A 52,014-nucleotide genomic window follows, 5' to 3' on the forward strand; every position below is an offset into this window, starting at 1 on the left:
ATCCATCTGCAGGGGCGCTTTGACGACTATCCGAAACGGCGGGGTATCACCCGCGTGAAGGAGCTGCTGGAGGCGGGGATTAACGTCTGCTTCGGTCATGATGACGTGTTTGACCCCTGGTATCCGCTGGGCACCGGCAATATGCTGCAGGTCCTGCATATGGGGCTGCACGTCTGCCAGATGATGGGCTATCAGCAGATCGACCGCGGTCTTGATCTGATCACCCACAACAGCGCGCGTACCTTTGGCCTGACCGATTACGGTATTGAACCGGCGAACCCGGCGAATCTGGTGATCCTGCCTGCGGAGACGGGTTTTGATGCGGTGCGTTGTCAGGTGCCGGTACGCTGGTCAATTCGTCAGGGGCGGGTGATAGCCACCACGCAGCTGGCACAGACGTGGATACAGACGGATCGTGGGGGAGAAGAGGTGTGTTTTACCAGAAACCGCCCCTCTGCAGAAAGCAAAGGGGCGTAAGGGATCAGTGAGACGCTGCCGCTGTGTTGTGCTGGCGGTGGCGGGTCACAAAGCCCAGCACCAGGCACATCACGAACACCACGGCATAGAGGCCGTTAGCGGTGTGTAACGCTGCCAGCGGGCCGCTGTGCGCCACAATCGGGCCAGTGACCACGAAGGTCAGCATGGTGCCGATGGTGCCGCAGGTGAGCACGAAGTTAACCAGTTTTGGCGAGGCTACTTTGGTTTGCAGGGAGCCCAGGGTAATGATCGAGGTGTAAATGGCGCTGGAGAAGAAGCCAAGCGTCAGGATAAACCACGGCATATGTTCCGGCGAACCGTTGATAAACAGGTACATCAGCACGGTGGCGGCACCCGCCAGCACGGTGAGGATCCGCTGCAGATCGAAGAAGCGCAGGATAAAGCTGAACGCCCACATGCCGAACATGTACGACATCCAGAAATCACTCACCAGCTGACCAGCATCGTTCAGGCTCATTCCCAGCCCTTTGGCATACTCCGGCACCCAGGAGATAAAGCCCAGCTGGCCGAGGATGTAGCACAGGGCGGCAACGGCGAGGAACAGCACGCCGACACCCCACTTCTCTTTCACCACCGGCTCGCTGGTGGTCTGGGCTTTTTTACCGAGAACCGGGAAATCACAGCCGAAGGTCAGGACAAAAATCGCCACGTAGACCAGGCCAATGCAGGCATAAACCCAGTACCACTCAATGCTGCGTGCCAGCAGCGCTGCGGCTACCATCGGGAAGATCATCCCTGCCATGCTGAAGAAGGAGTCGGTAAACAGCAGACGCGCGCCGCGCTGGCGGCCTTCATACATGTGGGTAATGAGAAATGTCCCGATGGACATGGTGATCCCGCTCACCAGCCCGAGCACAAACATGGCGGCGGAGAACAGGGCGATGCTGTGGCTGAGCATCAGGCCGGCGACGGCAAGCACCATCAGCACAAAGCCGAAACGCAGCTGCGTCTTCAGGGGGACGATTTCCATCAGCCAGGCGTTCAGGAAGATGGAGATCAGGATCCCGGCGTTCAGGAAGGTGAAGGTATTACTCATGCTGGAAACGGGCAGGTTGAAATAGTCTGCGATATTTCCCATCACCATCCCGGTGACGATCACCAACGCACCGGTAAGGGCGTAGGAGAAGAAGCTGATCCATGTGAGCTTGATACGATTGCTGTTAGTCATGACTGGCCTGTGAATAGAAATGTAAAGCGCGTTGACGGCGCTGCGAGCGGCCAGATTTTAAGCGCGAATGTGATCTAATTAAATCTTTTATGATTAATTAAACGAAAATTGCAGTTTTCAGTGTGATTTGTATCACGTTAATAACCGTGACGCCAGTTTGCCCGACGGTTACATCTGTTTCAAATGCGTAAAATTAGGTAAATGGCTGGCCTGGATTCATACTGCTCTTTAGAATCAAGCCATTCGCTTTCTTTACTGCGCTTTGTTAAGGAATTCTCATGCTCAAATCAACCCTGGCGGCTGTCGCGGCTGTACTTGCTCTCTCAGCCCTCTCTCCTGCTGCGCTGGCAGCCAAAGGAGACCCGCACGTTCTGTTGACCACCTCTGCCGGTAACATTGAGCTGGAACTGAACAGTCAGAAAGCCCCTGTTTCTGTGAAAAACTTCCTCGATTATGTGAACAGCGGTTTTTATAACGGCACCACCTTCCACCGCGTGATCCCTGGCTTTATGCTTCAGGGCGGCGGCTTCAACGAACAGATGCAGCAGAAACAGCCGAACCCGCCAATCAAGAACGAAGCGGATAACGGCCTGCGCAACAGCCGCGGCACCATCTCAATGGCGCGTACCGCCGATAAAGACAGCGCCACCAGCCAGTTCTTCCTCAACGTGGCGGATAACGCCTTCCTCGACCACGGCCAGCGTGATTTTGGTTATGCGGTCTTTGGTAAAGTTGTGAAAGGCATGGACGTGGCCGACAAAATTTCTCAGGTACAGACGCACGACGTCGGCCCTTACCAGAATGTGCCGACAAAACCGATAGTTATCCTCTCTGCGAAAGTCCTGCCTTAATCCCTGCTGGCGCGGGCAGGCATTGCCCGCGTTGCCTTTACCTTCCTGCGAAACCGCAGTTTGCTGCTTATACTTGTGGCAACACGAGCACAATCAGGGAGGTAACAGGTGAAAAAGCTCACTGAAAAGCAAAAATCCCGTCTCTGGGAACAACAGCGAAACGCGAATTTTCAGGCCAGTCGCCGCCTTGAGGGGGTCGACAGCCCGTTAGTTACCCTCAGCACAGATGAGGCGCAGATCCGTCTTGAAGCGTTAGGGAGGCAGCATGAGCGATAAATACGGCAACGATCGCGATCCTTATCTCTATCCGGAACTGAATGTGATGCGTAACCGGCTGGGCATTCGTCAGGCTGAGCGTCTGGCGCAGGCGGCGTATGAATTCACCGCGCTACGTGCGGCAACCCTGAGCCTGGGGCCGCTGTTGCGCGGTCTGCCGCACCTGTGCGCCATCCACCACCATCTCTACCAGGATATTTTTGACTGGGCGGGAGATATTCGTGAAATGGATATTTATCAGGGCGACACCCGGTTCTGCCACTTTGCCTATATCGAAAAAGAGGGCAATGCCCTGATGCAGGATCTGGAGGAGGAGGGGTATCTCGTCGGGCTCGAGAAAGCGGATTTTATTAACCGCCTCAGCCACTACTACTGCGAAATCAACGTTCTGCATCCTTTCCGCATCGGAAACGGGATCGTTCAGCGCATCTTCTTTGAACAGTTAGCGATCCATGCAGGCTATCAACTTGATTGGCGCGGTATCGACCCTGAGGAGTGGGCGCAGGCCAACCAGAGCGGCGCGATGGGCGATCTGAGCGCGCTGAACACAATCTTCAGCAAAGTGGTAAGCGAAGCCCGGGAAACTGAGTAGAATAGGGCGGCCATTTTTTCGGGAGCCGCCATGATTCTGCTGATTGATAACTACGATTCCTTCACCTGGAACCTGTACCAGTATTTTTGCGAGCTGGGGGCGGAGGTGGTGGTCCGGCGCAACGACGTGCTCTCTCTGGAAGATGTCGCTGCGCTGAACCCGCAGAAAATCGTTATCTCTCCCGGCCCCTGCACGCCGGATGAGTCCGGTATCTCGCTGGCGGCGATCGAGCACTATGCCGGTAAATTACCGATCCTCGGCGTCTGCCTAGGGCATCAGGCCATCGGTCAGGTTTTTGGCGCGACCATTGTTCGTGCCGCTAAAGTGATGCACGGCAAAACCTCTCCCGTCACCCACACCGGTACGGGGGTCTTCTCTGGCCTCAATAACCCCCTTACCGTGACCCGCTATCACTCCCTGGTTATTGACCCGCCCACCTTACCCGACTGCTTTGAAGTTACCGCCTGGAGCGAGACCCGGGAGATTATGGGTATCCGCCACCGGGAATGGGATCTGGAAGGGGTGCAGTTCCATCCGGAAAGTATTCTCAGCGAACAGGGTCACCAGCTGCTGGCTAATTTTCTGCATCGTTGATTTTTAGTTGCCATAAAGTGATTTTTTAAGCATATTTCGTGATTATATTTTCACTTTTGCTTCTTGCTTAAAAAAGGGTGGGGTTACATGGCAACTGAACAATCTGCAATTACGCGCGCAACATTCGATGAAGTTATCCTGCCAATTTATGCACCGGCTGAGTTTATCCCGGTGAAGGGGAAAGGCAGCCGCGTCTGGGATCAGCAGGGTAAAGAGTACATTGATTTTGCGGGTGGTATTGCGGTGACGGCGTTAGGCCACTGTCACCCGGCGCTGGTCGAGGCGCTCAAAACGCAGGGCGAAACCCTGTGGCACACCAGCAATGTCTTTACCAACGAACCGGCGCTGCGTCTGGGGCGTAAAATTATCGACGCTACCTTTGCCGAGCGCGTGCTGTTTATGAATTCCGGCACCGAAGCCAACGAAACGGCCTTTAAGCTGGCGCGCTACTACGCTTCCACCCGCCACAGCCCGTTCAAAACCAAAATCATCGCCTTCCACAACGCCTTCCATGGCCGGTCGCTGTTTACCGTGACCGTGGGCGGACAGCCAAAATATTCTGATGGCTTTGGCCCGAAACCGGCCGACATTATTCACGTCCCGTTTAACGATCTGCATGCGGTGAAAGCGGTGATGGACGATCACACCTGCGCGGTGGTGGTGGAGCCGATTCAGGGCGAGGGCGGCGTAATGGCGGCGGCCCCGGAATTCCTGCAGGGGCTGCGCGAGTTGTGCGACCAGCACCAGGCCCTGCTGGTGTTTGATGAGGTGCAGAGCGGCATGGGCCGTACCGGGGATCTGTTTGCTTACATGCACTACGGCGTGACGCCAGATATCCTCACCAGCGCCAAAGCGCTCGGCGGCGGTTTCCCGGTCAGTGCGGTGCTGACCACCCAGGATATCGCTTCGGCGTTCCACGTGGGTTCTCACGGCTCCACCTACGGCGGTAACCCGCTGGCGTGTGCCGTGGCTGGCGCGGCGTTTGATATCATCAATACCCCAGAGGTGCTGAGCGGCGTCAACACGAAGCGCGAGCAGTTTGTGCAGCACCTCCAGCAGATCGATGCCCGGTATGATGTCTTCAGCGATATTCGCGGCATGGGGCTGTTGATTGGCGCCGAGCTGAAGCCGCAGTACAAAGGCCGGGCGCGCGATTTCCTCTACGCTGCCGCCGGTGAAGGGGCAATGGTCCTCAACGCCGGGCCGGACGTGATGCGCTTCGCCCCGTCGCTGCTGGTGGAAAGCCAGGATATCGATGAAGGGATGAACCGCTTTGCCGCCGCGGTGAAGCGCGTGGTTCAGAAGTAGCTGTGTTGCCCGGCGGCGCTACGCTTGCACGGGCCTACGGTTTTGTAGGCCGGGTAAGCGCAGCGCCACCCGGCATTTAGTACGGCGTCCGCTTCAGCCGTCGAATCAACCAGATCCCATGATGCGGGCGTTGACGCCATGCCACCGACGAAATGGTGTGCATGGTGTTCAGATGCCCAATGGTGCGCTGCAGATGCTGCTCCAGCGTACTCATGGGGTCTTGCGTCAGGGTCTCTGGCGCTTCCAGAATATTGCTGTCCCCGCTTTCGCCCGGCGCGTCATACTCCAGACGCTGCTGGCAGCGCTGAAGCGCAATTTCACACGACTGCAGATATCGCTGCGCCAGGTCTGGCGTCAGCATCGTATGCTCCCGCGCCAGGGTCGTCATCGCGTTGATATGCTCGACGATAAACTGGCTGTGCGTCACCCACAGCTTCATGTCCGCCAGATACGCCGAATTGAAGCCCGGCTCCTGCATCGCCTGGTTCAGAGAGTTGAACAGCGCGTTGTGCGCCTGATTGACCTTCATGCGTTGCCACGCCAGCGGCGTCGGCTGCGGATCGTCGCTGAGGATCAGGCGGATAGCCTCCTGATCCGCTTCCAGCGCGTCGTGGGCATTCTGCCGCAGAAGCCCGCTCTGCCACTGCGGCCATAGCCAGACCATCCCCCCGAAGGCGATCAGGCAGCCAATCAGGGTATCGGCCAGCCGGGCGACAATAAACTGCTCGCCGTTCAGGGTCAGCAGCTGCAGGGTGTACACCGCCGTGACCGTAAAGCCCACCGTCGCCCAGCCGTAGCTCTTGCGAATGATCAGGTAGCTTACCAGCGTCACCATCAACATCCCGGCAAGGGTGTAGCCTTCCGGGACGTGGAAGTGCAGGGTCACGCCGGCAATAATCAGCCCCGCCAGCGTGCCGGCCGCCCGGTGGAGAATACGCACCCGCGTCGCGCTATAGCCGTTTTGCGTCACCAGCAGCACTGTCATTAAGATCCAGTAGGGTTTCGGCAGGTGCAGCGCCACGCCCATCAGGCTGGCGATACTCAGCATCACGCTGATGCGCGCCGCGTTACGCAGGGCGGCAGACTTCAGCGACAGATAGCTTCTCAGAGCGGGGATCAGCGGCAGGCGTTTCTGCTTGTCCGCCATCAGGTCGCGCGGGTAGAGCGGGCGCTGGGTGCGCAGCACGCGGGCAATACGGCTGAAGTGCCAGGCGCAGAACTGACCCACCGGGTTATCCGGGTGCTGGCGGGCAATTTTCTCCAGGGCGCCGAGCTGCTTGTCCATGGTGAAGCGGGTGGGGTAGCGATGATAGAGAATGTCGTCAGCCAGCACCCGCAGGCGTGCCGCAACGGTCTGCGCGTTCCAGCGGATCACCGCTTCAGCGTGACTGCGCTCCACCAGCTTCTGCACCTCCTTCGGGTGATGCAGGCTGACGGAGATGTGCTCCTGTAGATCCAGCCCCACCTGGAAGGTGCGCAGCAGGCGTTTGTATTCATGATTCCTGTTGGCCGCCAGCATATGCAGCTGTTGGTAACAGAGGCTGATCAGGTCCACTACCTTCTGCTGGCGGGCCAGCAGCGGGGGCAACGATTTTTCAGGGTCGGTGTGCTGCGTCAGCAGGGTGTATTTTGCTTCGCAATAATCCGCCAGCTGTTGATAGAGCATGCTCAGCGACTCACGCAGCGGCTGTTCACGCCACATCCAGAACCAGAACCAGTTAAACAGCCCGTACCAGAGGGTGCCCAGCGTATAGAGGAGTAGCGGTTCCCAGACCGGCATATTCCCCGCCAGGCTCAGGGTAAAGATGGCCGCAATCAGCGAGGCGGGCAGCAGTCGCGCATGCAGGGCGCTGATCTCAGCCGTGACCCCTAGCGTCATCGCCAGCACGGTCAGAATCAGAGGCAGCGGAATATCCCGCGCCAGCAGCAGCTGTACGGCCAGGCTACAGCCCGCGAACAGGCAGCCGCCAATAGTCAGACGTTTAAAGAAGCGCTTATGTGGCGTGCCCAGACCGGCAATGTTGCAGCAGGCAGGAACGAGAGAGAAGAGCAGGCCGTGTTGCAGATGACCGAAGATCAGACCCACAGCCACAGGGAGACACAACACCAGGGTTTGCCGCAGTGCGTAGTTAACTTCCGGGTGATAAATGAGCCTGCGCCACATGGGGATAGAGACAAAAACGGCGTGTCATCGTGCGATGCCACGCCGTTTTAGCGGAATTAACGTGTTCCGTAAACCACGATGGTTTTACCGTGGGCGGAAATCAGGTTTTGATCTTCCAGCATTTTCAGGATACGACCCACTGTCTCACGAGAACATCCGACGATCTGACCAATTTCCTGACGGGTAATTTTAATTTGCATACCGTCCGGGTGGGTCATAGCGTCTGGCTGTTTCGCCAGGTTCAGCAGGGTCTGGGCAATACGGCCCGTTACGTCGAGGAAGGCGAGGTTACCCACTTTCTCGGACGTGACCTGCAGACGGCGAGCCATCTGCGAAGAGAGGCGCATCAGGATATCCGGATTCACCTGGATCAGCTGGCGGAATTTCTTATAAGAGATCTCAGCCACTTCACAGGCCGTTTTTGCACGAACCCAGGCGCTACGCTCCTGACCTTCTTCAAACAGGCCCAGTTCGCCGATAAAGTCTCCCTGATTCAGGTAAGAGAGGATCATCTCTTTGCCTTCTTCATCTTTGATCAGCACTGCCACTGAGCCTTTGACGATGTAGTACAACGTTTCCGCTTTTTCACCCTGGTGAATCAGCGTGCTCTTCGATGGGTACTTATGAATATGGCAATGAGACAAGAACCATTCGAGAGTCGGGTCTGTTTGCGGTTTGCCAAGCACCATGCGCTGTTATCCTCTGTTATAAGCTGTCTCCAGAGTCTGGCTATGTACCTGTACTCTGGGGTTGCAATCGAATTCTTCCCCCTGCCTGGGGTCTGGCTGGCACAATAATTAGCAGCCTGTAATGTGTGATGTCCTCTGCATACATGTGTAACGTCAATGTATTACTGTAGCATCTCGACTGTTTTAGCATAGCTTTTGCCGCGTGTCTCCTGGTGTCTCGCTTCAGCTTGATGCAGGTCGACTTCCGTTGTCAGAATTGTTACTGGCGCGTAATCTGTCAGGAAAAATGCAATCCTGGAGTTAATAAAAATGCAAGCACGTGTGAAATGGGTTGAAGGGCTAACGTTCCTCGGTGAGTCGGCTTCCGGGCACCAGATTTTGATGGACGGTAACTCCGGCGATAAAGCGCCAAGTCCGATGGAAGTGGTCCTGATGGCGGCAGGAGGATGCAGCGCGATCGACGTGGTGTCGATCCTGCAAAAAGGGCGTCACGATGTGACCGACTGTGAAGTGAAACTGACCTCAGAGCGTCGTGAAGAGGCGCCGCGCCTGTTCACCCATATCAACCTTCACTTCGTGGTCACCGGCAAAGCGCTGAAAGACGCGGCGGTATCCCGCGCGGTCGATCTTTCTGCGGAGAAGTACTGCTCCGTGGCGCTGATGCTGGAGAAAGCGGTAAATATTACCCACTCGTATGAAGTGATCGAGGCGTAAGCCTTGCTAAAACGCCGGGCGGCACTTCGTTTGCCCGGCCTACAGAGCCCGTAGGCCCGGTAAGCGTAGCGCCACCGGGCAACAAGGCTTCAATCGATTTTCTTGCCTTCCATCAACCGCTGCACCAGCGGCATCATGATTAACTCCATCGCCAGCCCCATCTTCCCGCCCGGAACCACCAGCGTATTGATATGCGAAATAAACGAACCCTGTAGCATCGCCAGCAGCCAGGGGTAATCGATATTGTCCAGATTGCGGAAATGGATCACCACGAAGCTCTCGTCCAGGGACGGGATAGCCTTGGCGGCAAAGGGGTTCGAGGTGTCTACGGTCGGAACGCGCTGGAAGTTAATGTGGGTGCGGGAAAACTGTGGCGTCAGGAAGTTAATGTAATCTTCCATTGAGCGCACCACGGAGTCCATCACCGCCTCGCGGGAATGACCGCGCTCGCTGGTATCCCGCGTCAGCTTCTGGATCCACTCCAGGTTAACAATCGGCACCACGCCCACCAGCAGATCGACATGGCGCGCCACGTCGTGTTGCGGCGTGACCACCCCGCCATGCAGGCCTTCATAAAACAGCACGTCGGTGGGTTCCGGCAGCGGCTGCCAGGGTGTGAAAGTGCCCGGCACCTGGTTCCAGGGCACCGCTTCGTCATAGGTGTGCAGGTATTTGCGCGCCTGACCGGTGCCGCTTCGCCCGTATTCAGCGAAGGTTTGCTCCAGCAGGCCAAAGTCGTTGGCATCCGGGCCAAAGTAGCTGATGTGTTTGCCGAGATCGCGGGCCTTGCGGATCGCCATATCCATTTCAGGGCGGGTAAAGCGGTGAAAACTGTCGCCTTCCACTTCCGCGGCGCGCAGATGCAGCTGCGAGAAGATCTTACGAAAGGCGAGGCTGGTGGTAGTGGTACCCGCACCACTCGACCCTGTAACGGCAATAACCGGATGTCTGGCGGACATAGCAACTCCCTGAATGGAAAGATGTCGCGGTTAACCGCGAAATTGATTGCGAGGCATGATGTTGACGGTTTCGTGCAGCTCGGACCATACGACCAGCACCTCACCGCTTTGCAGCTGGCGCCTGACGTCGGCAACCTTCTGCTCAAGCGAAAGCTCCTGTTCACCATAATCGGTGCCTTCGCGTAACACAAAGCTTTCAATCAGATTATCCAGCGTTTCGGGAGCCAGATCTTGCCAGGGAATAATCATCTTATCGGTTCCAGGTATGTGGTCAGCCAGTCCGGGATACGCGTTTCCAGCCACATCGTCGGGCGACGCAGCGTGCCGCCGACAAAACCCACGTGTCCGCCGTGTTCGGTCAGCTGATACTGCACGTTAGCGGGCAAAAATTCCTGCGCGGGTATCGAGTGATGATCCATAAAGGGATCGTCTTTAGCATGAATAATCAGCACAGGTTTCGTGATGTTGCTGAGCAACGGCATGGCGCTGCACTGGCGATAGTAGTCAATAGCATCGGCAAAACCGTGAATTTTGGCGGTGATCAGATCGTCAAATTCGCGCAGGCGACGCACTTTCTTCAGCTGTCGCAGACTGACCGGCAGCGTATCCGGGTATGCCTTCAGTTTGCGTGCCGCATTGGCTTTGAGCAAGTTAAGCAGATAACGCTGATAAACGCGCGAAAAGCCCTTATCCATATGATAGCTGCAGTGTTCCAGCATGAACGGAGCAGAGACGATGGCGGCGGCGTCCAGAGGAATATTGTCGCCCTCTTTTGCCAGCAGGCAGGCGAGCATGTTTCCGCCCAGCGAATAGCCCACCGCCGCCGTGGGGGCCGGGCCGTGGGTCTCTGCCAGCCAGCGCAGGAACCAGGTGCCATCTTCTGTTTCGCCGGAATGATAGATGCGTTTCTGGCGATTGGGTTCGCCGCTGCATCCCCTGAAGTGCATCACTACCCCCAGCCAGCCGCGCGCTTTCGCTGCCTGAATCAGGCCGTGGGCATAGGGGCTGTGCAGGCTGCCCTCGAGGCCATGAAAGACCACCAGCCGGGGTTTGTGCCGGGCCTGAAGCGGATCTTCACTCCAGGCTAAATCAACGAAGTCATCATCCGGCAGGTCAAGGCGCTGCCAGACGGGGGTGAAAAGCACTTTACGACGGATGAGGCGCGGCAGCATGGTCTGCAGATGGCGATTAGCCACGCCCCGCATGGGGACAAATTCTGCGCTCTCGTCGGGTGCAATGTTGAAGTCTGATGGAATGATTTGGGCCATAAAGGTGATGCTAATTATTGTCTGTTATTTACGATACCTTCCGAATTGTACCCCGTTTAGCCTGGTTTTCCGAAACATGAACTGATCCCGATCACAAATATTTACCTTGATTATTACTCTCAGGCTAATGATTCCCCTGCGCGCTTAATTGATGACTTTATCACCAGGGTGCACACTTAACTCAACGTTAAGCAAACCTAAAGATGTGCTGAATCAGGAGGTTAACAATGTTATCAGGGCAAACGCCAGCCCGGAACTGGAACACGCGTCGCACTGAAAAAGCGCGCCGCCTGGCTTCCGTCCCGGTGCAGGGCAAGGTACTGCCAACAGGCGACCTTGTCGCCATGCTGGAAAAATTGATCGCCCCAGGCGACAAAGTCGTACTGGAAGGGAATAACCAAAAACAGGCAGACTTTCTCTCCCGCTCGCTGGCCGACGTGAACCCGCAAATTGTTCACGATCTGCATATGATTATGCCGAGCGTCGGTCGTAGCGAACACCTGGATATTTTTGAGAAGGGCATCGCCCGCAAACTCGACTTCTCTTTCTCAGGTACCCAAAGCCTGCGTATTTCGCAGCTGCTGGAAGACGGGCAGCTGGAGATCGGTGCCATCCACACCTACATCGAACTCTACTCCCGCCTGTATGTCGATCTCTCGCCGAACGTGGCGCTGATTGCCGGTTTTAAAGCCGACCGTAAAGGTAACCTTTATACCGGCGCCAGTACCGAGGATACCCCGGCGCTGGTCGAAGCCGCCGCCTTCCACGACGGCATCGTCATCGCTCAGGTGAACGAGCTGGTGGACGACGAGTGCGATCTGCCGCGTGTGGATATCCCCGGCTCCTGGATTGATTTCGTGGTGGTGGCAGACAAGCCGTTCTTTATCGAACCGCTGTTCACCCGTGACCCGCGCCTGATCAAACAGGAACACATTCTGATGGCGATGATGGCCATCAAAGGCATCTATGCGGAACACCAGGTTCAGTCCCTGAACCACGGTATCGGCTTCAACACCGCCGCTATTGAGCTCCTGCTGCCGACCTACGGCGAGCAGCTCGGCCTGAAAGGCAAAATCTGTAAACACTGGACGCTGAACCCGCATCCAACGCTGATCCCGGCTATTGAAAGCGGCTGGGTGGAGAGCGTGCACTGCTTCGGCGGTGAGCTGGGGATGGAAGAGTACATTCGTGCCCGCCCTGACATCTTCTTTACCGGCGCCGACGGCTCCATGCGCTCCAACCGCGCCTTCTGCCAGCTGGCAGGGCAGTACGCGGTGGATATGTTTATCGGCTCCACGCTGCAGGTTGATGGCTATGCCAACTCCTCTACCGTGACCCGCGGCCGTCTTTCCGGCTTCGGCGGTGCGCCCAACATGGGACACGACCCGCACGGTCGTCGTCATGCCACCCCGGCCTGGCTGAACATGATCACCGAACCTGACCCCATGCAGCGCGGTAAAAAGCTGGTGGTGCAGATGGTGGAAACCTTCCAGGCGGGCGTGAAACCGACCTTCGTCGAAAAACTCGATGCTGTTGAGGTGGCGAAAGCCTCCGGTATGCCGCTGGCCCCGGTCATGATCTACGGCGATGACGTCACCCACGTGCTGACGGAGGAGGGGATTGCTTACCTCTACCGGGCCAAAGATCTTGAGGAACGTCGTGCCATGGTCGCTGCCGTCGCGGGTATTACCGACATCGGCCTGGGTGTGGACGCCAAACGCGTCGCCGAGCTGCGCCAGAGTGGCAAAGTGCTCTACCCGGAAGATATGGGCATTCGCCGCACCGACGCCACCCGCTCTCTGCTGGCGGCTGGCAGCGTGTCTGACCTGGTTGAATGGTCGGGCGGTCTGTACAACCCACCTGCGAAATTCCGGAGCTGGTAATGAAACTTCTGCCCCGGATCCAGGTTGAAGGCGGTGCCGAATGGCTGGCGCGAACCGCCACGCAGTGTCTGATTGACGAAGCGCGACTCAGCCCGAAACCCGGTCTGGTGGACAGTCGGGGGAACGGCGCGCACCACGATTTATCGCTCGCGCTGATGGAGCGTTCGGCGCATAGCCTGACCCCCACGTTTCAGGCGCTGGCGCTGCAAAGCTGGCAGCGTCCGGCCGATATCGCGCTACGGCAGACCGTGGGGCGGCTGGGGCGCGAAGGCGAGCAGCAGATGATGGCCGCCACCGGCGGGGTGAATACCCACCGGGGCGCTATCTGGGCGCTGGGCTTGTTAGTCAGCGCCGTGGCGATGCTCGGTGGCAATGCGCAAGCCCGGACGATAGCCAACACCGCCGCGCAGCTGGCGAAACTGCCGGATGACGCCGCGCCGAAAGTGTTCAGTAAAGGACTACGCGCCACCCACCGTTATCGGGTGCCGGGCGCGCGCGAAGAGGCGCAGCAGGCATTTCCGCACATTATGCAGCGAGCGTTGCCTCAGCTTCGCCTGAGCCGGCTTAACGGCGGTACCGAAGCCCATGCCCGGCTCGATGCGCTGATGGCGATCATGACCTCGTTAACCGATACCTGCGTGCTCTCCCGCGCCGGTATGGAGGGGTTAGACACCATGCAGGACGGGGCCAGGGCGGTATTAGCCGCCGGCGGCACCGCACAGCCAGAGGGGCAACGCGCGCTCGCCGTATTAGATAAAAAGATGCTCTTGCTCAATGCCTCTCCGGGCGGCGCGGCCGACCTGCTTGCCGCCACGCTGTTCCTTGACCGCATAGAGACGCCTTATTTAGCGAATTAAGAGGATGTTATGGAAAAAATTACATTAACTCTGCCCGCCAGCCGTAACCTGAACGGCAAAGCGCTGGCAGGCGTTGTTGGCTCCGGGGATATGGAGGTGTTATTTACCGCCGACCAGGGCCAGTCATTAACCATCGAGATCACCACCTCGGTCGATAACAGCCGTAACCGTTGGGATGCGCTGTTCAACAGATTGCAAACCGTCAGCAGCCTGCCGGCGGGCAAACTGACCATCCACGACTTTGGCGCAACGCCGGGCGTGGCACGCATTCGTATCGAACAAGTCTTTGAGGGGGTGAGCCATGCGTGATGACAGCAGCTTTATCGAATTAAAAGCGCGCCAGCGTGCGCAGGCCCTGCTCGACGAGGGCAGCTATCGCGAACTGCTGGATCCGTTTGAAGGGATTATCTCTCCGTGGCTGGGGCCGCAGGGCATTGTGCCGCAGGCCGATGATGGCATGGTGGTGGCGAAAGGCACCATCAACGGCAAACCCGCGGTAGTCGTGGCAATTGAAGGCGTGTTCCAGGGCGGCAGCATGGGCGAAGTGTCCGGTGCAAAAATGGCGGCTGCGCTGGAGCTGGCGGCGGAAGATAACCGTAACGGCATTCCAACCCAGGCGGTATTAAGCCTTGAAACCGGCGGCGTACGTTTGCAGGAGGCGAATCTCGGCCTCGCGGCGATTGCCGATATCCACGCCGCGATTGTCGATCTGCGCCGCTATACCCCGGTCATCGGCATTGTCGCCGGTACCGTCGGCTGCTTCGGCGGGATGTCCATTGCGGCCGCGCTGTGCAGCTATCTGATTGTGACCCGCGAAGCGCGTCTGGGGCTGAACGGCCCGCAGGTTATCGAGCAGGAGGCGGGCATTGAAGAGTATGACTCCCGCGACCGTCCGTTTATCTGGAGCATGACCGGGGGCGAGATTCGCTATCAAAGCGGGCTGGTGGACGCGCTGGTGGGCGATGGCGTCAACGCGGTGAAAGCGGCGATGAACGACGCGATTGCGAAAGGCGTGCCGGCAAAACACCGCACCGACAATTACGACTGGTATCTCGAACGCCTGACCAACTTCGATACCCGCAAACAGGCGGATACTGAACAGATTCACGCGCTCTTTGCCCGGGAGGTGAAATGATGAGTACTTCAATTAGCCGTGGTGAGCTCTGGCTGGAAACCCTTGCCCCGAATGCCAAACGTCTGGAGGGGCTCTGCCCGTCGGTTCAGGCGGCGGACGGCGAGCTGAATGGCGAAGCGGTGCGCTTTGTTGCGGTGGTACCGGATGCCAACAACCACTATCCACGTGCGGCACGAGGCGAAGTCGGTCTGCTGGAAGGCTGGACCCTGGCCAAAGTGGTGAGTGAAACCGTCGCGGCCGATGCTGACAAAGCGGTTAAACGCCCGATTGTGGCGGTGATCGACGTACCGAGCCAGGCTTATGGCCGTCGCGAAGAGGGATTTGGTATTCACCAGGCGCTGGCCGGTGCTGCGGCGGCCTATGCTAACGCGCGTCTGGCGGGCCATCCGGTGATTGGCCTTATCGTCGGGAAAGCGATGTCCGGGGCGTTTCTGGCCCACGGCTATCAGGCCAACCGGCTGATTGCCTTCAACGACCAGGGCGTATTAATCCACGCGATGGGGAAAGAGTCTGCCGCGCGCATCACGCTGCGTACCGTGGAGGCGCTGGAAAAACTGGCGGCAACCATCCCGCCAATGGCGTATGACATCAGTAACTATGCCACCCTGGGGCTGCTGGAAAACCTGCTGGATATCAGCAATCCGGACGCACCTTCATCTCTCGATCTGGCGCTGGTTAAAACCACCTTACAACAGGCCATTGATGACGCTCGCCGGGATCCGACGCTGAAAAGCCGTCTGGGTGCCGACAATCGCCACAGCTCGGCTCTCGTACGTGAACGTATGCGAGCCAGCTGGTAACACCAAAAAGAAAAGACCTGCCAGATGCACGCCCCGTGGGCGCACCCGTTGCGCCCACGAGGGAACCTGCATCCTGAAAATAATAACCATCGCGTCAGTGCTTAAACTTCTTTTTTTACAGGTGATTTATGACTTATGTGATTGTTCATGCCCTTGCACCCATTTTTGTCATCATGCTGCTCGGCTTCTGGGCCGGTAAAGCCAAAATGGTGGATAACAAAAATGTGTCTCTGCTTAATATCTTCGTGATGGATTTTGCATTGCCCGCCGCGCTGTTCAGCGCCACGGTGCAAACGCCCTGGGCAGGTATCATTGCCCAGTCGCCGCTGATCCTAGTCCTGACCCTGGCGATGTGGATAACCTATGCGGCCATCTACTTCCTCGCCACCAAAGTTTTCAAAAAGTCACCGCAGGATGCCGCCGTGCTGACCCTGACCGTGGCGCTGCCGAACTATGCGGCGCTGGGCCTGCCGATTCTGGGCAGCGTGTTGGGTGAAGGCTCTGCGACCTCGCTCTCCGTGGCGGTCTCAATCGCCTGTGGCTCCGTGCTGATGACGCCGTTCTGTCTGCTGATTCTGGAACGCGAAAAAGCGCGTGCGGAAGGCGCAAACGGCGGTTCTACCCTGGCGATGCTGCCGGTGCTGATGTGGCGCTCAATTAAGAAACCAATCGTGATGGGCCCGCTGCTGGGTGTGATTCTGTCCGCGATTGGCATCAAAATGCCGGACCTGGTGCTGGCAGCGATTAAACCGCTCGGCCTGGCAGCAACTGCGGCAGCGCTGTTCCTGACCGGCGTGATCCTGTCGGCCCGTAAGCTGCAGATCAACACCATGGTGATTAGCGCGACCATCACCAAGCTGCTGATTCAGCCAGCGATTGCCTGGGGCATCGTGCTGGTGTTCGGTCTGCACGGTTCAGTGGCCATCACCGCGATCCTGATGATTGCCCTGTCTGCCGGTTTCTTCGGCGTGGTGTTTGGTAACCGCTTTGGCGTACAGTCTCCGGATGCGGAAGCGGTGCTGCTGTTAAGCTCCGTCCTGTGTATCCTGTCGCTGCCGCTGTTTATCTCGCTGACTTCAGGAATGTAATCATGACCACAACATTACGCCCGCACGACTTAATCTGGTTGACCACACGTGATGCGCTGGAGGATATCCACGAGTCCTGGGTGGATACGGCCTGGCATACCGGGCTGCCGGTAGTGGTGCGGCGTGATGTTGATGGTAACGGGCGTATACCGGTCGGGGTACGTGGCCTTAAGCGCGATCAGCGCGCGGCGGGCTGGGTTAACCCCCACCAGATTGCCCGTATCGTCTCCCCCGAACAGCTGAGCGCAGAAGAGAGTCTGCTGCGCTCGCCCTTTATCACTCAGCCACCGGTTCAGGTGGCGGTACAGCTTTCCCGCACCTCGTGGCCCTGGACATGGGGCATCACCGGCAGCACCGGCTATGCGCTTGCAACCGGCATTGCGGTGATCCACGCCGACAGCGATCTCGATCTGCTGATCCGCGCGCCGGAGCCGCTTTCGCGCACGGTGTTACTCAGCTGGCAGTCACAGCTTGAGGGGGCGCTCTGCCGGGCCGATACCCAGGTTGAGACGCCGCTGGGCGGCTTTGCGCTCAACGAATGGCTACGTGATGGAAAAACGTTGCTGAAAACCGACCGGGGGCCGCGCCTGACGGCGAACCCCTGGGCATGGGAGGAACAATGAAGATCCTGTTTACCTTTCCAGGTCAGGGGACGCAGCATCCCGGTATGCTGCAAAACCTGCCGGGAACCGAGCTGGCTCAGGCGCGTGAAGTGCTGGGTGCCAGTGAAGTGGACGCGCTGGACTCCCCGGCGGCGCTACAGCACACCCGCGCGGTACAGCTGGCGCTGTTGATCGCGGGCGTCGCCTGGGCGCGTGAGCTGGCACGTCGCGGCGTGGCGCCGGATATCGTCAGCGGCCTCTCTATCGGTGCATACCCTGCGGCGGTCATCTCCGGGGCACTCGATTTTGCTGATGCCCTGAAGCTGGTGGCCCTGCGTGGCGATCTGATGGAGCAGGCTTATCCGCAGGGCTACGGCCTGACGGCGATTATGGGGTTAACCCTTGCGCAGGTCGAAACCCTGATGGAAGGCACCGGCACCTATATTGCCAACCTGAATGCCGAGACGCAGATTGTGATCGCTGGTGCCGATGACGGCATGGCGGAAGTGGCGGCACGCGCGCTGGCGAAAGGGGCCAATAAAGCCCGCCGTCTGACGGTAAGCGTCCCGTCGCACTGCGAACTGCTGGCTGAACCGGCGCAAAAACTGGTCGCGGCCTTCAGCCGGGTCACGCTCTCTCGCCCCCGCTGCGCTTATCTGAGCGGCAGCACCGGGCGCGTGCTCTGGCAGCCTGAGAAAATAGCTGATGACCTGGCCATGAACATGGCCCGGACGGTGCGCTGGCAGGAGGCGGTGATTGCCGCTAACGAGCGTGAAGCGCGGCTGGCGATTGAGATGCCACCCGGCGGTGTGCTCACCTGTCTGGCTCGTCAGGCGGCCTGGGAAGGGGAGTCTGTCTCTCTGGAGCGCAGCGGCATCGACGTCGCGGTGCATCTCGCACGGCGTCTTAAGGCGTAGTGTTCTGCTCAAGGCGGCGGGCGTACATGCGGCCTTCCGCCGCCAGCGCCCGCAGGCTCGGATCCTGCTCGCGGTTGCGGGCAAAGACGATGGCGATCAGCTGCTGCATTTGATAAGGCTGGGCCAGCTTTAACAGCTGTACCGAGTTTTCATACACCTTTTTCATCCTGCCCGGCATCAGCGTAAAGCCCACCCCCGCCTGCACCAGACTCAGCATCGAAAAAATATCGTTTACCCGGGTGACGATCTCCGGCTCGAAACCGGCGATATGAAACGCCTCCTGGAAGCCCGCGTAGGTGGCGAAGCCCTCAGCCAGAGCAACAAACTTCTGGTCCTTATAGTCGCGTAGATCTGCCAGCTCGTCGGTATTGAGCTGCGCCGAGGCCGGGGCGGCAAGACAAATATCATCGTGGAACAGGGGCAGCACTTCGAGGTTGTTACGGTCAATTTCGCTTTCTGAGATTGAGATGAGAATGGCATCGAGCGAGCCTTCATCCAGCATATGCAGCAGGGTGTCGTTGGATCCCATGGTGAGATCCATCTCCAGATCCGGGCGACGCAGCTTCATGCCCATAATCAACTGCGGCACCGTTTCGAGCGTCAGGGAGTAGAGCGTGCCTACCCGCAGACGGCCCTGGCCGATGCCAGCCGTTTTACGCGCCTCTTCCAGTCCGCGCTCCATCACCTGCATCACCTCCTGGCAGTATTCCAGCAGCGTCCAGGCGGCGGGCAGGGCGATCAGATTCCGGCCTTTGTGGGTGAACAGCGGGCAGCGGACGTTCTCTTCCAGGGTGTGCAGGGCACGATGGACGCTGACCCCGCTGAGGTTCAGTACCTCAGCGGCACGGGCGATATTGCCCGTCTCCATAAAGGTCATGAAGATGCTAAGTTTGCGGAAGGTAATCTCGCTGGTCAGGTCCGGTATCATTGCCCCTCTCCCGGGTTAGTCGCTCTGGAGCATCCCTTCGAGCTGTTCCTGTGCGTCCAGCCAGGCCATCTCGCACTCCTCAAGGCTGGATTTGGTTTTGGCCTGCACCTGCAGACATTCGGTTAGCTCGGCTTTACGCGTCTGGTCATACAGCCCGCTGTCGCCCAGCTTCTCTTCAACTGTGGCAAGCGTGGCGTTGAGCTTCTCCATCTCTTTTTCCAGACGGGTGATCTCTTTACGCAGCGGCTGGGTTTGCGTACGCAGTTCCGCGTCGCGGCGCTTCTGGTCTTTACGCGCCTGGGCGCTGTTGGCGTTCTCTTTCGCTGCCTCTTCCGGCTGGTTTTCCTGCTTCTGCACGTCCGTCAGCCACTGCTGATAATCTTCCAGATCGCCGTCGAAAGGCTCAACTTTACTGTCGTGTACCAGGTAGAGATCGTCGGTGGTGGAGCGGATCAGGTGACGATCGTGCGAAACGACAACCAGCGCGCCTTCAAACTCAATCAGCGCTTCGGTCAGGGCCTGGCGCATGTCCAGATCCAGGTGGTTAGTTGGTTCATCGAGCAGCAGCAGATTCGGGCGCTGCCAGACGATAAGCGCCAGCACCAGACGGGCTTTTTCGCCGCCGGAGAAGCGCTCGGTCTTCTCGGTCACTTTATCGCCCTGGAAGCCGAAGCCGCCCAGGTAATCCCGCAGCTTCTGCTCCATCTCCTGCGGGGCCAGACGCGCCAGGTGCTGCAACGGCGATTCATCCGCGCGTAAAAATTCCAGCTGATGCTGGGCGAAATAGCCCAGCTTGATGCCCTTCGCCAGACCGATATCCCCGCGGACCGGCGCCAGCTCGCCCGCCAGCAGCTTAATCAGGGTCGATTTACCGGCACCGTTGCGCCCGAGCAGACCGATACGGGAGCCCGGAACCAGGTTGAGCTTAATCGAGTCGAGAATGATGCGGTCACCATAGCCGGCGCTGACCTTTTCCATTTTCAGCAGTGGATTGGGCAGGCTTTCCGGGGCGCGGAAGCTGAAGTGGAACGGGTTGTCGACGTGTGCCGGGGCAATCATCTCCATCCGTTCCAGCATCTTGATGCGGCTCTGGGCCTGCTTGGCTTTGGAGGCCTTGGCCTTGAAGCGATCGACAAAGCTCTGCAGATGCGCCACCCGCTGCTGCTGGCTTTCGTACATCGCCTGCTGTTGGGAGAGACGCACCGCGCGCTGGCGCTCAAAGGAGCTGTAGTTGCCGGTATATTCGAACATCGATTCCTGTTCGATATGAATAATTTTGTCCACCACCGGGTCGAGGAAGTCACGGTCGTGCGAAATCAGAATCAGAGTGCCCTGATAGCTTTTCAGCCACTTCTCCAGCCAGATAACGGCATCGAGATCGAGGTGGTTAGTCGGTTCATCAAGGAGGAGCAGATCGGAGCGGCAGATCAGCGCCTGGGCCAGGTTGAGACGCATACGCCAGCCACCGGAGAAGTCGCTGACCGGACGTTCCAGCTGTTCATTGCTGAAACCCAGCCCGTGCAGAAGCGTGGAGGCGCGGGAGCGGATGGTCCAGGCGTCGATAGCGTCGAGTTTGCCGTGGACGGTGGCAATCGCGTGGCCGTCGTTACGTTCGTTGGCGGCGTGCAGTTCGGCTTCCAGCCTGCGGTACTCCCGGTCGCCGTCAATAACATAGTCCATCGCCGGTACGCTCAGGGCAGGCGTCTCCTGGTTTACCCAGGCCAGCTGCCAGTTGCCAGGGTAGGTAAAGTTACCGCCGTCGGCACCGATCTCGTTTTTCAGCAATGACAGTAACGTGGATTTACCGCAGCCGTTTTTGCCCACCAGGCCCACTTTCTGGCCCGGGTTAATGGTGGCTGTAGCGTTGTCCAGCAGGACGCGTACGCCGCGACGAATTTGTAATGAGGAGAAAACAATCATAGAGCGCCGTATGTTCCGACTATGTTAAGTTGTCATTATAATCAGGTTAAATGTGCCGCCACGCGCCGCGTGGGTGTGCCATGGTAGCCCAAAATAACAGTGATGACGACCCGGGAGAGGAATGATGTCCCAGACAGCAAAAGTGCTGCTGCTGTATGCCCATCCGGAGTCGCAGGACTCGGTCGCCAACCGGGTTTTGCTCCAGCCGGCATTACAGCTCAGTAATGTGACGGTGCACGATCTCTACGCGCACTACCCCGATTTTTTTATCGACATCCCTCATGAGCAGGAGCTGCTGCGCCAGCACGACGTCATCGTGTTCCAGCATCCGCTTTATACCTACAGCTGCCCGGCGCTGCTGAAAGAGTGGCTGGACCGCGTGCTGAGCCGCGGCTTTGCCAGTGGCCCGGGAGGAAACCAGCTGGCGGGAAAGTACTGGCGGAACGTCATTACTACCGGCGAGCCGGAGAGCGCGTATCGCCACGATGGGCTTAACCGCTACTCAATGAACGATATCCTGCGCCCGTTCGAGCTGACGGCGGCCATGTGTCGCATGCACTGGCTGAGTCCGATCGTTATCTACTGGGCGCGTCGGCAGCATCAGGATGAGCTGGCCAGCCATGCCAAAGCCTACGGCGCCTGGCTGGCTGCACCCAATCTGACGGGAGGCCGCTGATGGAAGGTTCCGATCTGTTACTGGCGGGAGTGCTGTTTCTGCTCGCCGCCGTGGTGGCGGTGCCGCTGGCTGCGCGACTGGGTATTGGCGCGGTGCTCGGCTATCTGCTGGCGGGTATCGCCATTGGCCCCTGGGGGCTGGGATTTATCAGTGATGTGGACGAAATCCTGCACTTCTCGGAGCTGGGCGTCGTCTTTCTGATGTTTATTATCGGCCTGGAGCTGAATCCGGCGAAGCTCTGGCAGCTACGGCGCTCCATCTTCGGCGTGGGCGCCGCACAGGTGATCGGTAGCGCGGTGATCCTTGGTGGGCTGCTGATGCTGGACCATTTCTCATGGCAGGCGGCGGTAGTGGGCGGGATCGGGCTGGCGATGTCCTCCACCGCGATGGCCCTGCAGCTGATGCGCGATAAGGGCATGAACCGTAATGAGGCGGGGCAACTGGGTTTCTCCGTGCTGCTGTTTCAGGATCTGGCGGTGATCCCGGCGCTGGCCCTGGTTCCGCTGTTGGCGGGCTCAGGCGACGAACATTTCGACTGGATGAAAATCGGCATGAAGGTGCTGGCCTTTGCCGGCATGCTGGTGGGCGGGCGCTATCTGCTGCGTCCGGTGTTCCGCTTTATTGCGGCGTCCGGGGTACGGGAGGTGTTTACCGCGGCCACGCTGCTGCTGGTGTTAGGCTCGGCGCTGTTTATGGATGCGCTGGGGCTGTCGATGGCGCTGGGAACCTTTATTGCCGGCGTACTGCTGGCGGAGAGCGAGTACCGGCATGAGCTGGAGATCGCCATCGATCCGTTTAAAGGGCTGCTGTTAGGGCTGTTCTTTATCTCGGTCGGTATGGCGTTGAACCTGGGCGTGCTTTATACCCATATCCTGGCCGTGGTGCTGGGCGTGGCGGTGCTGATCGCCGTTAAAATGCTGGTGCTGTACGGGCTGGCGCGGGTATACGGCCTGCGGCACCCGGAGCGCGCGCAGCTCGCCGGGGTGCTGAGTCAGGGGGGAGAGTTCGCTTTTGTGCTCTTCTCCACAGCATCGTCCCAGAGATTGTTTCAGCATGATCAGATGGCGTTGCTGCTGGTGACCGTCACGCTGTCGATGATGACCACGCCGCTGCTGATGAAGCTGATTGATAAACGCCTGTCGCGCCGTATTAATGCTGCTGACGATGAGCATGAAGCGCCCTGGGTGGACGATGACAAACCGCAGGTGATTGTGGTGGGCTTCGGACGTTTTGGTCAGGTAATTGGCCGCCTGCTGATGGCGAACAAAAAGCGTGTGACGGTGCTGGAGCGCGATATCAGCGCGGTTAACCTGATGCGAAAGTACGGTTACAAAGTCTATTACGGTGATGCCACCCAGGTCGAACTGCTGCGCTCTGCTGGCGCAGAGGCGGCGGAGTCGATCGTCATCACCTGTAACGAGCCGGAAGACACCATGAAGCTGGTGCAGATCTGCCAGCAGCATTTTCCCCATCTGCACATCCTGGCGCGAGCGCGCGGGCGTGTAGAGGCGCATGAACTGCTTCAGGCCGGGGTGAAGCAATTCACCCGCGAGACCTTCTCCAGTGCGCTGGAGCTGGGGCGCAAAACGTTAGTGACGCTGGGTATGCATCCGCATCAGGCCCAGCGCGCGCAGTTACACTTTCGCCGTCTGGATATGATGATGCTGCGCGAGTTGATGCCGGTGCATACCGATACGGTGCAAATTTCCCGGGTACGGGAAGCGCGCCGCGAGCTGGAAGAGATCTTCCAGCGTGAGATGCAGCAGGAGCGTCGACAGCTGGACGGCTGGGATGAATTTGAATAACGAGGTAGAGAATGGCGGTACGTAAACGCTTTATCGCCGGTGCGAAATGCCCGGCCTGCCAGGCGCAGGATTCCCTCGCCATGTGGCGAGAGAACAATATCGATATTGTTGAGTGTGTTAAGTGCGGGCACCAGATGCGTGAAGCGGACAAAGAGGCTCGCGAGCATGTTCGCAAGGAAGAGCAAGTGATCGGGATTTTTCATCCGGACTAGCGATATGCCCTGAGTTTTTTTAAGCTAAAGGGTACACGGGTGCAGATTTCCGTTACAATCTGCGCCAGCAATTTTCCCACGCTCAGGAGATATCATGAAAGTAGCAAAAGACCTGGTGGTCAGCCTGGCCTATCAGGTACGTACAGAAGACGGTGTGTTGGTTGATGAGTCTCCGGTGAGTGCGCCGCTGGACTACCTGCACGGTCACGGTTCCCTGATTTCCGGTCTGGAAAACGCGCTGGACGGTCACGAAGTTGGCGACAAATTTGACGTTGCTGTAGGCGCAAACGACGCTTACGGTCAGTACGATGACAACCTGGTGCAGCGCGTTCCTAAAGACGTGTTCATGGGCGTTGACGAACTGCAGGTTGGCATGCGCTTCCTGGCGGAAACCGACCAGGGCCCGGTTCCAGTAGAAATCACTGAAGTTGAAGATGACCACGTTGTGGTTGATGGTAACCACATGCTGGCTGGCCAGAACCTCAAGTTCAACGTTGAAGTGGTTGCTATCCGCGAAGCCACTGAAGAAGAGCTGGCTCACGGCCACGTTCACGGTGCGCACGGTCATGACCACGATCACGATCATGGTCACGACGGCTGCTGCGGTGGTCACGGCCACGATCACGACCATGGTCACGACCACGGTAAAGGCGGTTGCGGTAATGGCGGCTGCGGTTGCCACTAAGCTTCAGGCTCAAAAAAAGCGGGAATATCCCGCTTTTTTTACGTCTCAATAATGGGGCGGTGGCGTCTCTTCCGACTGCGACGCAATGTGCGATGACTGCGACGCTTTTACTTTTTCGGTTAACAGACGCAGCAGATCCCGCAGCTTTGCCATCTCCAGCTCGTGGGCCGTCACGGTCTGGTTCAGCTCATCGATGGTGATCTCCTGAAAAGCCAGGCGGCTTTCAAGCTCAGCCAGTCGTGCTTCCATATCTGTATTCTGCATGATTCACCTCGTTGGTCTCGTTTACCCCGTTCGGGGCTGGCGGCGGCGGATTTTACCCGAGATTATCCGCGCGCGCAGTAAACATCCCCTTGCTGCGAAACTAATTTAAACAAAAATAGTCTGAAATGTGGTGCTAATCAGGGGTGTCTACCTGTAGATTTGTTCCTCAACGTTTTATAGTACGCTTCTCATTTACGCTTAATACGGGGTGAGAGTCCCCGGCCCTGGAGAAATGGATGAAATCACTGTTTAAAGTAACGCTGCTGGCGACCACGATGGCTGTCGCTCTGCATGCGCCGCTGACTTTCGCTGCCGATACCGCGGCGAAGCCTGCTGCGGCAGCTGACAGTTCTGCGGCGTTCAAAAATGACGACCAGAAGTCAGCCTATGCGCTGGGCGCATCTCTGGGCCGTTACATGGAAAACTCTCTGAAAGAGCAAGAAAAACTGGGCATTAAACTGGATCAGACTCAACTGATCGCCGGTGTTCAGGATGCGTTTGCTGATAAGAGCAAACTGTCAGACCAGGAAATCGAGCAAACTCTGCAGGCTTTCGAAGCGCGCGTGAAAGGCGCAGCGCAGGAGAAGATGGAGAAAGACGCGGCTGAAAACGAAACGAAAGGCAAAACCTACCGTGAAGCTTTCGCTAAAGAGAAAGGCGCTAAAACCTCTTCTACTGGCCTGGTCTATAAAGTAGAGAAAGAAGGTACCGGCGACGCACCGAAAGACAGCGATACCGTCGTCGTAAACTACAAAGGTACCCTGACCGACGGTAAAGAGTTCGATAACTCTTACACCCGTGGTGAGCCGCTCTCCTTCCGTCTGGACGGTGTTATCCCTGGCTGGACTGAAGGCCTGAAGAACATCAAGAAAGGCGGTAAAATCAAGCTGGTCATCCCACCGGATCTGGCCTACGGCAAAACTGGCGTCCCGGGTATCCCGGCTAACTCCACGCTGGTATTTGACGTAGAGCTGCTGGATATCAAGCCAGCGCCAAAAGCGGATGCCAAGGCGGACGCGAAGTCAGAAGCGCCTGCTGAAGCCACCAAGAAGTAAATCGGTAACAACCGCCGCCTCTGAAGCGGCGGTTTTTTTATTATGGTGCAGATATAATTAACACTGGAAGCGCTACCTACGCTGTATTAATTTAGTTGCCCGTGTAAATAATGAGCCTGCCCTGAAAACCTACCGACAGGCTCCTGAAAAGGAGTGTTTTTTTCATGACCAGGTCGCTTTTAACCAACGAAACCAGCGAACTTGATCTGCTGGATCAACGTCCTTTCGATCAGACCGATTTCGATATTCTGAAATCCTACGAAGCGGTAGTGGACGGGTTAGCGATGCTCATTGGGTCCCACTGCGAAATCGTATTGCACTCCCTGCAAGATCTGAAATGTTCTGCCATCCGCATTGCCAATGGTGAGCATACTGGCCGTAAAATTGGCTCGCCAATCACCGACCTTGCACTGCGTATGCTGCACGACATGACCGGCGCGGACAGCAGCGTCTCAAAATGTTATTTCACCCGCGCGAAGAGCGGTGTCCTGATGAAGTCCGTGACGATTGCTATCCGCAACCGCGACCATCGGGTGATTGGTTTGCTGTGCATCAACATGAACCTCGATGTACCGTTCTCCCAGATCATGAACACCTTCATTCCGCCAGAAACCCCGGATGTCGGATCCTCCGTTAACTTTGCCTCCTCGGTTGAAGACCTTGTCACCCAGACGCTGGAGTTCACCATCGAAGAGGTGAATGCCGATCGCAATGTGTCTAACAATGCCAAGAACCGCCAGATCGTGCTTAACCTTTATGAAAAAGGCATTTTCGATATCAAAGATGCGATTAACCAGGTAGCCGATCGTCTCAATATTTCCAAACATACGGTGTATCTCTATATCCGTCAGTTCAAAAGCGGCGATTTCCTGGGGCATGAGAAGTAATGCGTTTTGCGTTAATGGTGACAGGCCCGGCTTACGGTACGCAGCAGGCCAGCAGTGCGTTGCAGTTTGCGCGCGCGCTGCTTGCAGCAGGACATGAACTGGTCAGCGTCTTTTTTTATCGGGAAGGCGTCTATAACGCCAACCAGCTCACGTCACCCGCCTCTGATGAGTTTGATCTGGTGCGTGCATGGCAATCGCTAAACCAGCAGCACGGCGTTGCGCTGCACATCTGTGTGGCGGCTGCGCTGCGTCGCGGCGTGAGCGATGCGAACGAAGCGCAGCGTCTGGGCCTGCCTGCCGCCAATCTTAATGACGGCTTTTCACTTAGCGGCCTCGGGGCGCTGGCAGAAGCTGCATTAACCTGCGACCGAATGGTGCAATTCTGATGAACCGCGTTGCTTTTGTCTTTACCTCTGCGCCTCATGGTAGTGCCGCCGGAAGGGAAGGGCTGGATGCATTACTGGCGACCTCCGCGCTTACTGAGGAGATCGGTGTTTTCTTTATTGGCGACGGTGTGTTTCAACTGCTTACCGGGCAACAGCCGCAATCTGTGCTGGCGCGCGACTACATCGCGACCTTTAAAGTCCTGCCGCTGTATGACATCGAGACGTTTTACGTCTGTGCTGCCTCCCTGCAGAGGCGCGGTTTGAGTGAAAACACGCCTTTTGTTCTCGACGCCACGGTGGTTGTGCCGGAGGTGTTGCGTGAACATCTCTCCCACTTCGACACTATCCTGACATTCTGAGGCCGTCATGCTCCATATCCTGAGCCACTCTCCCTGGCAATGTGACATCGAAAGCCTGTTAAGCATGGTGCGTGAAGGCGATGCTCTACTGTTGATCCAGGATGGGGTCCTGGCGGCGGTAGAAGGCAGCCGCTTTGTTGATATTCTCAATAATGCCCCCATCTCTGTCTCTGCGCTTAAAGATGACATCGATGCCCGCGGTCTTGCTGGTCAAATTTCAACCAAAATTAACGTGGTTAGCTATACTGATTTCGTTAATCTGGCTGTCCAGCACACCGGTCACATGAACTGGTGATGCGAGATCGCTGTATATTTCTTGACACCTTTTCGACGTAGCCCTAAAATTTCGCGTCCTCATATTGTATGAGGGCGTTTTATTACGTGTTTACGAAGCAAAAGCTAAAACCAGGAGCTATTTAATGGCAACAGTTAACCAGCTGGTACGCAAACCACGCGCTCGCAAAGTTGCAAAAAGCAACGTGCCAGCGTTGGAAGCCTGCCCGCAGAAACGTGGCGTATGTACTCGTGTATATACCACCACTCCTAAGAAACCAAACTCCGCACTGCGTAAAGTATGCCGTGTGCGTTTGACTAACGGTTTTGAAGTGACTTCCTACATCGGTGGTGAAGGTCACAACCTGCAGGAGCACTCCGTGATCCTGATCCGTGGCGGTCGTGTAAAAGACCTTCCGGGTGTTCGTTACCACACCGTTCGTGGTGCGCTTGACTGCTCCGGCGTTAAAGACCGTAAGCAATCTCGCTCCAAGTATGGCGTGAAACGTCCTAAGGCTTAATGGTTCTCCGTTAAGTAAGGCCAAACTGATTTATCTTAATGTCATACTAAACTCTTAGAGTTTTGGACAATCCTGAATTAACAACGGAGTATTCCCATGCCACGTCGTCGCGTCATTGGTCAGCGTAAAATTCTTCCAGATCCGAAATTCGGATCAGAACTGCTGGCAAAATTTGTAAATATCCTGATGGTAGATGGTAAAAAATCTACTGCAGAAGCAATCGTATACAGCGCGCTTGAGACCCTGGCTCAGCGTTCTGGTAAAAATGAACTGGAAGCTTTCGAAGTCGCTCTCGACAACGTTCGCCCAACTGTAGAAGTTAAGTCCCGCCGCGTTGGTGGTTCTACTTATCAGGTTCCAGTTGAAGTTCGTCCGGTTCGTCGTAATGCTCTGGCAATGCGTTGGATCGTTGAAGCTGCTCGTAAACGCGGTGATAAATCCATGGCTCTGCGTCTGGCGAACGAACTTTCTGATGCTGCAGACAACAAAGGTACTGCAGTTAAGAAACGTGAAGACGTTCACCGTATGGCAGAAGCCAACAAGGCGTTCGCACACTACCGTTGGTAATCCCTTCGGAGTCTTAGTCACCAGGCGGGCGCTTCAGCGAAGCAGCCCGCTTTGGGTTACTTAACTGAACGCCTAAAAAGATAAACGAGGAATCAAATGGCTCGTACAACACCCATCGCACGCTACCGTAACATTGGTATCAGTGCGCACATCGACGCCGGTAAAACCACTACCACCGAACGTATTCTGTTCTACACCGGTGTAAACCATAAAATCGGTGAAGTTCATGACGGCGCCGCTACCATGGACTGGATGGAGCAGGAGCAGGAGCGTGGTATTACCATTACCTCCGCAGCGACTACTGCATTCTGGTCTGGTATGGCTAAGCAGTATGAACCGCATCGCGTAAACATCATCGACACCCCGGGGCACGTTGACTTCACAATCGAAGTAGAACGTTCCATGCGTGTTCTTGATGGTGCGGTAATGGTTTACTGCGCAGTTGGTGGTGTTCAGCCGCAGTCTGAAACCGTATGGCGTCAGGCAAACAAATATAAAGTTCCACGCATCGCGTTCGTTAACAAAATGGACCGTATGGGTGCTAACTTCCTGAAAGTTGTTGGTCAGATCAAATCCCGTCTGGGCGCGAACCCTGTTCCGCTGCAGCTGGCAATTGGTGCTGAAGAAGGCTTCACCGGCGTTATCGACCTGGTGAAAATGAAAGCCATCAACTGGAACGAAGAAGACGCAGGCGTTACCTTCACCTACGAAGATATCCCAGCAGACATGCAGGACCTGGCTGACGAATGGCACCAGAACCTGATCGAGTCCGCAGCGGAAGCTTCAGAAGAGCTGATGGAAAAATACCTGGGTGGTGAAGAACTGACTGAAGAAGAGATCAAAAAAGCTCTGCGTCAGCGCGTTCTGAACAACGAAATCATCCTGGTAACCTGTGGTTCTGCGTTCAAGAACAAAGGTGTTCAGGCGATGCTGGATGCGGTAGTAGACTACCTGCCATCCCCGGTAGACGTTCCTGCGATCAACGGTATCCTGGACGACGGTAAAGACACGCCGGCTGAGCGTCACGCAAGTGATGATGAGCCGTTCGCTGCTCTGGCGTTCAAAATCGCTACCGACCCGTTCGTAGGTAACCTGACGTTCTTCCGCGTGTACTCTGGTGTGGTTAACTCCGGTGACACCATCCTGAACTCCGTGAAATCTGCACGTGAGCGTTTCGGTCGTATCGTACAGATGCACGCGAACAAACGTGAAGAGATCAAAGAAGTTCGTGCGGGCGACATCGCTGCTGCTATCGGTCTGAAAGACGTGACTACTGGTGACACCCTGTGTAACCCAGATCACCCAATCATTCTGGAGCGTATGGAGTTCCCTGAGCCGGTAATCTCTATCGCCGTTGAACCAAAAACCAAAGCTGACCAGGAAAAAATGGGTCTGGCTCTGGGCCGTCTGGCTAAAGAAGACCCATCATTCCGCGTATGGACTGATGAAGAATCTAACCAGACCATCATCGCTGGTATGGGTGAACTGCACCTCGACATCATCGTTGACCGTATGCGTCGTGAATTCAACGTTGAAGCTAACGTAGGTAAACCTCAGGTTGCTTACCGTGAAGCGATTCGTCAGAAAGTTTCCGATGTTGAAGGTAAACACGCTAAGCAGTCTGGTGGTCGTGGTCAGTATGGTCACGTTGTGATCGACATGTACCCACTGGAGCCGGGCTCTAACCCTAAAGGTTACGAGTTCATCAACGACATTAAAGGTGGTGTGATTCCTGGCGAATACATCCCTGCCGTTGATAAAGGCATCCAGGAGCAGCTGAAGTCTGGTCCACTGGCTGGTTATCCGGTAGTAGACATGGGTGTTCGTCTGCACTTCGGTTCTTACCATGACGTTGACTCCTCTGAACTGGCGTTTAAACTGGCTGCTTCTATCGCCTTTAAAGAAGGCTTTAAGAAAGCGAAACCAGTTCTGCTTGAGCCGATCATGAAGGTTGAAGTAGAAACTCCTGAAGAGAACACCGGTGACGTTATCGGTGACTTGAGCCGTCGTCGCGGTATGCTGCGTGGTCAGGAATCTGAAGTAACTGGCGTTAAGATCCACGCTGAAGTTCCGCTGTCTGAAATGTTCGGATATGCAACTCAGCTGCGTTCTCTGACCAAAGGTCGTGCATCATACACCATGGAATTCCTGAAGTATGATGATGCGCCGAACAACGTTGCTCAGGCCGTAATTGAAGCCCGTGGTAAATAATCCACAGGATTAAAACCTAAGTCCCGTGCTCTCTCCAAAGGGGAGAGCACTATAGTAAGGAATATAGCCGTGTCTAAAGAAAAATTTGAACGTACAAAACCGCACGTCAACGTTGGTACTATCGGCCACGTTGACCACGGTAAAACTACCCTGACTGCTGCAATCACTACCGTTCTGGCAAAAACCTACGGCGGTGCTGCTCGTGCTTTCGACCAGATCGATAACGCACCAGAAGAAAAAGCTCGTGGTATCACCATCAACACTTCCCACGTTGAATATGACACCCCGACTCGCCACTACGCACACGTAGACTGCCCGGGCCACGCCGACTATGTTAAAAACATGATCACCGGTGCTGCGCAGATGGACGGCGCGATCCTGGTTGTTGCTGCGACTGACGGCCCTATGCCTCAGACCCGTGAGCACATCCTGCTGGGTCGTCAGGTAGGCGTTCCTTTCATCATCGTGTTCCTGAACAAATGCGACATGGTTGATGACGAAGAGCTGCTGGAACTGGTTGAGATGGAAGTTCGTGAACTCCTGTCCCAGTACGACTTCCCGGGCGACGATACCCCAATCGTTCGCGGTTCCGCGCTGAAAGCGCTGGAAGGCGAAGCAGAGTGGGAAGAGAAAATCATCGAACTGGCTGGCTACCTGGATTCCTACATCCCAGAGCCAGAGCGTGCGATTGACAAGCCGTTCCTGCTGCCTATCGAAGACGTATTCTCCATCTCCGGTCGTGGTACCGTTGTTACCGGTCGTGTAGAGCGCGGTATCGTTAAAGTTGGCGAAGAAGTTGAAATCGTTGGTATCAAAGAGACTGCCAAGTCTACCTGTACCGGCGTTGAAATGTTCCGCAAACTGCTGGACGAAGGCCGTGCCGGTGAGAACGTTGGTGTTCTGCTGCGTGGTATCAAACGTGAAGAAATCGAACGTGGTCAGGTTCTGGCTAAGCCAGGCTCCATCAAGCCGCACACCAAGTTCGAATCTGAAGTGTACATCCTGTCCAAAGACGAAGGCGGCCGTCATACTCCGTTCTTCAAAGGCTACCGTCCACAGTTCTACTTCCGTACTACTGACGTGACCGGTACCATCGAACTGCCAGAAGGCGTTGAGATGGTAATGCCAGGCGACAACATCAAAATGGTTGTTACCCTGATCCACCCAATCGCAATGGACGATGGTCTGCGCTTCGCAATCCGCGAAGGCGGCCGTACCGTTGGCGCGGGTGTTGTTGCTAAAGTTCTGGGCTAATTAATTATCCCTGAATTAAAAAGGACGCTTCGGCGTCCTTTTTTGTTGTCTGGCGCTTCTCCCTGTCACAAATTTTCGCATTTTTTGTTGGCCCCCGCCCCGTATCTGAGCGCTTGTGCTATTGTAATCATAATTATTCTCACTTACACTTTGCGCATATTTTGAACGGGAGTGGTTATGTACGTTTGCTTATGTAATGGTGTGAGTGATAAAAAAATTCGTCAGGCCGTTCGCCAGTTTCAACCACAATCTTTTCAGCAGCTGCGTAAGTTTGTTCCAGTGGGAAATCAATGCGGTAAGTGCGTTCGCGCTGCCCGTGAGATCATGCAGGACGAATTGATGCAGATCCCGGAATTCAAAGAGATTGCCTGAGGCTCGTTCTTTTTTTTGACATCCCTGTAGCCCCATCTACGCTTCAATAAGTGGAAGCGGAGGGACTAAAATGAAAGGTGATATTAAAATCATAAGTTATCTCAATAAATTATTGGGAAATGAGCTTGTCGCAATCAATCAATACTTTCTCCACGCGAGAATGTTCAAAAACTGGGGCCTGACTCGCCTCAACGATGTTGAATACCATGAATCCATTGATGAAATGAAACACGCCGATAAGTACATTGAGCGTATTTTGTTTCTTGAGGGGATCCCCAACCTGCAGGATCTCGGCAAGCTGGGTATCGGTGAAGACGTCGAAGAGATGCTGCGATCCGATCTGGCGCTGGAACTTGATGGAGCAAAAGATCTTCGTGAAGCTATCGCTTATGCGGATAGCGTTCACGATTACGTCAGCCGCGATATGATGATTCAGATCCTGGCCGATGAAGAAGGGCACATCGACTGGCTCGAAACTGAGCTGGATCTTATCGGTAAAATCGGCCTGCAAAATTACCTCCAGTCGCAGATTAAAGTGGAAAGCTGACCAGGCTTTCTCCACCTGTCATCAAACCTGCTGCCGCCATGAAAGGTCCAAAAGGCAGCGGGTTTTTTAATATCTGTTCCCGGGGTTTACACAGAGATAGTATCAAAAGATACAGTGTCGCCAGCAGGGCTGCCGATAATGCCAGAGCAGGAAGCACACACCAGCCATGCCATGCGCCCAGCGCTCCCAGATATTTCACGTCACCGTATCCCAGCCCTTCTCGTTTGCGTATCAATTTATAAGCCCAATAAATAATCGCGAAGCCGGCATATCCCGCGATCGCACCTAAGACTGCACTTGTCAGGAAATCGGGATGAAGACAGAGGTGATCTTGACCCGCCATCTCCGGACAGCTTTTGTATCTTAAGTTAACGATGTCCGCTGCCGCCGATATTCCCTCGGGGAGTGATATCCCAGCGCGCTGTGCGGGTGGTTTTCATTGTAATGTGTGAACGCTGCTGCAAGGTTTCGCAGGGCTGTTCTCACATCTGGTTTTGCCATGAACGCGATATAGTCTTCCTTCATCGTCTTCACGAACCGTTCGGCCATGCCATTGCTCTGCGGGCTGCTCACCGCTGTTGTACACGGCTCCAGATTCAGCTCTCTGGCGAACCTCCGCGTTTCATGCGCGGTATATGCTGAACCGTTATCCGTCAGCCATTGAACCGGTGTGGTCGGCAGCCCGTCGCCGAAGCGCTTTTCCACCGACCTCAGCATCACATCCTGCACCGTCGAACTGTCGTAGCCTCCCTGTGCTCGCTGCCCAGTCTATGGCTTCTCTGTCGCAGCAGTCCAGCGCGAACGTGACCCGCAGCTTCTCACCGTTGTCGCAGCCGAACTCGAAGCCATCTGAACACCAGCGCATATCGCTTTCTGCCACCGCGATTTTTGCCCTTATGTTCACGCTTCGACCGCTCTGGTTTGTCATGCAGTAACAGCAGATTATGCTCGCTCATAAGCCGGTAAAGCCGTTTGGCGTTCACGGGGGCAGTCCCTCTGTACGACGTTGCGTACGCAGGATGCCCCACACACGGCGATAGCCGTAACTGGGCATATCGCTGATGATATCGAGGATCTCTGACAGTATTTCAGCGTCTGCTTCGTCATCACGCCGGTTACAGCGCCTGTCCTGCCAGTCGGCAGAACGGTTAATTCGCAGTGACAGCTGCGCACGCGACACGCCCATGGTGCGGCTGACCAGGGCTATTCCCCGTCCTTTGGCAACAAGGGCGCGTGCGCTATCCATTTTCGCGACTGAGCGTACTCCACGGCTTCTTTCAGGATCTCAACTTCCATCGTCTTCTTGCCCAGCAGGCGCTGAAGCTCCCGGACCTGCTTCAGAGCAGCAGTAAGCTCAGAAGCTGGAACAACTTCTTCTCCGGCCGCAACGGCGGTGAGGCTGCCTTCCTGATATTGCTTCTTCCACTTAAACAGCAGGCTGGGCTGGATGCCATGCAGGCGGGCGACATGGGAGACATTCATGCCCGGCTCCATCGTCTGCTGGATAATGGCGATCTTCTCCTGAGGAGTTTTACGTTTACGGACTTCTTGTCCTAACAGGATCCCGGTCATCTCAAAATTGGCGTTAGTGTTAGACATATATTCAAGCCTATCTCTTATCTGGAGATACAGCTACTGTCTGGTGTTTCAGGGGGCTACATCAGGATGAAGACAGAGGTGATACAGCAGACCTGCCCAGAGAAGGGGACAGAGGTATTTGTCCGGAAGCAGATGCGAACGAATATCCTCTCGGACTAATAAACAGGTTAAAACCAGGTAGACAAACAGGAAGGGGAGGGTGGTGAGCATCGTTCATGGCCTCTATATAATGTGTGCGGCCATACTCCACTCAATCCGTAAGGTTAAACAAACCGCAAAACAAAACTCTGCGTAAAGCCTTCCCGACTATCGGCATGCCGCCGCAATATCACAAAATAATTACGAGCCACCACGCAAAACTGAACAGTGCCGTCTATTTCCTAAACGGGGCTTGCGTCCTGCCCAGATTTACGTATAATGCGCGGGCTTGTCGTAATTGACAGCTGGTTCAATCTGAACCCAGGCAACACTGTTTTTCGTTGCCTAACAATGCTCCCAATTGGGGGGCTACGTAAGAACGGTTACACTCTCCCATCAATCGTAATGGGTTTGAGTAGTAATCATTTTCGTTTATAAAATAATTGGAGCTCTGGTCTCATGCAGAACCAAAGAATCCGTATCCGTCTTAAAGCGTTTGATCATCGTCTGATCGATCAATCAACCGCGGAAATCGTCGAGACTGCTAAGCGCACTGGTGCGCAAGTCCGTGGTCCGATCCCGCTGCCGACCCGCAAAGAGCGCTTTACCGTTCTGATCTCTCCGCACGTTAACAAAGACGCGCGTGATCAGTACGAAATCCGCACTCACAAGCGTCTGGTTGACATCGTTGAGCCAACCGAGAAAACCGTTGATGCTCTGATGCGTCTGGATCTGGCTGCCGGTGTAGACGTGCAGATCAGCCTGGGTTAATCAGGTCATCGAGCGATTGAGAGGTTGATACAATGATTGGTTTAGTCGGTAAAAAAGTGGGCATGACCCGCATCTTCACTGAAGATGGCGTATCTATCCCAGTAACCGTAATCGAAGTTGAAGCAAACCGCGTTACTCAGGTTAAAGACCTGGCTAACGATGGCTACCGTGCCGTTCAGGTTACCACTGGTGCTAAAAAAGCTAACCGTGTAACCAAACCGGAAGCGGGTCACTTCGCTAAAGCTGGCGTTGAAGCTGGCCGTGGTCTGTGGGAATTCCGTCTTGCTGAAGGCGAAGAGTTCACCGTAGGTCAGGACATTAGCGTTGAGCTGTTTGCAGAAGTTAAAAAAGTTGACGTAACCGGTACCTCTAAAGGTAAAGGTTTTGCTGGTACCGTTAAGCGTTGGAACTTCCGTACTCAGGATGCCACGCACGGTAACTCCTTGTCCCACCGCGTTCCGGGTTCTATCGGTCAGAACCAGACTCCGGGCAAAGTGTTCAAAGGCAAGAAAATGGCAGGTCAGCTGGGTAACGAACGTGTGACCGTTCAGAGCCTGGACGTAGTACGTGTTGACGCTGAGCGCAACCTGCTGCTGGTTAAAGGTGCAGTTCCGGGTGCAACCGGTAGCGACCTGATCGTTAAACCAGCTGTGAAGGCGTAAGGGGATAGCAATGGAATTAGTATTGAAAGACGCGCAGAGCGCGCTGACTGTTTCCGAAACTACCTTCGGTCGTGATTTCAACGAAGCGCTGGTTCACCAGGTTGTTGTTGCTTATGCAGCTGGTGCTCGTCAGGGTACTCGTGCTCAGAAGACTCGTGCTGAAGTAACTGGTTCCGGCAAAAAGCCGTGGCGCCAGAAAGGTACCGGCCGTGCGCGTTCAGGTTCTATTAAGAGCCCGATCTGGCGTTCCGGTGGCGTGACCTTCGCTGCTCGCCCGCAGGACCACAGTCAAAAAGTTAACAAAAAGATGTACCGCGGCGCGCTGAAAAGCATCCTGTCCGAGCTGGTACGTCAGGATCGTCTGATCGTTGTCGAATCTTTCTCTGTAGAAGCGCCTAAAACTAAGCTGCTGGCACAGAAACTGAAAGACATGGCTCTGGAAGATGTGCTGATCATCACCGGTGAGCTGGACGAGAACCTGTTCCTGGCCGCACGTAACCTGCACAAGGTTGACGTACGCGATGCGACTGGTATCGACCCGGTTAGCCTGATCGCCTTCGACAAAGTCGTAATGACTGCTGATGCTGTTAAGCAAGTTGAGGAGATGCTGGCATGATTCGTGAAGAACGTCTGCTGAAGGTGCTTCGTGCACCGCACGTTTCTGAAAAAGCGTCTGCTGCGATGGAAAAAACAAACACCATCGTTCTCAAAGTTGCTAAAGACGCGACCAAAGCAGAAATCAAAGCTGCTGTGCAGAAACTGTTTGAAGTCGAAGTCGAAGTCGTTAACACCCTGGTAGTTAAAGGGAAAGTTAAACGTCACGGACAGCGTATCGGTCGTCGTAGCGACTGGAAAAAAGCTTACGTCACCCTGAAAGAAGGCCAGAACCTGGACTTCGTTGGCGGCGCTGAGTAAGTCGGAGGAGTAATACAATGGCAGTTGTTAAATGTAAACCGACATCTCCGGGTCGTCGCCACGTCGTTAAAGTGGTCAACCCAGAGCTGCACAAGGGCAAACCTTTTGCTCCGCTGGTTGAAAAAAACAGCAAATCCGGTGGTCGTAACAACAATGGCCGTATCACCACTCGTCACATCGGTGGTGGTCACAAGCAGGCTTACCGTATTGTTGACTTTAAACGCAACAAAGACGGTATCCCAGCTGTTGTTGAGCGTCTTGAGTACGATCCGAACCGTTCCGCGAACATCGCGCTGGTTCTGTACAAAGATGGTGAGCGCCGTTACATTCTGGCCCCTAAAGGCCTGAAAGCTGGCGACCAGATTCAGTCTGGCGTTGATGCTGCAATCAAAGCAGGTAACACCCTGCCGATGCGCAATATCCCGGTTGGTTCTACCGTTCATAACGTAGAAATGAAACCAGGTAAAGGCGGTCAGCTGGCACGTTCCGCTGGTACTTACGTTCAGATCGTTGCGCGCGATGGTGCTTATGTCACTCTGCGTCTGCGTTCTGGTGAAATGCGTAAAGTCGAAGCAGACTGCCGCGCTACCCTGGGCGAAGTTGGCAATGCTGAGCATATGCTGCGCGTTCTGGGTAAAGCAGGTGCTGCACGCTGGCGTGGTGTTCGTCCTACCGTTCGCGGTACTGCGATGAACCCAGTCGACCACCCACATGGTGGTGGTGAAGGTCGTAACTTTGGTAAGCACCCGGTAACTCCGTGGGGCGTTCAGACCAAAGGTAAGAAGACCCGCAGCAACAAGCGTACTGATAAATTTATCGTACGTCGCCGTAGCAAATAATATTAGAGGATAAGCCATGCCACGTTCTCTCAAGAAAGGTCCTTTTATTGACCTGCACTTGCTGAAGAAGGTAGAGAAAGCGGTGGAAAGCGGAGACAAGAAGCCCCTGCGCACTTGGTCCCGTCGTTCAACGATCTTTCCTAACATGATCGGTTTGACCATCGCTGTCCATAATGGTCGTCAGCACGTTCCAGTCTTTGTTTCCGACGAAATGGTCGGTCACAAACTGGGTGAATTCGCACCGACTCGTACTTATCGCGGCCATGCTGCTGATAAAAAAGCGAAGAAGAAATAAGGTAGGAGGAAGAGATGGAAACTTTAGCTCAACATCGCCATGCTCGTTCTTCTGCTCAGAAGGTTCGCCTTGTTGCTGACCTGATTCGCGGTAAGAAAGTGTCGCAGGCCCTGGACATCCTGACCTATACCAACAAGAAAGCTGCGGTATTGGTTAAGAAGGTACTGGAATCTGCCATTGCTAACGCTGAACACAACGATGGCGCTGACATTGACGATCTGAAAGTCGCGAAAATCTTCGTAGACGAAGGCCCAAGCATGAAGCGCATTATGCCGCGTGCGAAAGGTCGTGCAGATCGCATCCTGAAGCGCACCAGCCACATTACTGTGGTTGTGTCCGATCGCTGAGACTCTGGAGACTAGCAATGGGTCAGAAAGTACATCCTAATGGTATTCGCCTGGGTATTGTAAAACCATGGAACTCAACCTGGTTTGCGAACACCAAAGAATTCGCTGACAACCTGGACAGCGATTTTAAAGTACGTCAGTACCTGACTAAGGAACTGGCTAAAGCGTCTGTATCTCGTATCGTTATCGAGCGTCCAGCTAAGAGCATCCGTGTGACCATTCACACCGCTCGTCCTGGCATCGTTATCGGTAAGAAAGGCGAAGACGTAGAAAAACTGCGCAAGGTCGTAGCGGATATCGCTGGCGTTCCTGCACAGATCAATATCGCTGAAGTTCGTAAGCCTGAACTGGACGCTAAATTGGTTGCTGACAGCATCACTTCACAGCTGGAACGTCGCGTTATGTTCCGTCGTGCTATGAAGCGTGCTGTACAGAACGCAATGCGTCTGGGCGCTAAAGGTATCAAAGTTGAAGTTAGCGGCCGTCTGGGCGGCGCGGAAATCGCACGTACCGAATGGTACCGCGAAGGTCGCGTACCGCTGCACACTCTGCGTGCTGACATCGACTACAACACCTCTGAAGCGCACACCACTTACGGTGTAATCGGCGTTAAGGTATGGATCTTCAAAGGTGAGATCCTGGGTGGTATGGCTGCTGTTGAACAACCGGAAAAACCGGCTGCTCAACCTAAAAAGCAGCAGCGTAAAGGCCGTAAATAAGGAGCGTCGCTGATGTTACAACCAAAGCGTACAAAATTCCGTAAAGTGCACAAAGGCCGCAACCGTGGTCTGGCGCAGGGTACGGATGTTAGCTTCGGCACTTTCGGTCTGAAAGCTGTTGGCCGTGGTCGTCTGACTGCACGTCAGATCGAAGCAGCACGTCGTGCTATGACCCGTGCAGTTAAGCGTCAAGGTAAAATTTGGATCCGTGTATTCCCGGACAAACCAATTACCGAGAAGCCGCTGGAAGTTCGTATGGGTAAAGGTAAAGGTAACGTGGAGTACTGGGTTGCCTTGATCCAACCGGGCAAAGTCCTGTATGAAATGGACGGTGTTCCGGAAGAGCTGGCCCGTGAAGCCTTCGGCCTGGCAGCAGCGAAACTGCCTATCAAAACCACCTTTGTAACTAAGACGGTGATGTAATGAAAGCAAATGAGCTGCGTGAAAAAAGCGTAGAAGAGCTGAACGCTGAGCTGCTGAACCTGCTGCGTGAGCAGTTCAACCTGCGTATGCAGGCTGCAAGTGGCCAGCTGCAACAGACTCACCTGCTGAAGCAGGTTCGTCGTGATGTTGCACGCGTTAAGACTTTACTGACTCAGAAGGCGGGTGCGTAATGACCGATAAAATCCGTACTCTGCAAGGTCGTGTTGTTAGCGACAAAATGGAGAAATCCATCGTTGTAGCTATCGAACGTATTGTGAAACACCCGATCTACGGTAAATTCATCAAGCGTACGACCAAACTGCACGTACATGACGAGAACAACGAATGTGGTATCGGCGACAAGGTTGAAATCCGTGAATGCCGTCCACTGTCCAAGACTAAGTCCTGGACGCTGGTTCGCGTTGTAGAGAAAGCGGTTCTGTAATAGAGTAGCCTTCTCGATACGAATAAACGGCTCAGCAATGAGCCGTTTATTTTTTCTACCCATATTGCAGAAGCGGTGTTATAATGCCGCGCCCTCGATATGGGGCTTTTTAACGGCTCTGATTTTAGAGTCTCAGGTAGTAGTTGACATTAGCGGAGCACTGAAATGATCCAAGAACAGACTATGCTGAACGTCGCCGACAACTCCGGTGCACGTCGCGTAATGTGTATCAAGGTTCTGGGTGGCTCGCACCGTCGCTACGCAGGCGTAGGCGACATCATCAAGATCACCATCAAGGAAGCAATTCCACGTGGTAAGGTCAAAAAAGGTGATGTGCTGAAAGCGGTAGTGGTGCGCACCAGGAAGGGTGTTCGTCGCCCTGACGGTTCTGTCATTCGCTTCGATGGTAATGCATGCGTTATTTTAAACAATAACAGCGAGCAGCCTATCGGCACGCGTATCTTTGGGCCGGTAACTCGTGAACTTCGTACTGAAAAGTTCATGAAAATTATCTCTCTGGCACCAGAAGTACTCTAAGGAGCGAATCATGGCAGCGAAAATCCGTCGTGATGACGAAGTTATCGTGTTAACCGGTAAAGATAAAGGTAAACGCGGTAAAGTAAAAAATGTTCTGTCTTCCGGCAAACTCGTCGTTGAAGGTATCAACCTGGTTAAGAAACATCAGAAGCCGGTTCCGGCCCTGAACCAGCCAGGTGGCATCGTTGAAAAAGAAGCTGCAATTCAGGTTTCTAACGTTGCAATCTTCAATGCGGCAACCGGCAAGGCTGACCGTGTAGGCTTTAGATTCGAAGACGGCAAAAAAGTCCGTTTCTTCAAGTCTAACAGCGAAACTATCAAGTAATTTGGAGTAGTACGATGGCGAAACTGCATGATTACTACAAAGACGAAGTAGTTAACAAACTCATGACTGAGTTTAACTACAATTCTGTCATGCAAGTCCCTCGGGTCGAGAAGATCACCCTGAACATGGGTGTTGGTGAAGCGATCGCTGACAAGAAACTGCTGGATAACGCAGCAGCTGATCTGACAGCAATCTCCGGTCAAAAACCGCTGATCACCAAAGCACGCAAATCTGTTGCAGGCTTCAAAATCCGTCAGGGCTATCCGATCGGCTGTAAAGTAACTCTGCGTGGCGAACGCATGTGGGAGTTCCTTGAGCGCCTGATCTCTATTGCTGTTCCACGTATCCGTGACTTCCGTGGCCTGTCCGCTAAGTCTTTCGACGGTCGTGGCAACTACAGCATGGGTGTCCGTGAGCAGATCATCTTCCCAGAGATCGACTACGATAAAGTCGACCGCGTGCGTGGTTTGGATATTACCATTACCACTACTGCGAACTCTGACGAAGAAGGCCGCGCTCTGCTGGCTGCGTTTGACTTCCCGTTCCGCAAGTAAGGTAGGGTTACTGAATGGCTAAGCAATCAATGAAAGCACGCGAAGTAAAGCGCGTAGCTTTAGCTGATAAATTCTTCGCTAAACGCGCTGAACTGAAAGCGATCATTTCTGATGTGAACGCTTCCGACGAAGATCGTTGGAATGCTGTTCTCAAGCTGCAGTCTCTGCCGCGTGATTCCAGCCCGTCTCGTCAGCGTAACCGCTGTCGTCAAACAGGTCGTCCACATGGTTTCGTGGGCAAGTTCGGGTTGAGCCGTATCAAACTGCGTGAAGCCGCCATGCGCGGTGAAGTACCAGGCTTGAAAAAGGCTAGCTGGTAATTACCAATTGAATCACGGGAGTAAAGACAGATGAGCATGCAAGATCCGATCGCGGATATGCTGACCCGTATCCGTAACGGTCAGGCCGCGAACAAAGTTGCGGTCACCATGCCTTCCGCCAAGCTGAAAGTGGCAATTGCCAACGTGCTGAAGGAAGAAGGTTTTATCGAAGATTTTAAAGTTGAAGGCGACACCAAGCCGGAACTGGAACTTACTCTTAAGTATTTCCAGGGTAAAGCTGTTGTAGAAAGCATTCAGCGTGTCAGCCGCCCAGGCCTGCGCATCTATAAGAAAAAAGATGAGCTGCCAAAAGTTATGGCCGGCATGGGTATCGCAGTTGTTTCTACCTCTAAAGGTGTTATGACTGATCGTGCAGCGCGCCAAGCTGGTCTTGGTGGCGAAATTATCTGCTACGTAGCCTAATCGGAGGAAAAAATGTCTCGTGTTGCTAAAGCACCGGTCGTTATTCCTGCCGGCGTTGATGTAAAAATCGACGGTCAGGTTATTACGATCAAAGGTAAAAATGGCGAGCTGACTCGTACCCTCAACGATGCTGTTGAAGTTAATCATGCAGACAATGCTCTGACCTTCGGCCCACGTACTGGTTACGTTGATGGCTGGGCTCAGGCAGGTACCGCGCGTGCCCTGCTGAACTCAATGGTTGTTGGTGTTACCGAAGGCTTCACTAAAAAGCTTCAGCTGGTTGGTGTAGGTTATCGTGCAGCGATCAAAGGGAATGCAGTAGGCCTGTCTCTGGGCTTCTCACACCCTGTTGAGCATCCGCTGCCGGCCGGTATCACTGCAGAATGCCCGACTCAGACTGAAATCGTGCTGAAAGGCGCTGATAAACAGCTGATCGGTCAGGTTGCAGCAGATCTGCGCGCCTACCGTCGTCCTGAGCCTTACAAAGGCAAGGGTGTTCGTTACGCCGACGAAGTCGTGCGTACCAAAGAGGCTAAGAAGAAGTAAGGTAACACTATGGATAAGAAATCTGCTCGTATCCGTCGTGCGACCCGCGCACGCCGCAAGCTCAAAGAGCTGGGTGCAACTCGCCTGGTGGTACATCGTACCCCGCGTCATATTTACGCACAGGTAATTGCACCAAACGGTTCTGAAGTTCTGGTAGCTGCTTCTACTGTAGAAAAAGCTATTACTGAACAATTGAAGTACACCGGTAACAAAGACGCCGCTGCAGCTGTAGGTAAAGCTGTTGCTGAACGCGCTCTGGAAAAAGGCATCACAGTTGTGTCCTTTGACCGTTCCGGGTTCCAATATCATGGTCGCGTCCAGGCACTGGCAGATGCTGCCCGTGAAGCTGGCCTTCAGTTCTAAGGTAGAGGTGTAAGATGGCTCACATCGAAAAACAGGCTGGCGAACTGCAGGAAAAGCTGATCGCGGTTAACCGCGTATCTAAAACCGTTAAAGGTGGTCGTATTTTCTCCTTCACAGCTCTGACTGTTGTTGGTGATGGTAATGGCCGCGTTGGTTTTGGTTACGGTAAAGCGCGTGAAGTTCCAGCAGCGATCCAGAAAGCGATGGAAAAAGCCCGTCGCAATATGATTAACGTCGCGCTGAACCACGGCACCCTGCAGCACCCAGTTAAGGGTACTCACACGGGTTCTCGTGTCTTCATGCAGCCAGCTTCCGAAGGTACCGGTATCATCGCCGGTGGTGCAATGCGCGCCGTTCTGGAAGTTGCTGGAGTTCATAACGTTCTGGCTAAAGCATATGGTTCCACCAACCCGATCAACGTGGTTCGTGCAACTATTGATGGCCTGGAAAATATGAAATCTCCAGAAATGGTCGCTGCCAAGCGTGGTAAATCCGTTGAAGAAATTCTGGGGTAATTGACCATGGCAAAGACTATTAAAATTACACAAACCCGCAGTGCAATCGGACGTCTGCCGAAACACAAGGCAACGCTGCTTGGCCTGGGTCTGCGTCGTATTGGTCATACCGTTGAGCGCGAGGATACTCCTGCTGTTCGTGGTATGGTCAACGCGGTTTACTTCATGGTTAAAGTTGAGGAGTAAGAGATGCGTTTAAATACTCTGTCTCCGGCCGAAGGCTCTAAAAAGGCGGGTAAACGCCTGGGTCGTGGTATCGGTTCTGGCCTCGGCAAAACCGGTGGTCGTGGTCACAAAGGTCAGAACTCTCGTTCTGGCGGTGGCGTACGTCGCGGTTTCGAGGGTGGCCAGATGCCACTGTACCGTCGTCTGCCGAAGTTCGGCTTCACCTCTCGCAAATCAGCGATCACAGCCGAAGTTCGTCTGTCTGACCTGGCGAAAGTTGAAGGCGGCGTTGTAGACCTGAACACGCTGAAAGCAGCAAACATTATCGGTATCCAGATCGAGTTCGCGAAAGTGATCCTGGCTGGTGAAGTTTCTACTCCGGTAACTGTTCGTGGCCTGCGTGTTACTAAAGGTGCTCGTGCTGCTATCGAAGCTGCTGGCGGTAAAATCGAGGAATAAGTAGCAGATGGCTAAACAACCGGGATTAGATTTTCAAAGTGCCAAAGGTGGCTTAGGCGAGCTGAAACGCAGACTGTTGTTTGTAATCGGTGCGCTTATTGTGTTCCGTATTGGCTCTTTTATTCCGATCCCTGGTATTGATGCCGCTGTACTTGCCAAACTGCTTGAGCAACAGCGTGGCACCATCATTGAAATGTTTAACATGTTCTCTGGTGGTGCTCTCAGCCGTGCTTCAATCTTTGCATTGGGTATCATGCCGTACATTTCGGCATCGATCATTATCCAGCTGCTGACGGTCGTTCATCCGACCCTGGCAGAGCTGAAGAAAGAAGGGGAGTCTGGTCGTCGTAAGATCAGCCAGTACACCCGTTACGGCACTCTGGTGCTGGCAATATTCCAGTCGATCGGTATTGCTACCGGTCTACCGAATATGCCTGGTATGCATGGCCTGGTTATTAACCCAGGCTTTGCATTCTATTTCACCGCTGTTGTAAGTCTGGTCTCAGGAACCATGTTCCTGATGTGGCTCGGCGAACAAATTACTGAACGTGGTATCGGTAACGGTATTTCGATCATTATTTTCGCTGGTATCGTTGCGGGACTCCCGCCAGCCATTGCCCATACTATCGAGCAAGCGCGTCAAGGCGACCTGCACTTCCTCCTGTTGCTGTTGGTTGCAGTATTAGTATTTGCAGTGACGTTCTTTGTTATCTTCGTTGAACGTGGTCAACGCCGCATTGTGGTAAACTACGCAAAACGTCAGCAAGGTCGTCGTGTCTATGCTGCACAGAGCACACATTTACCGCTGAAAGTGAATATGGCAGGGGTAATCCCGGCAATCTTCGCTTCCAGTATTATTCTGTTCCCGGCGACCATCGCGTCATGGTTCGGGGGCGGGACTGGTTGGAACTGGCTGACAACAATTTCGCTGTATTTGCAGCCTGGGCAACCACTTTATGTGTTACTCTATGCGTCTGCGATCATCTTCTTCTGTTTCTTCTACACGGCGTTGGTCTTCAACCCGCGTGAAACAGCAGATAACCTGAAGAAGTCCGGTGCATTTGTACCAGGAATTCGTCCGGGAGAGCAAACGGCGAAGTATATCGATAAAGTAATGACTCGCCTGACTTTGGTTGGTGCGCTTTATATTACTTTTATCTGCCTGATCCCGGAGTTCATGCGTGATGCAATGAAAGTACCGTTCTACTTTGGTGGGACTTCACTGCTTATCGTTGTTGTCGTGATTATGGACTTTATGGCTCAAGTGCAAACTCTGATGATGTCAAGTCAGTACGAGTCTGCATTGAAGAAGGCGAACCTGAAAGGCTACGGCCGCTAACAGGGCGCCCGAGAAGTTACGGAGAGTAAAAATGAAAGTTCGTGCTTCCGTCAAGAAATTATGCCGTAACTGCAAAATCGTTAAGCGTGATGGTGTCATCCGTGTGATTTGCAGTGCCGAGCCGAAGCATAAACAGCGCCAAGGCTGATTATTTCGCATATTTTTCTTGCAAAGTTGGGTTGAGCTGGCTAGATTAGCCAGCCAATCTTTTGTATGTCTGTACGTTTCCATTTGAGTATCCTGAAAACGGGCTTTTCAGCATGGTGCGTACATATTAAATAGTAGGAGTGCATAGTGGCCCGTATAGCAGGCATTAACATTCCTGATCAGAAACATGCTGTGATCGCATTAACTTCGATCTACGGCGTCGGCAAGACCCGTTCCAAAGCCATTCTGGCTGCAGCGGGTATCGCTGAAGATGTTAAGATCAGTGAGCTGTCTGAAGAACAAATCGACACGCTGCGTGACGAAGTTGCCAAATTTGTCGTTGAAGGTGATCTGCGCCGTGAAGTTAGCATGAGCATCAAGCGCCTTATGGATCTTGGTTGCTATCGCGGTTTGCGTCATCGTCGTGGTCTCCCGGTTCGCGGCCAGCGTACCAAGACCAACGCACGTACCCGTAAGGGTCCGCGCAAACCGATCAAGAAATAATCGGGGTGATTGAATAATGGCAAAGGCACCAGTTCGTGCACGTAAGCGTGTAAGAAAACAAGTCTCTGACGGCGTGGCTCATATCCATGCTTCTTTCAACAACACCATCGTTACTATTACTGATCGTCAGGGTAACGCACTGGGTTGGGCAACAGCCGGTGGTTCCGGTTTCCGTGGTTCACGCAAATCAACTCCGTTCGCAGCTCAGGTTGCAGCAGAGCGTTGCGCTGAAGCCGTAAAAGAATACGGCATCAAGAATCTGGAAGTTATGGTAAAAGGTCCGGGTCCGGGTCGCGAATCTACTGTTCGTGCTCTGAACGCCGCTGGTTTCCGCATCACTAATATTACTGATGTGACTCCGATCCCTCATAACGGTTGTCGTCCGCCGAAAAAACGTCGCGTATAACGCGTTCGTTTTCTAGGATTGTTGGAGATAGAAAATGGCAAGATATTTGGGTCCTAAGCTCAAGCTGAGCCGTCGTGAGGGCACCGACTTATTCCTTAAGTCTGGCGTTCGCGCGATCGATACCAAGTGTAAAATTGAACAAGCTCCTGGCCAGCACGGTGCGCGTAAACCGCGTCTGTCTGACTATGGTGTGCAGTTGCGTGAAAAGCAGAAAGTTCGCCGTATGTACGGTGTGCTGGAGCGTCAGTTCCGTAACTACTATAAAGAAGCAGCACGTCTGAAAGGCAACACCGGTGAAAACCTGTTGGCTCTGCTGGAAGGTCGTCTGGACAACGTTGTATACCGTATGGGCTTTGGCGCCACTCGTGCTGAAGCACGTCAGATGGTTAGCCATAAAGCAATCATGGTAAACGGTCGTGTTGTTAACATCGCTTCTTATCAGGTTAAAGCGAATGACGTTGTTAGCATTCGTGAGAAAGCGAAAAAGCAATCTCGCGTGAAAGCCGCTCTGGAGCTGGCTGAGCAGCGTGAAAAGCCAACCTGGCTGGAAGTTGATGCTGGCAAGATGGAAGGTACGTTCAAGCGTCAGCCGGAACGTTCTGATCTGTCTGCGGACATTAACGAACACCTGATCGTCGAGCTTTACTCCAAGTAAAGCTTAGTACCAAAGAGAGGACACAATGCAGGGTTCTGTGACAGAGTTTCTAAAACCGCGCCTGGTAGATATCGAGCAAGTGAGTTCGACGCACGCCAAGGTGACCCTTGAGCCTTTAGAGCGTGGCTTTGGCCATACTCTGGGTAACGCACTGCGCCGTATTCTGCTCTCATCGATGCCGGGTTGCGCGGTGACCGAGGTTGAGATTGATGGTGTACTTCATGAGTACAGCACCAAAGAAGGCGTTCAGGAAGATATCCTTGAAATCCTGCTCAACCTGAAAGGGCTGGCGGTGAGAGTTCAGGGTAAAGATGAAGTTATTCTTACTCTGAATAAATCTGGCATTGGCCCTGTGACTGCAGCCGATATCACCCACGACGGTGATGTCGAAATCGTCAAGCCGCAGCACGTGATCTGCCACCTGACCGATGAGAACGCAGCTATTAGCATGCGTATCAAAGTTCAGCGCGGTCGTGGTTATGTGCCGGCTTCTGCCCGAATTCATTCGGAAGAAGATGAGCGCCCAATCGGCCGTCTGCTGGTCGACGCATGCTACAGCCCTGTAGAGCGTATTGCCTACAATGTTGAAGCAGCGCGTGTAGAACAGCGTACCGACCTGGACAAGCTGGTCATCGAAATGGAAACCAACGGCACAATCGATCCTGAAGAGGCGATTCGTCGTGCGGCAACCATCCTGGCAGAACAACTGGAAGCTTTCGTTGACTTACGTGATGTACGTCAGCCGGAAGTGAAAGAAGAGAAACCAGAATTCGATCCGATCCTGCTGCGCCCTGTTGACGATCTGGAATTGACTGTCCGCTCTGCTAACTGCCTCAAGGCAGAAGCTATCCACTATATCGGTGATCTGGTACAGCGTACCGAGGTTGAGTTGCTGAAAACGCCGAACCTGGGTAAAAAATCTCTTACCGAGATTAAAGACGTGCTGGCTTCACGTGGTCTGTCTCTGGGCATGCGCCTGGAAAACTGGCCACCGGCAAGCATTGCTGACGAGTAACCGGATCACAGGTTAAGGTTTTACTGAGAAGGATAAGGTCATGCGCCATCGTAAGAGTGGTCGTCAACTGAACCGCAACAGCAGCCATCGCCAGGCTATGTTCCGCAACATGGCAGGTTCACTGGTTCGTCATGAAATCATCAAGACGACCCTGCCTAAAGCGAAAGAGCTGCGTCGCGTAGTTGAGCCGCTGATTACTCTTGCCAAGACTGACAGCGTTGCTAATCGTCGTCTGGCATTCGCCCGTACTCGTGATAACGAGATCGTGGCAAAACTGTTTAACGAACTGGGCCCGCGTTTCGCGAGCCGTGCCGGTGGTTACACTCGTATTCTGAAGTGTGGCTTCCGTGCAGGCGACAACGCGCCGATGGCTTACATCGAGCTGGTTGATCGTTCAGAGAAAGCAGAAGCTGCTGCAGAGTAATCTGTAGTAACGTAAAAAAACCCGCCCCGGCGGGTTTTTTTATATCTACTGGATCCCCACTTTCCTACAATAGTTATATTCTTTCCATTCTCTGCGGAGTTTTGCTATGTGGTTACTCGACCAGTGGGCAGAACGACACATTCTTGATGCCCAACGCCAGGGCGAGTTTGATAACCTGCCCGGAAGTGGCCAAGCGCTGATACTGGACGATGATTCACATGTTCCTCCTGAACTGCGGTCAGGCTATCGGATGTTGAAAAATGCAGGTTGCCTGCCGCCAGAGCTTGAGCACCGTAAAGAGGCGGTTGAGCTTGCCCAATTACTTAATACGGTCAGTCAGGGCTCTGCCGAGCACATGGAGTACAGCCGTCGTCTCACGCTTCTCGAGCTTAAGCTTCGACAGGCGGGCGTGAGTACAGAATTCCTTCACGGCGACTACGCTGATCGGTTAGCGCAAAAAATGAGTGAGGACTAACGATGTATCGTATTGGTGAAATTGCGAAGCTGGCTGACGTCACGCCTGACACCATTCGTTATTACGAAAAGCAGCAGATGATGGAGCATGAGGTACGCACTGAAGGGGGCTTTCGGCTGTATACCGATAAGGATCTTCATCGTCTGAAATTTATTCGCCATGCCCGACAGCTGGGATTTACCCTGGAGTCGATCCGCGAGCTGTTGTCGATCCGCATCGATCCTGAACATCATACCTGCCAGGAATCAAAAAGCATTGTGCAGGCGAGGCTGAGTGAAGTCGAAGCGCGCATTGAAGAGTTACAAACGATGCGTCTGTCTCTGCAGTGGCTGAACGATGCCTGTTGTGGCACTGCGCACAGCAGCGTTTACTGCTCCATCCTTGAAACACTTGAACAAGGTGCAAATGGAGGAGCGCACGGCTGTTGATTTTATTGCCAACGACTTCTACACTTGCGTCGATTTACATTATACCGGAGAAATTATGAGCCATTATCAGCATAAGAAAGGTCAAATCAACGATAACGCTATCGAAGCATTATTACATGATCCTTTATTCAGGCAGCGGATTGAGAAGAATAAGAAAGGGAAAGGAAGTTATCTGCGTAAAACTAAACATGCAAAACGGGGTAACTGGGAGGCCAGTGGCAAGCAAGCAAATCGCTTTTTTACCACTGGCCTTCTTGCTTTCAGAGTCTTACAAAGTGCGGTTGGTCTGCGCTTTCAGTAAGTCACGAATTTCAGTCAGCAACACTTCTTCTTTCGATGGAGCTGCAGGCGCAGCCGGTTCTTCTTTTTTCTTACGGTTCAATCTGTTGATGAGCTTAATAGCCATGAAGATGGCGAAAGCAACAATCACAAAATCAAATACGTTCTGAATAAACACGCCGTAGTGCATGACTACCGCAGGTATATCACCCTGGGCTTCACGCAGGGTTATAGCGAATTGTTTGAAATCAATCCCGCCAATCAATAGTCCGAGTGGGGGCATGATGATATCGGCAACCAGTGATGAAACGATCTTACCAAACGCTGCACCAATAATTACACCCACAGCCAAATCCACTACATTTCCGCGCATCGCAAATTCGCGAAACTCTTTAATAAAACTCATTATGTTCTCCTTGTGCCAGCTGACAGATACAAGTTTAACAAATCATTAGCGGATTGCCATTGAAGAGAGACATGCGTCACAGAAATATAACCCTTACATATTATTGGGTTAAAAAGAAAAGGTGCTGATAACAGCACCTTTCTGGTATTACAGGAAGAAAGGACTGGGCTGGAACAGGCGTTCGACGTCGGTAATAAACTTTTTATCAGTCAGGAACATGATGACGTGATCGCCCTGCTCGATACGCAGATTATCATTGGCGATCATCACATCGTTACCCCGCACTACCGCACCAATGATGGTACCCGGCGGGAGCTTAATCTCGTCAATGGTTCGTCCAACTACGCGGGACGTGCTCTCATCGCCATGAGCCACGGCTTCGATAGCCTCCGCAACTCCACGACGCAGGGAAGACACCCCCACGATATCCGCTTTACGTACATGGCTCAGCAGGGCAGAAATGGTGGCCTGTTGTGGGGAAATCGCAATATCGATAACGCTTCCCTGCACCAAATCGACATAGGCTTTGCGCTGGATGAGCACCATAACCTTCTTCGCACCCATCCGTTTTGCCAGCATCGCTGACATGATGTTGGCTTCGTCGTCGTTGGTGACCGCAATGAAAAGATCGACTTGATCGATATGTTCTTCGGCAAGCAGCTCCTGATCCGACGCATCACCATAGAAAACGATAGTATTCTGCAGTTTTTCTGCCAGCTCAGAAGCACGCTGCTGATCGCGTTCGATCAATTTTACGCTGTAATCTTTTTCCAGCTGGCGAGCCAGACCAGCACCGATATTACCGCCCCCGACCAGCATGATCCGTTTATAGGGTTTCTCCAGTCGCTGAAGCTCACTCATCACTGCACGAATATGCTGCGATGCGGCAATAAAGAAGACTTCATCCCCGGCTTCGACAATGGTAGAGCCTTGTGGTCGGATAGGGCGGTCATGACGGAAAATCGCGGCAACACGGGTATCGATGTGCGGCATATGTTCGCGCATGGTGGAGAGCGCGTTACCAATTAATGGGCCCCCGTAATAGGCTTTCACCACCGCAAGGCTGACTTTGCCTTCCGCAAAATTCACCACCTGCAGCGCACCCGGGTATTCGATAAGCCGGTAGATACTGTCGATAACCAGCTGTTCTGGCGCGATCAAATGATCGATAGGAACCGAATCGGAATTGAACAACTTATCGGCGTCACGCACGTAATCCGGGGAACGGATGCGCGCGATGCGGTTCGGAGTGTTGAATAGCGAATAGGCGACCTGACAGGCAACCATATTG

72 protein-coding genes and 3 pseudogenes (2 of these 75 only partly in view) are annotated in these 52,014 nt (G+C 54.4%); 61 read left to right on the forward strand and 14 right to left on the reverse strand.

The window, feature by feature from the left end:
* Positions 1-477: the 3' portion of a cytosine deaminase gene (locus tag LRS40_RS08720; protein ID WP_231313538.1), read on the forward strand. It extends 840 nt beyond the left edge of the window; the window shows 477 of its 1,317 coding nt (coding positions 841-1,317); the start codon falls outside the window, past its left edge; it ends in the stop codon at positions 475-477.
* A gap of 4 nt (positions 478-481) precedes the next feature.
* Here the strand turns inward: LRS40_RS08720 and tsgA are convergent, their stop codons facing one another.
* Entirely contained in the window at positions 482-1,666 is a 1,185-nt protein-coding gene (tsgA, locus tag LRS40_RS08725; RefSeq protein WP_142487361.1) for an MFS transporter TsgA, read from the reverse strand.
* A 278-nt stretch (positions 1,667-1,944) separates the two neighbouring features.
* On the opposite strand from tsgA, the gene ppiA reads away from it, so the two are divergent.
* The 5 genes from ppiA to LRS40_RS08750 all read left to right on the forward strand — a co-directional run bounded on the left by ppiA (position 1,945) and on the right by LRS40_RS08750 (position 5,287).
* Positions 1,945-2,517 carry a peptidylprolyl isomerase A gene (gene ppiA, locus LRS40_RS08730; protein WP_142487360.1) on the forward strand — a complete coding sequence of 191 codons (573 nt, stop codon included), beginning with the start codon at positions 1,945-1,947 and terminating at the stop codon, positions 2,515-2,517.
* A gap of 108 nt (positions 2,518-2,625) precedes the next feature.
* A complete protein-coding gene (locus LRS40_RS08735; protein ID WP_231313539.1) occupies positions 2,626-2,793 on the forward strand; it encodes a YhfG family protein in 168 nt (55 codons plus the stop codon).
* Entirely contained in the window at positions 2,783-3,385 is a 603-nt protein-coding gene (locus LRS40_RS08740; RefSeq protein ID WP_142487358.1) for a putative adenosine monophosphate-protein transferase Fic, read from the forward strand. Before LRS40_RS08735 ends, LRS40_RS08740 begins: the two co-directional genes overlap by 11 nt.
* Positions 3,386-3,415: 30 nt before the next feature.
* On the forward strand, positions 3,416-3,979 hold the full coding sequence (gene pabA / locus LRS40_RS08745) for an aminodeoxychorismate synthase component 2 (protein ID WP_156264774.1): 564 nt from the start codon (positions 3,416-3,418) through the stop codon (positions 3,977-3,979).
* Between the two features lie 87 nt (positions 3,980-4,066).
* On the forward strand, positions 4,067-5,287 hold the full coding sequence (locus tag LRS40_RS08750) for an aspartate aminotransferase family protein (RefSeq protein WP_231313540.1): 1,221 nt from the start codon (positions 4,067-4,069) through the stop codon (positions 5,285-5,287).
* Positions 5,288-5,363: 76 nt separating this feature from the next.
* Here the strand turns inward: LRS40_RS08750 and LRS40_RS08755 are convergent, their stop codons facing one another.
* Both LRS40_RS08755 and crp read right to left on the reverse strand, forming a co-directional pair.
* Complete coding sequence (locus LRS40_RS08755; RefSeq protein ID WP_231313541.1) at positions 5,364-7,451, reverse strand: YccS/YhfK family putative transporter; 2,088 nt, start codon at positions 7,449-7,451, stop codon at positions 5,364-5,366.
* A gap of 56 nt (positions 7,452-7,507) precedes the next feature.
* Complete coding sequence (gene crp, locus LRS40_RS08760; protein WP_000242758.1) at positions 7,508-8,140, reverse strand: cAMP-activated global transcriptional regulator CRP; 633 nt, start codon at positions 8,138-8,140, stop codon at positions 7,508-7,510.
* A 309-nt stretch (positions 8,141-8,449) separates the two neighbouring features.
* On the opposite strand from crp, the gene LRS40_RS08765 reads away from it, so the two are divergent.
* Complete coding sequence (locus LRS40_RS08765; RefSeq protein ID WP_142487354.1) at positions 8,450-8,854, forward strand: OsmC family protein; 405 nt, start codon at positions 8,450-8,452, stop codon at positions 8,852-8,854.
* Positions 8,855-8,943: 89 nt separating this feature from the next.
* Here the strand turns inward: LRS40_RS08765 and LRS40_RS08770 are convergent, their stop codons facing one another.
* The 3 genes from LRS40_RS08770 to LRS40_RS08780 are packed head-to-tail and all read right to left on the reverse strand — an operon-like array spanning position 8,944 to position 11,081.
* Positions 8,944-9,813 carry a phosphoribulokinase gene (locus LRS40_RS08770; RefSeq protein WP_142487353.1) on the reverse strand — a complete coding sequence of 290 codons (870 nt, stop codon included), beginning with the start codon at positions 9,811-9,813 and terminating at the stop codon, positions 8,944-8,946.
* Positions 9,814-9,843: 30 nt separating this feature from the next.
* On the reverse strand, positions 9,844-10,062 hold the full coding sequence (locus LRS40_RS08775; protein WP_106995183.1) for a YheU family protein: 219 nt from the start codon (positions 10,060-10,062) through the stop codon (positions 9,844-9,846).
* Positions 10,059-11,081: a hydrolase gene (locus tag LRS40_RS08780; RefSeq protein WP_156264772.1), complete on the reverse strand. Its 1,023-nt coding sequence runs from the start codon at positions 11,079-11,081 to the stop codon at positions 10,059-10,061. The genes LRS40_RS08775 and LRS40_RS08780 overlap by 4 nt, the downstream gene beginning before the upstream one ends.
* A gap of 227 nt (positions 11,082-11,308) precedes the next feature.
* Between LRS40_RS08780 and mdcA the strand changes: the two genes are divergently transcribed.
* The 8 genes from mdcA (at position 11,309) to mdcH (ending at position 18,363) form a co-directional block, all read left to right on the forward strand.
* Entirely contained in the window at positions 11,309-12,964 is a 1,656-nt protein-coding gene (mdcA, locus tag LRS40_RS08785; RefSeq protein WP_231313542.1) for a malonate decarboxylase subunit alpha, read from the forward strand.
* On the forward strand, positions 12,964-13,821 hold the full coding sequence (locus LRS40_RS08790; RefSeq protein ID WP_231313543.1) for a triphosphoribosyl-dephospho-CoA synthase: 858 nt from the start codon (positions 12,964-12,966) through the stop codon (positions 13,819-13,821). The genes mdcA and LRS40_RS08790 overlap by 1 nt, the downstream gene beginning before the upstream one ends.
* Before the next feature lie 9 nt (positions 13,822-13,830).
* Positions 13,831-14,130: a malonate decarboxylase acyl carrier protein gene (gene mdcC, locus LRS40_RS08795; protein WP_142487349.1), complete on the forward strand. Its 300-nt coding sequence runs from the start codon at positions 13,831-13,833 to the stop codon at positions 14,128-14,130.
* Positions 14,123-14,956 (forward strand): biotin-independent malonate decarboxylase subunit beta, encoded by an 834-nt coding sequence (locus tag LRS40_RS08800; RefSeq protein ID WP_231313544.1) that lies wholly within the window; start codon positions 14,123-14,125, stop codon positions 14,954-14,956. The genes mdcC and LRS40_RS08800 overlap by 8 nt, the downstream gene beginning before the upstream one ends.
* Positions 14,956-15,756 carry a biotin-independent malonate decarboxylase subunit gamma gene (gene mdcE, locus LRS40_RS08805; protein WP_156264769.1) on the forward strand — a complete coding sequence of 267 codons (801 nt, stop codon included), beginning with the start codon at positions 14,956-14,958 and terminating at the stop codon, positions 15,754-15,756. Before LRS40_RS08800 ends, mdcE begins: the two co-directional genes overlap by 1 nt.
* A gap of 128 nt (positions 15,757-15,884) precedes the next feature.
* Complete coding sequence (locus LRS40_RS08810; RefSeq protein ID WP_231313545.1) at positions 15,885-16,844, forward strand: AEC family transporter; 960 nt, start codon at positions 15,885-15,887, stop codon at positions 16,842-16,844.
* Positions 16,845-16,846: 2 nt separating this feature from the next.
* Positions 16,847-17,467, forward strand: coding sequence for a malonate decarboxylase holo-ACP synthase (locus tag LRS40_RS08815; RefSeq protein ID WP_231313546.1), 621 nt, complete (start codon positions 16,847-16,849; stop codon positions 17,465-17,467).
* Positions 17,464-18,363 carry a malonate decarboxylase subunit epsilon gene (mdcH, locus tag LRS40_RS08820; protein WP_231313547.1) on the forward strand — a complete coding sequence of 300 codons (900 nt, stop codon included), beginning with the start codon at positions 17,464-17,466 and terminating at the stop codon, positions 18,361-18,363. The genes LRS40_RS08815 and mdcH overlap by 4 nt, the downstream gene beginning before the upstream one ends.
* Here the strand turns inward: mdcH and LRS40_RS08825 are convergent.
* Both LRS40_RS08825 and LRS40_RS08830 read right to left on the reverse strand, forming a co-directional pair.
* Positions 18,353-19,291, reverse strand: a complete 939-nt coding sequence (locus LRS40_RS08825; RefSeq protein ID WP_142487343.1) for a LysR family transcriptional regulator — start codon at positions 19,289-19,291, stop codon at positions 18,353-18,355. The genes mdcH and LRS40_RS08825 overlap by 11 nt on opposite strands.
* 15 nt (positions 19,292-19,306) lie before the next feature.
* Complete coding sequence (locus tag LRS40_RS08830; RefSeq protein ID WP_231313548.1) at positions 19,307-21,211, reverse strand: ABC transporter ATP-binding protein; 1,905 nt, start codon at positions 21,209-21,211, stop codon at positions 19,307-19,309.
* Positions 21,212-21,332: 121 nt separating this feature from the next.
* Between LRS40_RS08830 and kefG the strand changes: the two genes are divergently transcribed.
* The 4 genes from kefG (at position 21,333) to slyD (ending at position 24,589) form a co-directional block, all read left to right on the forward strand.
* The gene (gene kefG / locus LRS40_RS08835; protein ID WP_142487341.1) at positions 21,333-21,887 is read left to right on the forward strand and encodes a glutathione-regulated potassium-efflux system ancillary protein KefG; all 555 of its coding nucleotides are present in this window, start codon (positions 21,333-21,335) and stop codon (positions 21,885-21,887) included.
* Positions 21,887-23,692, forward strand: a complete 1,806-nt coding sequence (gene kefB, locus LRS40_RS08840) for a glutathione-regulated potassium-efflux system protein KefB (RefSeq protein ID WP_142487340.1) — start codon at positions 21,887-21,889, stop codon at positions 23,690-23,692. The genes kefG and kefB overlap by 1 nt, the downstream gene beginning before the upstream one ends.
* Before the next feature lie 11 nt (positions 23,693-23,703).
* Positions 23,704-23,904 (forward strand): YheV family putative zinc ribbon protein, encoded by a 201-nt coding sequence (locus LRS40_RS08845; protein ID WP_039031545.1) that lies wholly within the window; start codon positions 23,704-23,706, stop codon positions 23,902-23,904.
* 94 nt (positions 23,905-23,998) lie between these two features.
* Positions 23,999-24,589 (forward strand): peptidylprolyl isomerase, encoded by a 591-nt coding sequence (gene slyD / locus LRS40_RS08850; RefSeq protein ID WP_142487339.1) that lies wholly within the window; start codon positions 23,999-24,001, stop codon positions 24,587-24,589.
* A 45-nt stretch (positions 24,590-24,634) separates the two neighbouring features.
* Here slyD and LRS40_RS08855 read toward each other — a convergent pair whose 3' ends face one another.
* Positions 24,635-24,853 carry a protein SlyX gene (locus tag LRS40_RS08855; protein WP_156264763.1) on the reverse strand — a complete coding sequence of 73 codons (219 nt, stop codon included), beginning with the start codon at positions 24,851-24,853 and terminating at the stop codon, positions 24,635-24,637.
* A 236-nt stretch (positions 24,854-25,089) separates the two neighbouring features.
* On the opposite strand from LRS40_RS08855, the gene fkpA reads away from it, so the two are divergent.
* The 11 genes from fkpA (at position 25,090) to bfr (ending at position 33,285) form a co-directional block, all read left to right on the forward strand.
* Positions 25,090-25,908 carry an FKBP-type peptidyl-prolyl cis-trans isomerase gene (fkpA, locus tag LRS40_RS08860; protein ID WP_142487337.1) on the forward strand — a complete coding sequence of 273 codons (819 nt, stop codon included), beginning with the start codon at positions 25,090-25,092 and terminating at the stop codon, positions 25,906-25,908.
* A gap of 164 nt (positions 25,909-26,072) precedes the next feature.
* Positions 26,073-26,795 (forward strand): transcriptional regulator, encoded by a 723-nt coding sequence (locus tag LRS40_RS08865; protein ID WP_032614730.1) that lies wholly within the window; start codon positions 26,073-26,075, stop codon positions 26,793-26,795.
* Positions 26,795-27,181, forward strand: a complete 387-nt coding sequence (gene tusD, locus LRS40_RS08870) for a sulfurtransferase complex subunit TusD (RefSeq protein ID WP_142487336.1) — start codon at positions 26,795-26,797, stop codon at positions 27,179-27,181. The genes LRS40_RS08865 and tusD overlap by 1 nt, the downstream gene beginning before the upstream one ends.
* Positions 27,181-27,540, forward strand: coding sequence for a sulfurtransferase complex subunit TusC (gene tusC / locus LRS40_RS08875; protein WP_231313549.1), 360 nt, complete (start codon positions 27,181-27,183; stop codon positions 27,538-27,540). The genes tusD and tusC overlap by 1 nt, the downstream gene beginning before the upstream one ends.
* 7 nt (positions 27,541-27,547) lie before the next feature.
* Entirely contained in the window at positions 27,548-27,835 is a 288-nt protein-coding gene (gene tusB / locus LRS40_RS08880) for a sulfurtransferase complex subunit TusB (RefSeq protein WP_231313550.1), read from the forward strand.
* Between the two features lie 124 nt (positions 27,836-27,959).
* Positions 27,960-28,334 (forward strand): 30S ribosomal protein S12, encoded by a 375-nt coding sequence (rpsL, locus tag LRS40_RS08885; protein ID WP_003023654.1) that lies wholly within the window; start codon positions 27,960-27,962, stop codon positions 28,332-28,334.
* Between the two features lie 96 nt (positions 28,335-28,430).
* Positions 28,431-28,901 (forward strand): 30S ribosomal protein S7, encoded by a 471-nt coding sequence (gene rpsG / locus LRS40_RS08890; protein ID WP_004106370.1) that lies wholly within the window; start codon positions 28,431-28,433, stop codon positions 28,899-28,901.
* Positions 28,902-28,997: 96 nt separating this feature from the next.
* Entirely contained in the window at positions 28,998-31,112 is a 2,115-nt protein-coding gene (fusA, locus tag LRS40_RS08895) for an elongation factor G (RefSeq protein ID WP_142487333.1), read from the forward strand.
* 69 nt (positions 31,113-31,181) lie between these two features.
* Positions 31,182-32,366 carry an elongation factor Tu gene (gene tuf, locus LRS40_RS08900; RefSeq protein ID WP_142487332.1) on the forward strand — a complete coding sequence of 395 codons (1,185 nt, stop codon included), beginning with the start codon at positions 31,182-31,184 and terminating at the stop codon, positions 32,364-32,366.
* 177 nt (positions 32,367-32,543) lie between these two features.
* The gene (gene bfd / locus LRS40_RS08905) at positions 32,544-32,738 is read left to right on the forward strand and encodes a bacterioferritin-associated ferredoxin (RefSeq protein ID WP_003863268.1); all 195 of its coding nucleotides are present in this window, start codon (positions 32,544-32,546) and stop codon (positions 32,736-32,738) included.
* A 70-nt stretch (positions 32,739-32,808) separates the two neighbouring features.
* Positions 32,809-33,285 carry a bacterioferritin gene (gene bfr, locus LRS40_RS08910; RefSeq protein ID WP_142487331.1) on the forward strand — a complete coding sequence of 159 codons (477 nt, stop codon included), beginning with the start codon at positions 32,809-32,811 and terminating at the stop codon, positions 33,283-33,285.
* On the opposite strand, the pseudogene LRS40_RS08915 reads toward bfr, so the two are convergent.
* The 3 pseudogenes from LRS40_RS08915 to LRS40_RS08925 form a co-directional block, all read right to left on the reverse strand.
* Positions 33,269-33,610: pseudogene (locus LRS40_RS08915) on the reverse strand (prepilin peptidase); the annotation flags it as partial. The gene bfr and the pseudogene LRS40_RS08915 overlap by 17 nt on opposite strands.
* A 38-nt stretch (positions 33,611-33,648) precedes the next feature.
* Positions 33,649-34,857: pseudogene (locus tag LRS40_RS08920) on the reverse strand (IS3 family transposase).
* 78 nt (positions 34,858-34,935) lie between these two features.
* Positions 34,936-35,094, reverse strand: a pseudogene (locus LRS40_RS08925) (prepilin peptidase); the annotation flags it as partial.
* A 387-nt stretch (positions 35,095-35,481) separates the two neighbouring features.
* Between LRS40_RS08925 and rpsJ the strand changes: the two are divergent.
* The 31 genes from rpsJ (at position 35,482) to LRS40_RS09080 (ending at position 50,339) form a co-directional block, all read left to right on the forward strand.
* A complete protein-coding gene (gene rpsJ / locus LRS40_RS08930; RefSeq protein ID WP_001181005.1) occupies positions 35,482-35,793 on the forward strand; it encodes a 30S ribosomal protein S10 in 312 nt (103 codons plus the stop codon).
* 32 nt (positions 35,794-35,825) lie between these two features.
* Entirely contained in the window at positions 35,826-36,455 is a 630-nt protein-coding gene (gene rplC, locus LRS40_RS08935; protein WP_016538466.1) for a 50S ribosomal protein L3, read from the forward strand.
* Between the two features lie 10 nt (positions 36,456-36,465).
* Positions 36,466-37,071: a 50S ribosomal protein L4 gene (gene rplD, locus LRS40_RS08940; protein ID WP_003031119.1), complete on the forward strand. Its 606-nt coding sequence runs from the start codon at positions 36,466-36,468 to the stop codon at positions 37,069-37,071.
* Positions 37,068-37,370 carry a 50S ribosomal protein L23 gene (rplW, locus tag LRS40_RS08945; protein WP_004868363.1) on the forward strand — a complete coding sequence of 101 codons (303 nt, stop codon included), beginning with the start codon at positions 37,068-37,070 and terminating at the stop codon, positions 37,368-37,370. The genes rplD and rplW overlap by 4 nt, the downstream gene beginning before the upstream one ends.
* A gap of 17 nt (positions 37,371-37,387) precedes the next feature.
* Positions 37,388-38,209 carry a 50S ribosomal protein L2 gene (rplB, locus tag LRS40_RS08950; RefSeq protein ID WP_000301869.1) on the forward strand — a complete coding sequence of 274 codons (822 nt, stop codon included), beginning with the start codon at positions 37,388-37,390 and terminating at the stop codon, positions 38,207-38,209.
* 16 nt (positions 38,210-38,225) lie between these two features.
* Positions 38,226-38,504, forward strand: a complete 279-nt coding sequence (gene rpsS, locus LRS40_RS08955) for a 30S ribosomal protein S19 (protein ID WP_001138115.1) — start codon at positions 38,226-38,228, stop codon at positions 38,502-38,504.
* 14 nt (positions 38,505-38,518) lie between these two features.
* Positions 38,519-38,851 carry a 50S ribosomal protein L22 gene (rplV, locus tag LRS40_RS08960; protein ID WP_002919773.1) on the forward strand — a complete coding sequence of 111 codons (333 nt, stop codon included), beginning with the start codon at positions 38,519-38,521 and terminating at the stop codon, positions 38,849-38,851.
* 17 nt (positions 38,852-38,868) lie between these two features.
* Positions 38,869-39,570, forward strand: a complete 702-nt coding sequence (rpsC, locus tag LRS40_RS08965; protein ID WP_000529945.1) for a 30S ribosomal protein S3 — start codon at positions 38,869-38,871, stop codon at positions 39,568-39,570.
* A 12-nt stretch (positions 39,571-39,582) separates the two neighbouring features.
* Entirely contained in the window at positions 39,583-39,993 is a 411-nt protein-coding gene (rplP, locus tag LRS40_RS08970) for a 50S ribosomal protein L16 (RefSeq protein ID WP_002919759.1), read from the forward strand.
* Entirely contained in the window at positions 39,993-40,184 is a 192-nt protein-coding gene (gene rpmC / locus LRS40_RS08975) for a 50S ribosomal protein L29 (protein WP_032614707.1), read from the forward strand. The genes rplP and rpmC overlap by 1 nt, the downstream gene beginning before the upstream one ends.
* Positions 40,184-40,438, forward strand: coding sequence for a 30S ribosomal protein S17 (gene rpsQ / locus LRS40_RS08980; protein ID WP_008503489.1), 255 nt, complete (start codon positions 40,184-40,186; stop codon positions 40,436-40,438). Before rpmC ends, rpsQ begins: the two co-directional genes overlap by 1 nt.
* Positions 40,439-40,603: 165 nt before the next feature.
* Positions 40,604-40,975 (forward strand): 50S ribosomal protein L14, encoded by a 372-nt coding sequence (gene rplN, locus LRS40_RS08985; protein ID WP_004160583.1) that lies wholly within the window; start codon positions 40,604-40,606, stop codon positions 40,973-40,975.
* Positions 40,976-40,985: 10 nt separating this feature from the next.
* Positions 40,986-41,300, forward strand: coding sequence for a 50S ribosomal protein L24 (gene rplX, locus LRS40_RS08990; protein ID WP_003863287.1), 315 nt, complete (start codon positions 40,986-40,988; stop codon positions 41,298-41,300).
* 14 nt (positions 41,301-41,314) lie between these two features.
* Positions 41,315-41,854 carry a 50S ribosomal protein L5 gene (rplE, locus tag LRS40_RS08995; RefSeq protein ID WP_032614703.1) on the forward strand — a complete coding sequence of 180 codons (540 nt, stop codon included), beginning with the start codon at positions 41,315-41,317 and terminating at the stop codon, positions 41,852-41,854.
* Positions 41,855-41,868: 14 nt separating this feature from the next.
* The gene (rpsN, locus tag LRS40_RS09000) at positions 41,869-42,174 is read left to right on the forward strand and encodes a 30S ribosomal protein S14 (protein ID WP_032614701.1); all 306 of its coding nucleotides are present in this window, start codon (positions 41,869-41,871) and stop codon (positions 42,172-42,174) included.
* Between the two features lie 30 nt (positions 42,175-42,204).
* The gene (rpsH, locus tag LRS40_RS09005) at positions 42,205-42,597 is read left to right on the forward strand and encodes a 30S ribosomal protein S8 (RefSeq protein WP_032614699.1); all 393 of its coding nucleotides are present in this window, start codon (positions 42,205-42,207) and stop codon (positions 42,595-42,597) included.
* Positions 42,598-42,609: 12 nt separating this feature from the next.
* Positions 42,610-43,143, forward strand: coding sequence for a 50S ribosomal protein L6 (gene rplF / locus LRS40_RS09010; protein ID WP_142487329.1), 534 nt, complete (start codon positions 42,610-42,612; stop codon positions 43,141-43,143).
* Positions 43,144-43,152: 9 nt separating this feature from the next.
* Complete coding sequence (gene rplR / locus LRS40_RS09015; RefSeq protein WP_032614694.1) at positions 43,153-43,506, forward strand: 50S ribosomal protein L18; 354 nt, start codon at positions 43,153-43,155, stop codon at positions 43,504-43,506.
* A 14-nt stretch (positions 43,507-43,520) separates the two neighbouring features.
* Positions 43,521-44,021 carry a 30S ribosomal protein S5 gene (gene rpsE / locus LRS40_RS09020; RefSeq protein ID WP_007369821.1) on the forward strand — a complete coding sequence of 167 codons (501 nt, stop codon included), beginning with the start codon at positions 43,521-43,523 and terminating at the stop codon, positions 44,019-44,021.
* Positions 44,022-44,027: 6 nt separating this feature from the next.
* A complete protein-coding gene (rpmD, locus tag LRS40_RS09025; protein WP_003863301.1) occupies positions 44,028-44,207 on the forward strand; it encodes a 50S ribosomal protein L30 in 180 nt (59 codons plus the stop codon).
* Between the two features lie 3 nt (positions 44,208-44,210).
* Complete coding sequence (gene rplO, locus LRS40_RS09030; protein ID WP_032614692.1) at positions 44,211-44,645, forward strand: 50S ribosomal protein L15; 435 nt, start codon at positions 44,211-44,213, stop codon at positions 44,643-44,645.
* 7 nt (positions 44,646-44,652) lie between these two features.
* Positions 44,653-45,984 carry a preprotein translocase subunit SecY gene (gene secY / locus LRS40_RS09035; protein WP_231313551.1) on the forward strand — a complete coding sequence of 444 codons (1,332 nt, stop codon included), beginning with the start codon at positions 44,653-44,655 and terminating at the stop codon, positions 45,982-45,984.
* A 31-nt stretch (positions 45,985-46,015) separates the two neighbouring features.
* Positions 46,016-46,132: a 50S ribosomal protein L36 gene (gene rpmJ / locus LRS40_RS09040; protein ID WP_000868187.1), complete on the forward strand. Its 117-nt coding sequence runs from the start codon at positions 46,016-46,018 to the stop codon at positions 46,130-46,132.
* Positions 46,133-46,278: 146 nt separating this feature from the next.
* Positions 46,279-46,635, forward strand: a complete 357-nt coding sequence (gene rpsM / locus LRS40_RS09045) for a 30S ribosomal protein S13 (RefSeq protein WP_003031135.1) — start codon at positions 46,279-46,281, stop codon at positions 46,633-46,635.
* Positions 46,636-46,651: 16 nt separating this feature from the next.
* Positions 46,652-47,041 carry a 30S ribosomal protein S11 gene (gene rpsK / locus LRS40_RS09050; RefSeq protein ID WP_003863312.1) on the forward strand — a complete coding sequence of 130 codons (390 nt, stop codon included), beginning with the start codon at positions 46,652-46,654 and terminating at the stop codon, positions 47,039-47,041.
* A 34-nt stretch (positions 47,042-47,075) separates the two neighbouring features.
* Complete coding sequence (gene rpsD, locus LRS40_RS09055; RefSeq protein WP_032614687.1) at positions 47,076-47,696, forward strand: 30S ribosomal protein S4; 621 nt, start codon at positions 47,076-47,078, stop codon at positions 47,694-47,696.
* Between the two features lie 25 nt (positions 47,697-47,721).
* Positions 47,722-48,711 (forward strand): DNA-directed RNA polymerase subunit alpha, encoded by a 990-nt coding sequence (gene rpoA, locus LRS40_RS09060; RefSeq protein ID WP_002919219.1) that lies wholly within the window; start codon positions 47,722-47,724, stop codon positions 48,709-48,711.
* A gap of 40 nt (positions 48,712-48,751) precedes the next feature.
* Positions 48,752-49,135, forward strand: coding sequence for a 50S ribosomal protein L17 (gene rplQ, locus LRS40_RS09065; protein WP_001216368.1), 384 nt, complete (start codon positions 48,752-48,754; stop codon positions 49,133-49,135).
* A 106-nt stretch (positions 49,136-49,241) separates the two neighbouring features.
* On the forward strand, positions 49,242-49,610 hold the full coding sequence (locus tag LRS40_RS09070) for a DUF1992 domain-containing protein (protein ID WP_231313552.1): 369 nt from the start codon (positions 49,242-49,244) through the stop codon (positions 49,608-49,610).
* A gap of 2 nt (positions 49,611-49,612) precedes the next feature.
* Positions 49,613-50,038, forward strand: a complete 426-nt coding sequence (gene zntR, locus LRS40_RS09075; RefSeq protein WP_231313553.1) for a Zn(2+)-responsive transcriptional regulator — start codon at positions 49,613-49,615, stop codon at positions 50,036-50,038.
* A 55-nt stretch (positions 50,039-50,093) separates the two neighbouring features.
* Entirely contained in the window at positions 50,094-50,339 is a 246-nt protein-coding gene (locus tag LRS40_RS09080) for an alternative ribosome-rescue factor A (protein WP_231313880.1), read from the forward strand.
* Here LRS40_RS09080 and mscL read toward each other — a convergent pair.
* Positions 50,307-50,723 carry a large-conductance mechanosensitive channel protein MscL gene (mscL, locus tag LRS40_RS09085; protein WP_142487326.1) on the reverse strand — a complete coding sequence of 139 codons (417 nt, stop codon included), beginning with the start codon at positions 50,721-50,723 and terminating at the stop codon, positions 50,307-50,309. The two genes, LRS40_RS09080 and mscL, sit on opposite strands and share 33 nt — an antisense overlap.
* A 147-nt stretch (positions 50,724-50,870) precedes the next feature.
* Positions 50,871-52,014, reverse strand: the 3' portion of a protein-coding gene (gene trkA / locus LRS40_RS09090) for a Trk system potassium transporter TrkA (RefSeq protein WP_231313554.1). 233 nt of this gene lie beyond the right edge of the window; the window shows 1,144 of its 1,377 coding nt (coding positions 234-1,377); its start codon lies off the right edge, out of view — the gene reads right to left on this strand; the stop codon is at positions 50,871-50,873.

The sequence above is a fragment of the Leclercia sp. G3L genome (assembly GCF_021117075.1).
Classification (GTDB): Bacteria; Pseudomonadota; Gammaproteobacteria; order Enterobacterales; family Enterobacteriaceae; genus Enterobacter; species Enterobacter adecarboxylatus_C.

Excerpts from the sequence above, each read along its gene's own strand:
- rplD (WP_003031119.1), top strand. The coding sequence starts at position 36,466 with ATGGAATTAGTATTGAAAGACGCGCAGAGCGCGCTGACTGTTTCCGAA.
- tusC (WP_231313549.1), top strand. The coding sequence starts at position 27,181 with ATGAACCGCGTTGCTTTTGTCTTTACCTCTGCGCCTCATGGTAGTGCC.
- rpsH (WP_032614699.1), top strand. The coding sequence starts at position 42,205 with ATGAGCATGCAAGATCCGATCGCGGATATGCTGACCCGTATCCGTAAC.
- bfr (WP_142487331.1), top strand. The coding sequence starts at position 32,809 with ATGAAAGGTGATATTAAAATCATAAGTTATCTCAATAAATTATTGGGA.
- rpsQ (WP_008503489.1), top strand. The coding sequence starts at position 40,184 with ATGACCGATAAAATCCGTACTCTGCAAGGTCGTGTTGTTAGCGACAAA.
- rpmC (WP_032614707.1), top strand. The coding sequence starts at position 39,993 with ATGAAAGCAAATGAGCTGCGTGAAAAAAGCGTAGAAGAGCTGAACGCT.
- slyD (WP_142487339.1), top strand. The coding sequence starts at position 23,999 with ATGAAAGTAGCAAAAGACCTGGTGGTCAGCCTGGCCTATCAGGTACGT.
- fusA (WP_142487333.1), top strand. The coding sequence starts at position 28,998 with ATGGCTCGTACAACACCCATCGCACGCTACCGTAACATTGGTATCAGT.
- LRS40_RS08755 (WP_231313541.1), bottom strand. The coding sequence starts at position 7,451 with ATGTGGCGCAGGCTCATTTATCACCCGGAAGTTAACTACGCACTGCGG.
- LRS40_RS08790 (WP_231313543.1), top strand. The coding sequence starts at position 12,964 with ATGAAACTTCTGCCCCGGATCCAGGTTGAAGGCGGTGCCGAATGGCTG.
- bfd (WP_003863268.1), top strand. The coding sequence starts at position 32,544 with ATGTACGTTTGCTTATGTAATGGTGTGAGTGATAAAAAAATTCGTCAG.
- tusD (WP_142487336.1), top strand. The coding sequence starts at position 26,795 with ATGCGTTTTGCGTTAATGGTGACAGGCCCGGCTTACGGTACGCAGCAG.
- LRS40_RS08765 (WP_142487354.1), top strand. The coding sequence starts at position 8,450 with ATGCAAGCACGTGTGAAATGGGTTGAAGGGCTAACGTTCCTCGGTGAG.
- LRS40_RS08740 (WP_142487358.1), top strand. The coding sequence starts at position 2,783 with ATGAGCGATAAATACGGCAACGATCGCGATCCTTATCTCTATCCGGAA.
- rplP (WP_002919759.1), top strand. The coding sequence starts at position 39,583 with ATGTTACAACCAAAGCGTACAAAATTCCGTAAAGTGCACAAAGGCCGC.
- rpsJ (WP_001181005.1), top strand. The coding sequence starts at position 35,482 with ATGCAGAACCAAAGAATCCGTATCCGTCTTAAAGCGTTTGATCATCGT.
- LRS40_RS08750 (WP_231313540.1), top strand. The coding sequence starts at position 4,067 with ATGGCAACTGAACAATCTGCAATTACGCGCGCAACATTCGATGAAGTT.
- mdcH (WP_231313547.1), top strand. The coding sequence starts at position 17,464 with ATGAAGATCCTGTTTACCTTTCCAGGTCAGGGGACGCAGCATCCCGGT.
- LRS40_RS08800 (WP_231313544.1), top strand. The coding sequence starts at position 14,123 with ATGCGTGATGACAGCAGCTTTATCGAATTAAAAGCGCGCCAGCGTGCG.
- LRS40_RS08815 (WP_231313546.1), top strand. The coding sequence starts at position 16,847 with ATGACCACAACATTACGCCCGCACGACTTAATCTGGTTGACCACACGT.
- rpsS (WP_001138115.1), top strand. The coding sequence starts at position 38,226 with ATGCCACGTTCTCTCAAGAAAGGTCCTTTTATTGACCTGCACTTGCTG.
- rplX (WP_003863287.1), top strand. The coding sequence starts at position 40,986 with ATGGCAGCGAAAATCCGTCGTGATGACGAAGTTATCGTGTTAACCGGT.
- mdcE (WP_156264769.1), top strand. The coding sequence starts at position 14,956 with ATGAGTACTTCAATTAGCCGTGGTGAGCTCTGGCTGGAAACCCTTGCC.
- mdcC (WP_142487349.1), top strand. The coding sequence starts at position 13,831 with ATGGAAAAAATTACATTAACTCTGCCCGCCAGCCGTAACCTGAACGGC.
- rplC (WP_016538466.1), top strand. The coding sequence starts at position 35,826 with ATGATTGGTTTAGTCGGTAAAAAAGTGGGCATGACCCGCATCTTCACT.
- LRS40_RS08845 (WP_039031545.1), top strand. The coding sequence starts at position 23,704 with ATGGCGGTACGTAAACGCTTTATCGCCGGTGCGAAATGCCCGGCCTGC.
- rpsN (WP_032614701.1), top strand. The coding sequence starts at position 41,869 with ATGGCTAAGCAATCAATGAAAGCACGCGAAGTAAAGCGCGTAGCTTTA.
- rplB (WP_000301869.1), top strand. The coding sequence starts at position 37,388 with ATGGCAGTTGTTAAATGTAAACCGACATCTCCGGGTCGTCGCCACGTC.
- rpsL (WP_003023654.1), top strand. The coding sequence starts at position 27,960 with ATGGCAACAGTTAACCAGCTGGTACGCAAACCACGCGCTCGCAAAGTT.
- rplE (WP_032614703.1), top strand. The coding sequence starts at position 41,315 with ATGGCGAAACTGCATGATTACTACAAAGACGAAGTAGTTAACAAACTC.
- rpmJ (WP_000868187.1), top strand. The coding sequence starts at position 46,016 with ATGAAAGTTCGTGCTTCCGTCAAGAAATTATGCCGTAACTGCAAAATC.
- rpsK (WP_003863312.1), top strand. The coding sequence starts at position 46,652 with ATGGCAAAGGCACCAGTTCGTGCACGTAAGCGTGTAAGAAAACAAGTC.
- LRS40_RS08855 (WP_156264763.1), bottom strand. The coding sequence starts at position 24,853 with ATGCAGAATACAGATATGGAAGCACGACTGGCTGAGCTTGAAAGCCGC.
- LRS40_RS08775 (WP_106995183.1), bottom strand. The coding sequence starts at position 10,062 with ATGATTATTCCCTGGCAAGATCTGGCTCCCGAAACGCTGGATAATCTG.
- LRS40_RS09070 (WP_231313552.1), top strand. The coding sequence starts at position 49,242 with ATGTGGTTACTCGACCAGTGGGCAGAACGACACATTCTTGATGCCCAA.
- kefB (WP_142487340.1), top strand. The coding sequence starts at position 21,887 with ATGGAAGGTTCCGATCTGTTACTGGCGGGAGTGCTGTTTCTGCTCGCC.
- LRS40_RS08770 (WP_142487353.1), bottom strand. The coding sequence starts at position 9,813 with ATGTCCGCCAGACATCCGGTTATTGCCGTTACAGGGTCGAGTGGTGCG.
- mdcA (WP_231313542.1), top strand. The coding sequence starts at position 11,309 with ATGTTATCAGGGCAAACGCCAGCCCGGAACTGGAACACGCGTCGCACT.
- zntR (WP_231313553.1), top strand. The coding sequence starts at position 49,613 with ATGTATCGTATTGGTGAAATTGCGAAGCTGGCTGACGTCACGCCTGAC.
- rplN (WP_004160583.1), top strand. The coding sequence starts at position 40,604 with ATGATCCAAGAACAGACTATGCTGAACGTCGCCGACAACTCCGGTGCA.
- LRS40_RS08830 (WP_231313548.1), bottom strand. The coding sequence starts at position 21,211 with ATGATTGTTTTCTCCTCATTACAAATTCGTCGCGGCGTACGCGTCCTG.
- rpsD (WP_032614687.1), top strand. The coding sequence starts at position 47,076 with ATGGCAAGATATTTGGGTCCTAAGCTCAAGCTGAGCCGTCGTGAGGGC.
- rplO (WP_032614692.1), top strand. The coding sequence starts at position 44,211 with ATGCGTTTAAATACTCTGTCTCCGGCCGAAGGCTCTAAAAAGGCGGGT.
- LRS40_RS08865 (WP_032614730.1), top strand. The coding sequence starts at position 26,073 with ATGACCAGGTCGCTTTTAACCAACGAAACCAGCGAACTTGATCTGCTG.
- mscL (WP_142487326.1), bottom strand. The coding sequence starts at position 50,723 with ATGAGTTTTATTAAAGAGTTTCGCGAATTTGCGATGCGCGGAAATGTA.
- LRS40_RS08810 (WP_231313545.1), top strand. The coding sequence starts at position 15,885 with ATGACTTATGTGATTGTTCATGCCCTTGCACCCATTTTTGTCATCATG.
- fkpA (WP_142487337.1), top strand. The coding sequence starts at position 25,090 with ATGAAATCACTGTTTAAAGTAACGCTGCTGGCGACCACGATGGCTGTC.
- rpsC (WP_000529945.1), top strand. The coding sequence starts at position 38,869 with ATGGGTCAGAAAGTACATCCTAATGGTATTCGCCTGGGTATTGTAAAA.
- tsgA (WP_142487361.1), bottom strand. The coding sequence starts at position 1,666 with ATGACTAACAGCAATCGTATCAAGCTCACATGGATCAGCTTCTTCTCC.
- rplQ (WP_001216368.1), top strand. The coding sequence starts at position 48,752 with ATGCGCCATCGTAAGAGTGGTCGTCAACTGAACCGCAACAGCAGCCAT.
- rpsE (WP_007369821.1), top strand. The coding sequence starts at position 43,521 with ATGGCTCACATCGAAAAACAGGCTGGCGAACTGCAGGAAAAGCTGATC.
- LRS40_RS08825 (WP_142487343.1), bottom strand. The coding sequence starts at position 19,291 with ATGATACCGGACCTGACCAGCGAGATTACCTTCCGCAAACTTAGCATC.
- rplR (WP_032614694.1), top strand. The coding sequence starts at position 43,153 with ATGGATAAGAAATCTGCTCGTATCCGTCGTGCGACCCGCGCACGCCGC.
- secY (WP_231313551.1), top strand. The coding sequence starts at position 44,653 with ATGGCTAAACAACCGGGATTAGATTTTCAAAGTGCCAAAGGTGGCTTA.
- ppiA (WP_142487360.1), top strand. The coding sequence starts at position 1,945 with ATGCTCAAATCAACCCTGGCGGCTGTCGCGGCTGTACTTGCTCTCTCA.
- rplW (WP_004868363.1), top strand. The coding sequence starts at position 37,068 with ATGATTCGTGAAGAACGTCTGCTGAAGGTGCTTCGTGCACCGCACGTT.
- LRS40_RS09080 (WP_231313880.1), top strand. The coding sequence starts at position 50,094 with ATGAGCCATTATCAGCATAAGAAAGGTCAAATCAACGATAACGCTATC.
- pabA (WP_156264774.1), top strand. The coding sequence starts at position 3,416 with ATGATTCTGCTGATTGATAACTACGATTCCTTCACCTGGAACCTGTAC.
- tusB (WP_231313550.1), top strand. The coding sequence starts at position 27,548 with ATGCTCCATATCCTGAGCCACTCTCCCTGGCAATGTGACATCGAAAGC.
- rplV (WP_002919773.1), top strand. The coding sequence starts at position 38,519 with ATGGAAACTTTAGCTCAACATCGCCATGCTCGTTCTTCTGCTCAGAAG.
- rpmD (WP_003863301.1), top strand. The coding sequence starts at position 44,028 with ATGGCAAAGACTATTAAAATTACACAAACCCGCAGTGCAATCGGACGT.
- rpoA (WP_002919219.1), top strand. The coding sequence starts at position 47,722 with ATGCAGGGTTCTGTGACAGAGTTTCTAAAACCGCGCCTGGTAGATATC.
- rplF (WP_142487329.1), top strand. The coding sequence starts at position 42,610 with ATGTCTCGTGTTGCTAAAGCACCGGTCGTTATTCCTGCCGGCGTTGAT.
- crp (WP_000242758.1), bottom strand. The coding sequence starts at position 8,140 with ATGGTGCTTGGCAAACCGCAAACAGACCCGACTCTCGAATGGTTCTTG.
- kefG (WP_142487341.1), top strand. The coding sequence starts at position 21,333 with ATGATGTCCCAGACAGCAAAAGTGCTGCTGCTGTATGCCCATCCGGAG.
- LRS40_RS08780 (WP_156264772.1), bottom strand. The coding sequence starts at position 11,081 with ATGGCCCAAATCATTCCATCAGACTTCAACATTGCACCCGACGAGAGC.
- rpsG (WP_004106370.1), top strand. The coding sequence starts at position 28,431 with ATGCCACGTCGTCGCGTCATTGGTCAGCGTAAAATTCTTCCAGATCCG.